The sequence below is a fragment of the Pseudoalteromonas sp. G4 genome, from assembly GCF_028875915.1.
Taxonomy (GTDB): Bacteria; Pseudomonadota; Gammaproteobacteria; order Enterobacterales; family Alteromonadaceae; genus Pseudoalteromonas.
Map to the genome: position 1 here is coordinate 1 of NZ_JAPEHW010000007.1, position 57,671 is coordinate 57,671.

55 protein-coding genes and 2 pseudogenes (1 of these 57 running past the window's edge) are annotated in these 57,671 nt (G+C 39.1%); 31 read left to right on the forward strand and 26 right to left on the reverse strand.

Annotation, left to right across the window (positions count from 1 at the left end):
* Window positions 1–149 (reverse strand): annotated as a pseudogene (locus ON073_RS04470) (bifunctional 2-polyprenyl-6-hydroxyphenol methylase/3-demethylubiquinol 3-O-methyltransferase UbiG); the annotation flags it as partial.
* A 154-nt stretch (window positions 150–303) separates the two neighbouring features.
* On the opposite strand from ON073_RS04470, the gene gyrA reads away from it, so the two are divergent.
* The 10 genes from gyrA to ON073_RS04520 all read left to right on the forward strand — a co-directional run bounded on the left by gyrA (window position 304) and on the right by ON073_RS04520 (window position 11,002).
* Window positions 304–3,000, forward strand: a complete 2,697-nt coding sequence (gyrA, locus tag ON073_RS04475) for a DNA gyrase subunit A (protein ID WP_274760665.1) — start codon at window positions 304–306, stop codon at window positions 2,998–3,000.
* Between the two features lie 122 nt (window positions 3,001–3,122).
* Window positions 3,123–4,202 carry a 3-phosphoserine/phosphohydroxythreonine transaminase gene (gene serC, locus ON073_RS04480; protein WP_274760666.1) on the forward strand — a complete coding sequence of 360 codons (1,080 nt, stop codon included), beginning with the start codon at window positions 3,123–3,125 and terminating at the stop codon, window positions 4,200–4,202.
* Window positions 4,202–5,479 (forward strand): 3-phosphoshikimate 1-carboxyvinyltransferase, encoded by a 1,278-nt coding sequence (gene aroA, locus ON073_RS04485; protein WP_274760667.1) that lies wholly within the window; start codon window positions 4,202–4,204, stop codon window positions 5,477–5,479. The genes serC and aroA overlap by 1 nt, the downstream gene beginning before the upstream one ends.
* Before the next feature lie 107 nt (window positions 5,480–5,586).
* On the forward strand, window positions 5,587–6,276 hold the full coding sequence (gene cmk, locus ON073_RS04490; protein ID WP_274760668.1) for a (d)CMP kinase: 690 nt from the start codon (window positions 5,587–5,589) through the stop codon (window positions 6,274–6,276).
* A 78-nt stretch (window positions 6,277–6,354) separates the two neighbouring features.
* The gene (gene rpsA, locus ON073_RS04495; protein WP_274760669.1) at window positions 6,355–8,022 is read left to right on the forward strand and encodes a 30S ribosomal protein S1; all 1,668 of its coding nucleotides are present in this window, start codon (window positions 6,355–6,357) and stop codon (window positions 8,020–8,022) included.
* A 61-nt stretch (window positions 8,023–8,083) separates the two neighbouring features.
* The gene (ihfB, locus tag ON073_RS04500) at window positions 8,084–8,371 is read left to right on the forward strand and encodes an integration host factor subunit beta (RefSeq protein ID WP_038641558.1); all 288 of its coding nucleotides are present in this window, start codon (window positions 8,084–8,086) and stop codon (window positions 8,369–8,371) included.
* A 48-nt stretch (window positions 8,372–8,419) separates the two neighbouring features.
* Entirely contained in the window at window positions 8,420–8,647 is a 228-nt protein-coding gene (locus ON073_RS04505) for a LapA family protein (RefSeq protein ID WP_342455409.1), read from the forward strand.
* Window positions 8,648–8,650: 3 nt separating this feature from the next.
* The gene (locus ON073_RS04510) at window positions 8,651–9,787 is read left to right on the forward strand and encodes a lipopolysaccharide assembly protein LapB (protein ID WP_274760671.1); all 1,137 of its coding nucleotides are present in this window, start codon (window positions 8,651–8,653) and stop codon (window positions 9,785–9,787) included.
* 39 nt (window positions 9,788–9,826) lie between these two features.
* The gene (pyrF, locus tag ON073_RS04515) at window positions 9,827–10,525 is read left to right on the forward strand and encodes an orotidine-5'-phosphate decarboxylase (protein WP_274760672.1); all 699 of its coding nucleotides are present in this window, start codon (window positions 9,827–9,829) and stop codon (window positions 10,523–10,525) included.
* Window positions 10,526–10,615: 90 nt separating this feature from the next.
* Window positions 10,616–11,002 carry a hypothetical protein gene (locus ON073_RS04520; RefSeq protein WP_274760673.1) on the forward strand — a complete coding sequence of 129 codons (387 nt, stop codon included), beginning with the start codon at window positions 10,616–10,618 and terminating at the stop codon, window positions 11,000–11,002.
* Window positions 11,003–11,025: 23 nt separating this feature from the next.
* On the opposite strand, the gene ON073_RS04525 is transcribed toward ON073_RS04520, so the two are convergent.
* Window positions 11,026–11,862 carry a CvfB family protein gene (locus ON073_RS04525; protein WP_274760674.1) on the reverse strand — a complete coding sequence of 279 codons (837 nt, stop codon included), beginning with the start codon at window positions 11,860–11,862 and terminating at the stop codon, window positions 11,026–11,028.
* The gene (locus ON073_RS04530) at window positions 11,862–13,193 is read right to left on the reverse strand and encodes a DEAD/DEAH box helicase (RefSeq protein WP_274760675.1); all 1,332 of its coding nucleotides are present in this window, start codon (window positions 13,191–13,193) and stop codon (window positions 11,862–11,864) included. The genes ON073_RS04525 and ON073_RS04530 overlap by 1 nt, the downstream gene beginning before the upstream one ends.
* A gap of 206 nt (window positions 13,194–13,399) precedes the next feature.
* Here ON073_RS04530 and trhO point away from each other — a divergent pair, with 206 nt between their 5' ends.
* Complete coding sequence (gene trhO / locus ON073_RS04535; protein WP_274760676.1) at window positions 13,400–14,383, forward strand: oxygen-dependent tRNA uridine(34) hydroxylase TrhO; 984 nt, start codon at window positions 13,400–13,402, stop codon at window positions 14,381–14,383.
* A 67-nt stretch (window positions 14,384–14,450) separates the two neighbouring features.
* Here the strand turns inward: trhO and asnB are convergent, their stop codons facing one another.
* Entirely contained in the window at window positions 14,451–16,112 is a 1,662-nt protein-coding gene (gene asnB / locus ON073_RS04540) for an asparagine synthase B (protein WP_274760677.1), read from the reverse strand.
* A gap of 323 nt (window positions 16,113–16,435) precedes the next feature.
* Between asnB and ON073_RS04545 the strand changes: the two genes are divergently transcribed.
* Window positions 16,436–17,110, forward strand: coding sequence for a class D sortase (locus ON073_RS04545; protein ID WP_274760678.1), 675 nt, complete (start codon window positions 16,436–16,438; stop codon window positions 17,108–17,110).
* A 14-nt stretch (window positions 17,111–17,124) separates the two neighbouring features.
* Complete coding sequence (locus ON073_RS04550; protein ID WP_274760679.1) at window positions 17,125–17,682, forward strand: LPXTG cell wall anchor domain-containing protein; 558 nt, start codon at window positions 17,125–17,127, stop codon at window positions 17,680–17,682.
* Window positions 17,683–17,792: 110 nt separating this feature from the next.
* Here the strand turns inward: ON073_RS04550 and ON073_RS04555 are convergent, their stop codons facing one another.
* The 9 genes and pseudogenes from ON073_RS04555 to ON073_RS04590 form a co-directional block, all read right to left on the reverse strand.
* Window positions 17,793–18,449 (reverse strand): CoA transferase subunit B, encoded by a 657-nt coding sequence (locus ON073_RS04555; RefSeq protein ID WP_038641568.1) that lies wholly within the window; start codon window positions 18,447–18,449, stop codon window positions 17,793–17,795.
* Window positions 18,450–18,457: 8 nt separating this feature from the next.
* Window positions 18,458–19,156, reverse strand: coding sequence for a CoA transferase subunit A (locus tag ON073_RS04560; protein ID WP_010560120.1), 699 nt, complete (start codon window positions 19,154–19,156; stop codon window positions 18,458–18,460).
* 34 nt (window positions 19,157–19,190) lie between these two features.
* Window positions 19,191–20,090: a hydroxymethylglutaryl-CoA lyase gene (locus ON073_RS04565; RefSeq protein WP_274760680.1), complete on the reverse strand. Its 900-nt coding sequence runs from the start codon at window positions 20,088–20,090 to the stop codon at window positions 19,191–19,193.
* Entirely contained in the window at window positions 20,072–21,010 is a 939-nt protein-coding gene (locus ON073_RS20570) for a biotin/lipoyl-containing protein (protein WP_446728508.1), read from the reverse strand. The genes ON073_RS04565 and ON073_RS20570 overlap by 19 nt, the downstream gene beginning before the upstream one ends.
* Before the next feature lie 138 nt (window positions 21,011–21,148).
* A pseudogene (locus tag ON073_RS20575) lies at window positions 21,149–22,050 on the reverse strand (acetyl-CoA carboxylase biotin carboxylase subunit); the annotation flags it as partial.
* Between the two features lie 11 nt (window positions 22,051–22,061).
* On the reverse strand, window positions 22,062–22,829 hold the full coding sequence (locus ON073_RS04575; protein ID WP_274760681.1) for an enoyl-CoA hydratase/isomerase family protein: 768 nt from the start codon (window positions 22,827–22,829) through the stop codon (window positions 22,062–22,064).
* A gap of 9 nt (window positions 22,830–22,838) precedes the next feature.
* Window positions 22,839–24,446, reverse strand: a complete 1,608-nt coding sequence (locus ON073_RS04580) for a carboxyl transferase domain-containing protein (RefSeq protein WP_274760682.1) — start codon at window positions 24,444–24,446, stop codon at window positions 22,839–22,841.
* Window positions 24,447–24,454: 8 nt separating this feature from the next.
* Window positions 24,455–25,630 (reverse strand): isovaleryl-CoA dehydrogenase, encoded by a 1,176-nt coding sequence (locus ON073_RS04585; RefSeq protein WP_274760683.1) that lies wholly within the window; start codon window positions 25,628–25,630, stop codon window positions 24,455–24,457.
* Window positions 25,631–25,678: 48 nt separating this feature from the next.
* Complete coding sequence (locus tag ON073_RS04590; protein ID WP_274760685.1) at window positions 25,679–26,077, reverse strand: MerR family transcriptional regulator; 399 nt, start codon at window positions 26,075–26,077, stop codon at window positions 25,679–25,681.
* Between the two features lie 287 nt (window positions 26,078–26,364).
* Between ON073_RS04590 and ON073_RS04595 the strand changes: the two genes are divergently transcribed.
* The 9 genes from ON073_RS04595 to rmf all read left to right on the forward strand — a co-directional run bounded on the left by ON073_RS04595 (window position 26,365) and on the right by rmf (window position 36,368).
* Window positions 26,365–27,561, forward strand: coding sequence for an acetyl-CoA C-acyltransferase (locus tag ON073_RS04595; RefSeq protein ID WP_274760686.1), 1,197 nt, complete (start codon window positions 26,365–26,367; stop codon window positions 27,559–27,561).
* Window positions 27,562–27,611: 50 nt separating this feature from the next.
* Window positions 27,612–29,102, forward strand: coding sequence for a CoA-acylating methylmalonate-semialdehyde dehydrogenase (locus ON073_RS04600; RefSeq protein ID WP_274760687.1), 1,491 nt, complete (start codon window positions 27,612–27,614; stop codon window positions 29,100–29,102).
* 35 nt (window positions 29,103–29,137) lie between these two features.
* The gene (locus ON073_RS04605) at window positions 29,138–30,295 is read left to right on the forward strand and encodes an acyl-CoA dehydrogenase family protein (RefSeq protein WP_010560111.1); all 1,158 of its coding nucleotides are present in this window, start codon (window positions 29,138–29,140) and stop codon (window positions 30,293–30,295) included.
* A 10-nt stretch (window positions 30,296–30,305) separates the two neighbouring features.
* Window positions 30,306–31,082, forward strand: a complete 777-nt coding sequence (locus ON073_RS04610; RefSeq protein ID WP_274760689.1) for an enoyl-CoA hydratase — start codon at window positions 30,306–30,308, stop codon at window positions 31,080–31,082.
* The gene (locus ON073_RS04615; protein ID WP_274760690.1) at window positions 31,082–32,185 is read left to right on the forward strand and encodes an enoyl-CoA hydratase/isomerase family protein; all 1,104 of its coding nucleotides are present in this window, start codon (window positions 31,082–31,084) and stop codon (window positions 32,183–32,185) included. The genes ON073_RS04610 and ON073_RS04615 overlap by 1 nt, the downstream gene beginning before the upstream one ends.
* Window positions 32,186–32,187: 2 nt before the next feature.
* Entirely contained in the window at window positions 32,188–33,084 is an 897-nt protein-coding gene (gene mmsB / locus ON073_RS04620) for a 3-hydroxyisobutyrate dehydrogenase (RefSeq protein WP_199775882.1), read from the forward strand.
* 1 nt (window position 33,085) lies between these two features.
* Window positions 33,086–33,847, forward strand: a complete 762-nt coding sequence (locus ON073_RS04625) for an SDR family oxidoreductase (protein ID WP_274760691.1) — start codon at window positions 33,086–33,088, stop codon at window positions 33,845–33,847.
* 88 nt (window positions 33,848–33,935) lie between these two features.
* On the forward strand, window positions 33,936–35,774 hold the full coding sequence (locus ON073_RS04630) for a protein kinase domain-containing protein (protein ID WP_274760692.1): 1,839 nt from the start codon (window positions 33,936–33,938) through the stop codon (window positions 35,772–35,774).
* A gap of 423 nt (window positions 35,775–36,197) precedes the next feature.
* Window positions 36,198–36,368 carry a ribosome modulation factor gene (gene rmf / locus ON073_RS04635; protein ID WP_010560105.1) on the forward strand — a complete coding sequence of 57 codons (171 nt, stop codon included), beginning with the start codon at window positions 36,198–36,200 and terminating at the stop codon, window positions 36,366–36,368.
* Window positions 36,369–36,423: 55 nt separating this feature from the next.
* On the opposite strand, the gene fabA is transcribed toward rmf, so the two are convergent.
* On the reverse strand, window positions 36,424–36,939 hold the full coding sequence (gene fabA, locus ON073_RS04640; protein ID WP_038641595.1) for a 3-hydroxyacyl-[acyl-carrier-protein] dehydratase FabA: 516 nt from the start codon (window positions 36,937–36,939) through the stop codon (window positions 36,424–36,426).
* A gap of 146 nt (window positions 36,940–37,085) precedes the next feature.
* On the opposite strand from fabA, the gene ON073_RS04645 reads away from it, so the two are divergent.
* The 4 genes from ON073_RS04645 to ON073_RS04660 all read left to right on the forward strand — a co-directional run bounded on the left by ON073_RS04645 (window position 37,086) and on the right by ON073_RS04660 (window position 39,687).
* Window positions 37,086–37,940 (forward strand): 6-carboxytetrahydropterin synthase, encoded by an 855-nt coding sequence (locus tag ON073_RS04645; RefSeq protein ID WP_274760693.1) that lies wholly within the window; start codon window positions 37,086–37,088, stop codon window positions 37,938–37,940.
* A complete protein-coding gene (locus ON073_RS04650) occupies window positions 37,933–38,748 on the forward strand; it encodes a M23 family metallopeptidase (protein ID WP_274760694.1) in 816 nt (271 codons plus the stop codon). The genes ON073_RS04645 and ON073_RS04650 overlap by 8 nt, the downstream gene beginning before the upstream one ends.
* 2 nt (window positions 38,749–38,750) lie before the next feature.
* Window positions 38,751–39,176: an acyl-CoA thioesterase gene (locus ON073_RS04655; protein WP_274760695.1), complete on the forward strand. Its 426-nt coding sequence runs from the start codon at window positions 38,751–38,753 to the stop codon at window positions 39,174–39,176.
* An 82-nt stretch (window positions 39,177–39,258) separates the two neighbouring features.
* Window positions 39,259–39,687: an Mpo1 family 2-hydroxy fatty acid dioxygenase gene (locus ON073_RS04660; protein ID WP_274760696.1), complete on the forward strand. Its 429-nt coding sequence runs from the start codon at window positions 39,259–39,261 to the stop codon at window positions 39,685–39,687.
* 24 nt (window positions 39,688–39,711) lie between these two features.
* Here the strand turns inward: ON073_RS04660 and ON073_RS04665 are convergent, their stop codons facing one another.
* The 4 genes from ON073_RS04665 to ON073_RS04680 are packed head-to-tail and all read right to left on the reverse strand — an operon-like array spanning window position 39,712 to window position 44,846.
* The gene (locus tag ON073_RS04665; protein WP_274760697.1) at window positions 39,712–41,031 is read right to left on the reverse strand and encodes a Na+/H+ antiporter family protein; all 1,320 of its coding nucleotides are present in this window, start codon (window positions 41,029–41,031) and stop codon (window positions 39,712–39,714) included.
* Window positions 41,028–42,974 carry a transglutaminase family protein gene (locus tag ON073_RS04670; RefSeq protein WP_274760698.1) on the reverse strand — a complete coding sequence of 649 codons (1,947 nt, stop codon included), beginning with the start codon at window positions 42,972–42,974 and terminating at the stop codon, window positions 41,028–41,030. Before ON073_RS04670 ends, ON073_RS04665 begins: the two co-directional genes overlap by 4 nt.
* Window positions 42,967–43,938 carry a DUF58 domain-containing protein gene (locus tag ON073_RS04675; RefSeq protein ID WP_274760699.1) on the reverse strand — a complete coding sequence of 324 codons (972 nt, stop codon included), beginning with the start codon at window positions 43,936–43,938 and terminating at the stop codon, window positions 42,967–42,969. Before ON073_RS04675 ends, ON073_RS04670 begins: the two co-directional genes overlap by 8 nt.
* A gap of 2 nt (window positions 43,939–43,940) precedes the next feature.
* A complete protein-coding gene (locus ON073_RS04680) occupies window positions 43,941–44,846 on the reverse strand; it encodes an AAA family ATPase (protein ID WP_274760700.1) in 906 nt (301 codons plus the stop codon).
* Between the two features lie 554 nt (window positions 44,847–45,400).
* On the opposite strand from ON073_RS04680, the gene ON073_RS04685 reads away from it, so the two are divergent.
* Window positions 45,401–46,198, forward strand: a complete 798-nt coding sequence (locus tag ON073_RS04685; protein WP_274760701.1) for a substrate-binding periplasmic protein — start codon at window positions 45,401–45,403, stop codon at window positions 46,196–46,198.
* 30 nt (window positions 46,199–46,228) lie between these two features.
* On the opposite strand, the gene ON073_RS04690 is transcribed toward ON073_RS04685, so the two are convergent.
* Entirely contained in the window at window positions 46,229–46,693 is a 465-nt protein-coding gene (locus tag ON073_RS04690) for a hypothetical protein (RefSeq protein WP_274760702.1), read from the reverse strand.
* A 212-nt stretch (window positions 46,694–46,905) separates the two neighbouring features.
* On the opposite strand from ON073_RS04690, the gene ON073_RS04695 reads away from it, so the two are divergent.
* Entirely contained in the window at window positions 46,906–47,307 is a 402-nt protein-coding gene (locus tag ON073_RS04695) for a LexA family protein (protein WP_274760703.1), read from the forward strand.
* Window positions 47,307–48,563 (forward strand): Y-family DNA polymerase, encoded by a 1,257-nt coding sequence (locus tag ON073_RS04700; RefSeq protein ID WP_274760704.1) that lies wholly within the window; start codon window positions 47,307–47,309, stop codon window positions 48,561–48,563. The genes ON073_RS04695 and ON073_RS04700 overlap by 1 nt, the downstream gene beginning before the upstream one ends.
* A gap of 23 nt (window positions 48,564–48,586) precedes the next feature.
* On the opposite strand, the gene ON073_RS04705 is transcribed toward ON073_RS04700, so the two are convergent.
* From ON073_RS04705 to ON073_RS04725, 5 genes are all read right to left on the reverse strand, one after another.
* The gene (locus ON073_RS04705; RefSeq protein WP_274760705.1) at window positions 48,587–48,997 is read right to left on the reverse strand and encodes a hypothetical protein; all 411 of its coding nucleotides are present in this window, start codon (window positions 48,995–48,997) and stop codon (window positions 48,587–48,589) included.
* Between the two features lie 233 nt (window positions 48,998–49,230).
* Window positions 49,231–49,893, reverse strand: a complete 663-nt coding sequence (locus ON073_RS04710) for a hypothetical protein (protein WP_274760706.1) — start codon at window positions 49,891–49,893, stop codon at window positions 49,231–49,233.
* 369 nt (window positions 49,894–50,262) lie between these two features.
* Window positions 50,263–51,465: an ABC transporter permease gene (locus ON073_RS04715; RefSeq protein ID WP_274760707.1), complete on the reverse strand. Its 1,203-nt coding sequence runs from the start codon at window positions 51,463–51,465 to the stop codon at window positions 50,263–50,265.
* On the reverse strand, window positions 51,458–52,246 hold the full coding sequence (locus tag ON073_RS04720; RefSeq protein WP_274760709.1) for an ABC transporter ATP-binding protein: 789 nt from the start codon (window positions 52,244–52,246) through the stop codon (window positions 51,458–51,460). Before ON073_RS04720 ends, ON073_RS04715 begins: the two co-directional genes overlap by 8 nt.
* Window positions 52,243–53,052 carry a DUF3025 domain-containing protein gene (locus ON073_RS04725; protein ID WP_274760710.1) on the reverse strand — a complete coding sequence of 270 codons (810 nt, stop codon included), beginning with the start codon at window positions 53,050–53,052 and terminating at the stop codon, window positions 52,243–52,245. The genes ON073_RS04720 and ON073_RS04725 overlap by 4 nt, the downstream gene beginning before the upstream one ends.
* 107 nt (window positions 53,053–53,159) lie before the next feature.
* Between ON073_RS04725 and ON073_RS04730 the strand changes: the two genes are divergently transcribed.
* Together ON073_RS04730 and ON073_RS04735 are read left to right on the forward strand one after the other, a co-directional pair.
* Window positions 53,160–54,785, forward strand: a complete 1,626-nt coding sequence (locus ON073_RS04730) for a M28 family metallopeptidase (RefSeq protein ID WP_274760711.1) — start codon at window positions 53,160–53,162, stop codon at window positions 54,783–54,785.
* A 90-nt stretch (window positions 54,786–54,875) separates the two neighbouring features.
* On the forward strand, window positions 54,876–56,033 hold the full coding sequence (locus tag ON073_RS04735; RefSeq protein ID WP_274760712.1) for a putative manganese transporter: 1,158 nt from the start codon (window positions 54,876–54,878) through the stop codon (window positions 56,031–56,033).
* A gap of 24 nt (window positions 56,034–56,057) precedes the next feature.
* Here ON073_RS04735 and ON073_RS04740 read toward each other — a convergent pair whose 3' ends face one another.
* Window positions 56,058–57,599 (reverse strand): dihydrolipoyllysine-residue acetyltransferase, encoded by a 1,542-nt coding sequence (locus tag ON073_RS04740; protein ID WP_274760713.1) that lies wholly within the window; start codon window positions 57,597–57,599, stop codon window positions 56,058–56,060.
* A gap of 9 nt (window positions 57,600–57,608) precedes the next feature.
* A protein-coding gene (locus ON073_RS04745) for an alpha-ketoacid dehydrogenase subunit beta (RefSeq protein ID WP_274760714.1) crosses the window boundary here: on the reverse strand, window positions 57,609–57,671 show its end. The gene runs 915 nt beyond the window's last position; only the last 63 of its 978 coding nucleotides appear in the window; the start codon falls outside the window, past its right edge; it ends in the stop codon at window positions 57,609–57,611.

Genomic DNA, 57,671 nt, shown 5'->3' on the forward strand with positions numbered 1-57,671 from the left:
ACGCCTTGGCTGTGTAAATTGATGAAATCTAATCTAAGCGGGTTAATTTCGTGTAGTGGTTTAAATTCACCATTTAGGTCCCACCATCGGTCGGCCATGGCTTCGAACTTTGCAATTTCACTTGCATCGACATTTTGTTGAACGGTCATAAAAAGCATCCAGAGTGATTTGAGGGCATTATAAAGGGATTTTTTATAAAAAGACTACCGCTTACAACCTGTAAATAATGATTTTTTGTGTTAGCATGCTTTGGTTATAAAAATAATAACTGAATTAATAGTCGATTGAAGGAAGAGAAATCGGATGACAGATCTCGCCAATGAAATCCTTCCAATCAATATTGAAGATGAATTAAAAAATTCATACCTCGATTATGCGATGAGTGTAATTGTAGGACGTGCGCTACCAGATGTAAGAGATGGTTTAAAGCCTGTTCATCGCCGCGTACTTTTCGCTATGAATGAACTCAATAATGATTGGAACAAACCTTATAAAAAGTCTGCACGTGTTGTAGGTGACGTAATCGGTAAATACCACCCACATGGTGATAGTGCTGTTTACGATACGATAGTACGTATGGCTCAGCCGTTCTCACTTCGTTATTTATTAGTTGATGGTCAAGGTAACTTCGGTTCTGTAGACGGTGATAGTGCCGCTGCAATGCGTTATACCGAAGTACGTATGGCTAAAATGGCACATCAATTATTAGCGGACCTTGAAAAAGAAACGGTTGATTACGTTGATAACTATGATGGCACTGAAAAAATTCCAGCTGTTTTACCAACGCGCGTACCTAACTTACTAGTAAATGGTGCCTCTGGTATCGCTGTAGGTATGGCGACGAACATCCCGCCGCATAACCTATCAGAAGTTATTAACGGCTGTTTAGCAGTTATTGAAAACCCAGAAATTCAAATTGATGAGCTAATTGAATACATACCAGGCCCTGACTTCCCAACTGCGGGTATTATCAGCGGTAAAAAAGGTATTGAACAAGCTTACAAAACAGGCCGTGGTAAAGTTTACATTCGTGCCAAAGCGGAAGTTCAAGTTAACGAAAAAACGGGTAAAGAAACAATCATTGTTCATGAAATCCCGTATCAAGTTAACAAAGCCCGTTTAATTGAGAAAATTGCTGAGCTTGTAAAAGACAAGAAAATAGAAGGCATTAGTGCACTGCGTGATGAGTCTGATAAAGACGGTATGCGCATTGTTATCGAAATTAAGCGCGGTGAAGTAGGTGAAGTTGTTTTAAACAACCTGTATGCACAAACACAAATGCAAACAGTGTTTGGTATGAACATGGTTGCGCTAGATAATGGTCAACCAAAACTACTTAACCTAAAAGAAATGCTTGAAGCGTTTGTTACCCATCGCCGTGAAGTTGTAACGCGTCGTACGGTATTTGATTTACGTAAAGCACGTGATAGAGCACATACCCTTGAAGGTTTAGCAATCGCGCTTGCGAATATCGATCCTATTATCGAGGTTATTCGTCGCTCGCAAACACGTGAAGAAGCAAAAATTGCCTTACTTTCTCGTAGCTGGGAACTGGGTAACGTTAAAGGCATGCTTGAAAAAGCTGGCGAAGATGATGTAGCACGTCCAGAATGGCTTGCTGCTGATTTAGGTATTCGCGATGGCCAATACTACTTATCTGAAGCACAAGCAAATGCAATTTTAGACTTACGTTTACACAAGTTAACTGGTTTAGAACACGAGAAGATCTTAAACGAATATAAAGACCTGTTAGATCTGATTGCTGAGTTACTTTACATTCTTTCAAGCCCTGAACGTTTAATGGAAGTTATTCGTGAAGAACTGGTTGAAATTAAAGATAACTTTGGTGATGAGCGTCGCACAGAAATCACTGCTGCAGCGCACGATATTAGTCTTGAAGATCTTATTAATGAAGAAGATGTTGTTGTAACACTTTCTCACGAAGGTTATGTGAAGTATCAGCCACTATCTGATTACGAAGCGCAACGTCGTGGTGGTAAAGGTAAATCTGCAACTAAGATGAAAGATGAAGACTTCATTGAACGCCTATTAGTAGCAAACACGCACGATACCATTTTATGTTTCTCTACATCTGGTCGTTTGTACTGGCTAAAAGTGTATCAGTTACCACTTGCAAGTCGTGCTGCGCGCGGTAAGCCAATTGTTAACTTACTGCCGCTTGAAGCAGATGAGCGTATTACCACTATCTTACCTGTGCGCGAGTACGAAGAAGATAAATATGTATTAATGGCGACAGCGAACGGTACAGTTAAGAAAACACCACTTACTGCTTACAGCCGCCAGCGTGCATCTGGCATCATTGCAATCAACTTAAATGATGGCGATAGCTTAATTGGAGCAGATATCACCGACGGTACAAACGATATCATGCTGTTTACCGACCACGGTAAAGTTGTTCGTTTTAACGAGAAACAACGTGACTCAGAAACGGGTGAAGTGAAAATTGACCCAGAAACAGGTGAAGAATTATTAGCACTTCGTCCAATGGGCCGTACCGCAACTGGTGTTCGCGGTATTAAAATGCCTGATGATGTGAAAGTTGTGTCACTTATCGTACCTAAGAATGATGGTCCGGTATTAACGATCACTGAAAACGGTTACGGTAAACGTACAGTGCTTGAAGATTACCCAGCGAAGAGTCGCGCAACACAAGGTGTTGTATCGATTAAAGTATCTGAGCGTAATGGTAAAGTAGTTGGTGCGGTACAGGTTGAAGATAATGATGAAATCATGATTATCTCTAACAAGGGCACACTAGTTCGAACACGTGTGAATGAAGTGTCTACTGTTGGTCGAAATACGCAAGGTGTTATTTTAATTCGTACAGCTGAAGACGAACAAGTTGTTGGATTACAGCGTATTGATGAAATTGAAGAGTCTCAATTCCTTTCTGAAGAAGGTGAAGATGAAGCAGTTTCAAGCGAAAGCACTGAAGCACCAAATGCAGATGAAAATAATTCAGAGCAATCAGCTGAATAGAAAAATATTCATCTTTCACATGCGGTAATTTGAAAATGAATCAGTTACAGTATGAACAATGTTAAAAGCGGCTAACAGCCGCTTTTTTATTTTCTAAGTTATGTACAAAAGAGGTTTTGGGAATGAGTGTATATAATTTTTGTGCAGGGCCAGCAAGTTTGCCCAAAGAAGTACTCGAAAAAGCGCAAAAAGAATTTTTAAATTGGCAGGGGCTTGGTGTAAATGTGATGGAAATAAGCCATCGCAGCGCTGAATTTATTGCCCTTGCTGAGCAAAGCGAACGTGATTTACGTGATTTAATGAACATATCAGACGAATACGCTGTGTTATTTATGCATGGTGGTGGTCGCGGTCAGTTTGCAGCAGTTCCACAAAATTTACATTTACCAGATAAATCTGCTGTCTATGTGAATACAGGTATTTGGTCAGATGGTGCCTTTAACGAAGCACAAAAATTTACGCAAGCAATCGAAATCAATGTTCGCAATGATGACAATGGTCAATTTAATTGCTTAAAACCAGAGCAATGGACGCTACCTCAAGATGCGTCATACATTCACTATTGCCCGAATGAAACAATTGATGGTATTGAAATTTTCGATACTGTTAAACATGATGCACCAATTGTTGCAGATATGTCTTCTAATATTCTTTCACGTGAAATCGATGTCAATCAGTTTGACTTAATCTACGCCGGTGCACAGAAAAATATTGGTCCTTCTGGCCTTGCCATTGTGATTGTGAAAAAATCCCTTCTTTTACGTGAAGGCACAGAGAAAGCAAGCATTTTCGATTACGCTTTAGAGGCTAAAAAAGAAAGCATGTATAACACGCCACCAACGTATTCTTGGTACTTAGCTGCTGAGGTGTTTAAATGGCTAAAAGCGCAGGGTGGTGTCGCTGCCATAGAGCAAGTTAATATCGAAAAGGCAACGCTACTCTACGATTTTATTGATAATAGTCAGTTTTATAAAAATACTGTTGCAAGTGATTTTCGCTCGCGAATGAATGTGCCATTTTGGCTTAACGACGAATCACTGAACAAAGCCTTTTTAGCAGAGTCGAAACAAGCAGGTTTACTCGCCCTCGAAGGTCATCGTATGGTAGGTGGTATGCGTGCAAGTATCTATAACGCAATGCCTATTGAAGGTATAAAGGCGCTTGTTAACTTTATGCATAAATTCGAAAAGGAGCACAGTTAATGGAGCAATTACATTTAAAAGCGATTAAGCGAGTAAATGGTGAAGTAACATTACCTGGTTCTAAGAGCTTATCTAATCGTATTCTATTGTTAGCTGCTTTGTGCGAAGGCACTACACAAGTTGAAAACTTACTCGATAGTGACGATATTCGTCATATGCTTAAAGCCCTTGGTGATATGGGAATTGACGTTTCACTAAATGCTGACAAAACGGTTGCAAAAGTAACCGGTAATGGTGGAGTTTTCAATACGCCAAATGAGCCACTCTTTTTAGGTAATGCGGGTACTGCATTTCGTCCGCTTACGGCCGTATTAGCAACATCAGATGGCGAATTTGAATTAGTCGGTGAGCCCCGCATGGAAGAAAGACCGATTGGTCATCTTGTGGATGCGTTACATACTTTAGATGCAGATGTTGAATATCTAAAAAATAAAGATTATCCACCGCTTAAAATTTCAGGTAAGCAATTATCAGGTGGAAAGGTTGAGATTGATGGCAGTATTTCAAGTCAATTTCTAACTGCATTGTTAATGGCTGCTCCTTTGTTCTCAAATGATACTGAAATTAGCATTAAAGGCGAGCTTGTCTCAAAGCCTTATATTGATATTACCTTAGGAGTAATGGCTAAATTTGGCATCACTGTAGATAACCAAAATTATCAAACCTTTGTCGTAAAGGGCAATCAAAAATACCAATCACCAGGGCGCATAATGGTGGAAGGAGATGCGTCTAGCGCGTCTTACTTTGTTGCAGCTGCTGCGATTAACGGTGGCACAATCCGTATTAATGGTGTCGGTGCTGCAAGTGTTCAAGGCGATATTGGTTTTGCAAAAGTAATGGAGCAGGTGGGTGCAAACATCGAATGGCATGATGATTACTTAATTGTAAGTAAAGGTGAATTAAATGGCGTTGATATTGATGCTAATGCAATTCCTGATGCTGCTATGACACTCGCAACAGTCGCTCTTTTTGCAAAAGGAAAAACAGCTATACGCAATATTTATAACTGGCGAGTAAAAGAAACGGACCGACTTTATGCGATGGCAACAGAACTTAGAAAGCTCGGCGCAGAGGTGGTAGAAGGGCATGACTTTATTGAAGTATCCCCGACCGATAACATTCAGCTTGCGGAAATAGATACCTATGATGATCACCGTATTGCCATGTGTTTTTCCATGGTTGCTGTGGGTGGTCACGATATCATCATTAACGATCCTAAATGTACCTATAAAACATTTCCTACCTATTTTGAGACACTTGCAAGTGTTTCAGAATAAATTGTTTGATAGAAATCACAGTTTTTTCACCGTAAAGTAGCGATAATTTTTTAATTATCGCTTATACTGCGCGGCGATTTTAGTTTTGTACATTGTGGGAGGTTGTAATGAAGGTTATTCAACCCGTTATTACAGTCGATGGACCAAGTGGTTCAGGAAAAGGAACCGTTTGCCGTTTATTAGCAAATAAGCTTGGCTGGGACGTATTAGATAGTGGTGCGATTTATCGCGTATTAGCATTAGCTTCAAGCCACCATATGATAGCGCCGACAGATGAAGAAGCTTTATTGCCGCTAGCGGCCAATTTAGATGTGCAATTTGTGGTAGATACTGAAACGGGTAAAGGCAAGATCGTTTTAGAAGGCGAAGACGTCACCAAATCTATTCGTACAGAAGAAGTTGGTGGTATGGCCTCTAAAATAGCAGCGTTACCGAGTGTTCGTGAGGCGCTATTGCGCAGACAGCGTGCTTTTAGAAGCGAAAACGGACTTATTGCTGATGGTCGTGATATGGGCACAGTGGTATTCCCAGACGCCGTTTTAAAAATATACTTAACAGCATCTGCAGAAGAGCGTGCGAATCGCCGTTTTCTTGAGTTGAAGCAACGTGGTGTTGATGTTAAAATAGACAACTTAGTTGCAGATATCAAAGCGCGTGATGATCGCGATATGAATCGCCCTGTAGCACCGTTAGTGCCAGCAGAGGATGCAATTGTTATAGACACTACTAAACTCGATGCAAATCAGGCATTTGAGCAGGTTTTGTCTTTGTGTATTGAAAAGAATTTAATTGGTTAACTCACTGGAAGAGTTAATTTTTACAACAACCCCATGCGGCAGGATAGCCAAATGGATATATTTATTTAGAGACTTATAATGTCAGAAAATTTTGCACAGTTATTTGAAGAAAGCCTAAAGGGTTTTGAAGCAGAACAAGGTTCAATCGTTAAAGGTACTGTTATTTCAATCGAAAATAACATCGTACTAGTAGACGCTGGTCTTAAGTCTGAAAGCGCAATCCCTGCTGAGCAATTCAAAAACACTGCTGGTGAATTAGAAGTAGCAGTTGGTGACGAAGTAGATGTTGCACTAGATGCAATCGAAGATGGTTTTGGTGAAACTATCCTTTCTCGTGAGAAAGCGAAGCGTCACGAAGCTTGGATCCGTCTTGAAAAAGCATGTGAAGAGCAAGAAACTGTTACTGGTATCATCAATGGTAAGGTTAAAGGTGGTTTCACTGTTGAAGTTGACACTATCCGTGCATTCTTACCAGGTTCACTAGTTGACGTGCGCCCAGTACGTGACACAGCTCACCTTGAAGGTAAAGAGTTAGAATTCAAAGTTATCAAGCTTGACCAGAAGCGTAACAACGTTGTTGTTTCTCGTCGTGCTGTTATCGAGTCAGAAAACTCACAAGAGCGTGATGAACTTCTTGCTAACCTTGTTGAAGGTCAAGAAGTTAAAGGTATCATCAAGAACCTTACTGACTACGGTGCATTCGTTGATTTAGGTGGTGTAGACGGTCTTCTTCACATCACAGATATGGCTTGGAAGCGCGTTAAGCACCCAAGCGAAATCGTTAACGTAGGTGACGAAATCCTAGTTAAAGTACTTAAGTTCGACAAAGAGAAAACACGTGTTTCTCTAGGCCTTAAGCAACTTGGCGAAGATCCATGGGCAGCTATCGCTGGTCGTTACCCAGAGGGTTCTAAGCTTTCTGGTCGTGTAACTAACTTAACTGACTACGGTTGTTTCGTTGAAATCGAAGAAGGCGTAGAAGGTCTAGTTCACGTTTCTGAAATGGATTGGACTAACAAGAACATCCACCCTTCAAAAGTTGTTAACTTAGGTGACACTGTTGAAGTTATGGTTCTTGAAATCGACGAAGAGCGTCGTCGTATTTCTCTAGGTCTTAAGCAATGTAAAGCTAACCCATGGCAAGAATTTGCTCGTCTTCAAAACAAAGGCGACCAAGTTACTGGTAAGATCAAGTCAATCACTGACTTCGGTATCTTCATCGGCCTAGAAGGCGGCATTGACGGTCTAGTTCACCTTTCAGACATCTCTTGGAACACTCCAGGCGAAGAAGCTGTACGTGAATTCAAGAAAGGTGATGAAATCACAGCTATCGTTTTACAAGTTGACCCAGAGCGTGAGCGTATCTCTCTAGGCGTTAAGCAAATCGAAGCTGATCCTTTCAATAACTACCTGGACGCAAACAAAAAAGGTGCTATTGTTAAAGGTAAAGTAACTGAAGTTGACGCTAAAGGCGCTACAGTTGAACTTATCGAAGGTGTTGAAGGTTACATCCGTGTAGCTGACGTAGCAGTTGAGCGTACAGAAGACGCTTCAACAGTTCTTTCTGTAGGTGACGAAGTAGAAGCTAAGTTTGTTGGTGTTGATCGCAAGAACCGTGCTATCAGCCTATCAATCAAAGCAATTTCAGAAGCTGAAGAGAAAGAAGCTCTAGACAAGCTTAAGAAAGAAGAGCCACAGTTCGAAAACGCTATGGCTGCAGCATTCAAAAATGCTCAAAAAGACTAATTAGTCGACTTGGAAGAGCGGCTTAGCTGCTCTTCCTATTACAATTATAAAGGGTACTTACATGACAAAATCAGAACTGATTGAAAAACTTGCTGAACAGCACGCAAATATCCCAGCGAAAGATGTAGAAAATGCAGTAAAAGAAGTGTTAGAACTTATGGCTGACTCTTTATCTAGTTCAGATAGAATTGAAATCCGTGGTTTTGGTAGTTTTTCACTTCATTTCCGTGCACCACGTGTTGGTCGCAACCCTAAAACAGGTGATAAAGTAGAGCTACAAGGTAAATACGTACCACACTTTAAGCCAGGAAAAGAACTGCGCGATCGCGTTAATGCAAGTATTGCATAATTTGAGGTTATTTTGACAAAAATACTCAAAGTCACTTTTCTCCTGTGCTTGCTATTTATTTTATTTGTACTGGGCGCACAAAACCCACATTTAGTTAAAATAAACTTTATTATAGCAAGTGCAGAAATCCCCCTCGCTTTCATAATAAGTATATGTTGTGCTTTAGGCCTATTTTTAGGTATTGCACTTAGTACCATTTTATTGTCAAAAGCTAAACTGCAAAACCGTCAATTGAGAAGACAAAATCAGAAGCTTTCTTCACAAAGCCATGGATAGTTAATGATAGAATTGCTGTTTTTGTTGTTACCTGTTGCTGCAGCATATGGCTATATAATGGGAAAAAACAACGCAAGTAATGAAGCCCAACAACAAAATCAAGAAATCATTAATGAATACAGCAAGGGGCTGAAATTTTTACTTGATCGCGAAGAAGATCAAGGTTTAGAACATTTAATCAGTTTACTTGAAATATCAGCAAATTCTGTAGAACACTATCTTACTTTAGCTACATTATTTCGCCGTCGTGGTGAGCTTGATAGAGCAATCAAAGTTCACGAGCTATTACTCAAACATGATGCATTGTCATTAGAACAAAAAAAACATGTGCTTTATGAATTAGCTCAAGATTATATGATGGCAGGTTTATTAGACCGAGCGGAAGAAAACTTAGTTTATTTATATTCTCTAGAAGATGACAATGCGCTTTGCCAATTGATGTTGTTATATTTGCAAAGCCATGATTGGGATAAAGGCATAACATTATTCGAATCAAAACAAACCGACTTTAAATCTAGTCAAATAAAAAAAACAATCGCTAATTTTTATTGTGAAAAAGCATTGTTAGAAAAGAATTATAACCAGCTTGATGAAATTGCCGATTTAACTCAAGATCTTGTTAGACCAAAATTTATACTTGGTGAAAATGCTTTTAATGAAGGTGATTATCTTCAAGCAATTAAGTACTGGGGAAGTTTACTCGATAAAAATACCGCTTTTGCCCCAATATTTTTAGATAAACTAGAACTAAGCTATGAAAAACTAAATTTACAAAAGAATTATTTTTCACACCTCTCTAAGCATTTAAAAAGTGACAATGTGCTGATTAAAATTCATTACTGTAAAAACCTAATGGCACAAGGTAAGGTTGATGAAGCTATCAATTACATTACCCAAGTTTTACGAAAACAACCTAATATCCGTGGCTTTAGTTTTTTATTAACTCTGATGTCAGAGCAAAGCCAAGATATTAAACTTGTGCTAACTGAGATAAACAAACTTGTTCAAGATTACATTTCCACAAAAGCACTTTATCAGTGTAATCATTGTGGGTTTACAAGTAAAAAATTGTATTGGTTTTGTCCCTCTTGTAAACATGTAGAATCTTTAGTGCCATTAAATGGTGTAGATGGGTTTTAACACAACATTTTTCAATCTTTTTATAATCAGGACTCATTAATGAATCACGATGCCAAAGTACTTATTGCATTAGATTATGCGGACGAACAATCAGCGTTAGAATTTGTAAAACGCGTTTCACCACAAGATTGCCGCTTAAAGGTAGGCAAAGAAATGTTTACTTATTTTGGTCCTCAATTTGTTAAGAAATTAATCGATTTAGGCTTTGATGTCTTCCTTGATTTAAAATTTCATGATATTCCAAACACGGTAGCTAAGGCTGTTACAGCAGCTGCCGAATTAGGTGTGTGGATGGTAAATGTTCACGCTAGTGGTGGCCCTGAAATGATGCGTAAAGCAAAAGAAGCGCTTGCAAAATACGGTGATGACGCTCCGCTTTTAATTGCTGTTACAATCTTAACGTCTATGGACGAAGCAGAATTAAAACGTTTAGGCGTTGATAAAACACCTAATGAGCAAGTTCAATTCTTAGCACAACTCGCTAAAGAAGCAGGGCTTGATGGGGTAGTGTGTTCAGCTCAAGAAGCCTCGGTCTTAAAATCGACTCTTGGTCACGAATTTAAATTAGTTACACCTGGTATTCGTCCTGCTGGATCAGATAAAGGTGACCAAAAACGTGTAATGACACCACGCGAAGCTGTTGATGCAGGTAGTGATTATTTAGTGATTGGTCGTCCAATTACGCAATCTGAAGATCCACAAGCTACTTTAATTGAAATAAACAAAACATTAAGTTAACCTAAATTAAAGTAGTTGCACTAATGCATTACTAAAATGCATTAGTGTTTAAGTCTTGAAGCTAAAAATAATAAGAAAGAGTTGTACTTCATGCGTATTTTAATTTTTATTGCTTCTATTGTTGCAGCGTATTTAGGTTATCAGCATTATGAAAATCAAAACCGTCAAAATGCATTTAACACCCTCGTTGAAACGATAGATTCGCAACCAATTAATCAATTTGAACTAAAACAATCACTCAATATACAAGTTAAGGCACGTTGCCAAGCGATTGGTGCTGACGAAACAAATCTTGCCAAAATGGAAGAGTGTTTAAACCTAGTCCAAACTTATCAAGATGAATGTGAATTACAGATTTTCCGTTTAGCCCCAGTCGAGTTTGAAGATGGTAAAGAAGCGAGAGATTATGGCAAACGTTATCAAAAATGCGTTTTTAGTAATCAATTCACCTACCTCGTTGAAACCAACACTTTATAAAAAAGGCGCTTAATGCGCCTTTTTTACTTTATTAAACTAATCTTAGTGGCTGCCAAGTCTATTTTACCTTCTTTAAACAAATGACCGATGGCACGTTTAAAGTTTGCTTTACTACAACCGAACATTTTTTTTATGGCAACAGGATCTGATTTATCTCCAAGATGGATCACGCCATTCTCTGAGAATAGCTTTTTATAAATTTCATCGGACAATTCATTTGAACCTGCAACGCCAGGCTTAGATAGACGGATATCTAACTTTCCATCTTCACGCACCTTTGCAACATAAGCTTGTAGCTTTTGACCGATAAAAAGAGGTTTGAAAACTTGATCAGTAAACACCATGCCCCAAAACTCATTATTAACAATTACTTTAAAACCAAGATCAGTTCGTCCTGCAATAATAATTGAAACTTCTTGCGACTTTTTAAAGCCAGTGGATTCAGGTTTTACAAACTTATTTAAATTTGATGAACCACATAAACGTTGTGAGGCTTTATCTAAATATAGTTTTACAAGATATGATCTCGATAATTCAAATTTTGGCTTTTGTTCATTAAAAGGAACAAGCAATTCTTTACCAATACCTAAATCAACAAAAGCACCAATCTTATTGATAGAAGTTACTTGAAGAAGTGCAAAATCACCTAATTGAGCAATTGGTGTTTTGGTTGTTGCAGTTAAATTGCCTTGCTCTTCATAAACAAACACATCGATTGATTGTTTTGTAGTTAAGCCCTCAGGCAATTCGTCTTTCTTTAAAAAAACTTCGCCATTGCCTTGATGATCAGTTAAATAAGCACCTTCATAAGCAATTTCATTAACAATGAGATTGTTGATTTTTCCAAGTTGAATACTCATTATTCATCATCCTTTATTTTGCGGCGTTTTAGTGGCGCGACACCATCAACATCAAACGGCGCAGGTATCGCCTTAGCCGGTTTTGCTTTTCTTGGTTTGTTGTATGTCTTTTTGGTATTTGCTTTCTTTTTGCTTTGATTTACTTTTTTCGTATCTTTAACTGTTTCTGATTTATCTTTAAAACCTTTAAATTTACCTACTAGTCCTGCTAATTCAGAAAAACCAATTCGTCTGTTTAAATAACTTTCAATTGCTTTAAAGCTTTGCCAATCTTTTGCACTTACTAAAGATAAGGCCGTACCTTTAAAACCCGCACGACCAGTACGACCGATTCGATGAACATATTCTTCAGCTTGTTTTGGTAAATCAAAATTAATAACTTGAGATACGTTTAATAGATCAAGACCACGAGAGGCCACATCTGTTGTAACCAATATTTGCGCATGACCACGTGAAAACGAATCCATAATCGAAGTACGCTTACTTTGGTTCATATCTCCCGACAAAGCTAACGTTTTAAACCCCGTTTCTTCTAATAATTCAGAAAGTTTAACGGTATCTTCTCGGGTTGCAGTAAAAATTATTTGCTGACCAGACTCAGCTTGTTTTGTAGCTGCTTTTAATAATTCAATTTTGTGGTCAAGATGATCTGCTAAATAGAATTTTTGTGTAATGTCTTTATGCTCTTGCGTACTTGCGTCAATGGTTACACGCTTAGGATTTTTTAATAAATTACGCGATAGGGCATCTACTTCTGCATGCTCTAACGTTGCAGAAAAGAAAACTGTTTGCCTAAGACGATGATTAGCAGCCTCATTAATGCGTTCAATTTGTTCTTTAAAGCCAAGTTCTAACACACGATCAGCTTCATCTAAAATAAGAAGTTCAAGACCTTCTAAGTAGAAATTTTTATCATCAAGATGGTCACATAAACGGCCTGGGGTCGCCACCACAAATTGTGGGTCTTTGCGCAATGCTTTAACTTGATCATTGTAGTTATCACCACCGACAATTTTTGCCGCTTTTAATGCGGTGCCAGCAATAATCAACGTCAGTTGTTTATATACTTGATTTGCAAGCTCCCGTGTTGGCGTAATGATCAAAGCGCGTGGATCGCGTTTACTTAGCGCTTTTTGTTTACTCAATCTGGTAATAGCCGGTAACAAGAAAGCAAATGTTTTACCTGAACCTGTTTTAGATTGAGCAAGTAAGTCATGACCTGCGATTGCAACTGGAATTGCTTGTTGCTGAATTTCTGTTGGTGTTGAAATACCAATGTGTGAAAGTTGACTTGCAATGCGTTTATCAACGCCAAGATCTACAAAGGACAAATGTGTCTCTCCACTAATGCGATTGTGGTCAAAAAAATAAAGCCATATTTTACATGAAAGACAAAAACATAGCTAATAACGTATTTTAACTGTGCAAATTATAGTCAATTCAATTGAACCTAACACCGTTTCTGATACAATAGCGACCCATTTTGGCGCCGGATTTACGTTCCGGTTATTATTTAAAGCTAAACATTAGGTTTATTATGTCTCAACAATACGTCGTGTGTGCCCTATATAAATTCGTACCTTTGCCTAACTACAAAGAATTACGTCAACCGTTATTAAATACAATGGAACAAAATAATGTTCGTGGAACGTTACTTTTAGCTGAAGAAGGTATTAACGGTACCGTTGCTGCAAAAAGAGAAGGTATCGATGCATTACTTTCTTGGTTAGATAAGCAACCAGGGCTTGATAATATTGTATCTAAAGAATCTTTCGACGATGAATGTCCTTTCTATCGTACAAAAGTTAAACTTAAAAAAGAAATCGTTACTATGGGTGTACAAGGTATTGACCCAAAAGAAGTGGTTGGTACTTATGTAAAACCAAAAGATTGGAATGCTTTAATTTCAGATCCGGATGTGGTGTTAGTTGATACGCGTAACGATTACGAAATTGAAATTGGTACGTTTGAAAATGCAGTAGACCCGAAAACCAAGACATTCAGAGAATTTCCTGAATGGGCTGAGAAAAACCTCGACCCTAGCAAAAATAAAAAAGTCGCTATGTTTTGTACCGGTGGTATACGCTGTGAAAAATCAACTGCCTATATGAAAGAACAAGGTTTTGAAGAAGTTTACCATCTTGAAGGTGGCATTCTTAAGTACTTAGAAGAAGTACCAAAAGAAGAAACGATGTGGAAGGGTGAATGTTTTGTGTTCGATAACCGTGTAGCAGTAGATCATGACTTGAATAAAGGCTCATATGATCAATGCCACGCATGTAGAATGCCAATTACTGAAGAAGAAAAGCAGCATGAGGCATACCAAGAAGGTTTATCGTGCCATCATTGTATCAATACAGTGAGTGATGAACAGCGTGAACGTTTTGCTGAGCGTCAAAAGCAAATAGAGCTAGCAAAAGCCCGTGGTGAAGGCCATATTGGTAATGAAGCACAAGAAACTATTGCAAAACGCAAAGCTGAGAAAGCCGCTCGTAAAAAAGCGCAATCAGAAAACGCTTAAAATATCGTTTTAAAAAAACCGGCTTTTTGCCGGTTTTTTTATTTTATAATCAGTTTAATTAAAACAACTAGTAGGCTTCGTTATGAACACCTGCTGCACGACCTGATGGATCGGCATTGTTTTTAAAACTTTCATCCCACTCAAGAGCCGCTTCAGTAGAGCAGGCAACTGACTTACCATGTGGAACCGTTTTCGCTGCAGCATCACCTGGAAAGTGCTCTTCAAAAATTGAACGATAGTAATATGCTTCTTTTGTTTGTGGCGTGTTGATTGGATATTTAAACGCAGCAGCTTCCATCATTTGGTCGCTTACAATCGATTCAACATGCTCTTTTAATGTATCAATCCAGCTGTAACCAACGCCATCTGAGAATTGTTCTTTTTGGCGCCATAATACTTCATCAGGCAAATAGCCATCGAATGCTTCACGAATAATGTGTTTCTCAATTTTACCGTCTTTACACATTTTACCTTCAGGGTTAATACGCATTGCCGTATCAACAAACTCTTTATCTAAGAAAGGCACACGCGCTTCAACACCCCAAGCTGCCATCGATTTGTTTGCTCGCAAACAATCAAACTGGTGTAACTTGCTAACTTTGCGGTTAAGCTCGTCATGAAACTCTTTCGCATTTGGTGCTTTATGGAAATATAAATACCCGCCAAATAATTCATCTGCGCCTTCACCAGAAAGCACCATTTTTATGCCCATCGCTTTAATATAACGAGCCATTAAATACATAGGTGTAGAAGCACGAATTGTTGTAACATCATATGTTTCAATATGATAAATAACTTCTTTAAGTGCATCTATACCTTGTTGAATTGTAAAGGTAATAGGGTGGTGAACAGTGCCAATAGCATCTGCAACTTTTTGTGCGGCAGCTAAATCAGGTGAACCTTCTAAACCGATTGAAAAAGAGTGTAATTGTGGCCACCATGCTTTCGATTCATCGTTATCTTCAACACGTTTAGCAGCAAACATTTGCGTAATAGCTGAAATAACCGATGAATCTAAGCCGCCTGAGAGTAAAACACCATAAGGTACATCACACATCAATTGACGTTTTACAGCGGCCTCTAGGCCTTCTTTAACATCACTTGCTTTTGCTTTATTGTCTTTTACTGCATCATAGCTTTGCCAATCACGTGCGTAATACGGTCGGATTACACCATCTTGGCTCCATAAGTAATGGCCTGGAGGAAACTCCTCAATGGTTTTACAAATTGGCGCTAATGCTTTCATCTCAGAGGCTACATAAAAGTTACCATGCTCATCACGACCTGTATAAAGTGGGATGATACCAATGTGATCACGGCCGATTAGATAAGCATCTTTTTCTTCATCGTATAAACAAAAGGCGAAAATACCGTTTAAATCATCTAAAAACTCAGGGCCTTTTTGCTTGTAAAGTGCAAGTAACACTTCACAATCTGACTCAGTCTGAAACGCGAAATCTACAGCTAACTCTTCTTTAAGCTGTTTATGGTTATAAATTTCACCATTTACCGCAAGTACATTTGTTTTCTCAGGGTTGTATAGTGGTTGTGCACCACTTGAGACACCTACAATTGCCAAACGTTCATGCACTAAAATTGCTTTTTCAGATGAATATACACCAGACCAATCAGGACCGCGGTGACGTAATAACTTCGACATTTCGATTGCTTGCGAACGCAACTGCGCTGCATCTGTTCTGATATCTAATACGCCAAAAATTGAACACATAATAACTTCCTCATTCTTTTCAAAATACTTATCTTGGATAAGTTTGTTAATTTATTTGTATCAAACTCAAAAGCAGAAGTCACATCAAAATGAACATATTTTAACAAACAATCAGCTTTGATTTTAATTCATCAATAAAGTTGGCTTAAAAATGAATATAATTAATTTAAAGCGCCTTAATTCATTGAATAATTGAGAATTCGTTAATTGCTGGAGATTTTTAATCAAGATCAAGTTTTAGAGTTATTTTATGGAATAACATTGACATTAAACTTATTTATTATCAGGATAGGTTTTAGGAACATAAGCGAGTGTAAATTAAAGTGATTAAAAGGAAATTTCACTTATATATTGAAAGAGTATTTTGGCTAGCTGGGGTAATTATCCTTGGCCATTATGGTTTTTCACAATTTATCAAGTCTGCTCAAGCAGAAATGGATATTGCACAATTCCATAAATCACAAAATTACACGCAAACAGACACAAAGAGTACAAAAACGGATACGCTGACTGTTGATACAGAGCTTAAACTTGACGCAACACCAGCTAATTTTTCTCTTTGGTCAAAATCCGCAAAAGACAAATACCAAAAACTATCTAAAAGCGAAGCGCCAATTGCAATCATGGAAATTGAACGTTTATCTATGAAAGTACCAATTTTCCAAGGTGCTAGTGATGACAATATGGACAGAGGTGCTGGTTGGGTATCACATACCGCTTTTTTTGATGAACCGGATGGCAATATAGGCATTGCCGGACATCGTGACTCTTGGTTCAGATCGTTAAAAGATGTTCAAATTGGCGACACAATTAGTGTTCAAACTATAAGTGGTACTGAATTGTACACAGTTTTTCAAACCAAAATCGTAAAGCCAAATAATGTGGATGTATTGCGCTTTACACCGTCAAAACAACTAACGCTTGTGACATGCTATCCCTTTTATTTTTTAGGGGATGCTCCTGAGCGTTTTATTGTGATGGCAAACCCCTTAAATTAATGTTATGGAGAATAATGATGAATAGAAACAAGCTAGCAAGTATCGTAGGTGCAGGCATTTTATTAAGTTCTGGTGCTGTTTTTGCAAACGATAAACAATGTAGCGATGTTATTTACGCATCTTCAGTTACTAGTGAATTCCCTGAAATTCAACAAGCATGTAAAGGTGTAGTTGAACGTAACGGTGAGTCATTCACTAAATTAGTAGCGCATATTGGGAAAACAGACCAATTAGGTCGTACACGCTTACAACTTCGTTTAGATGATGACAAGCTAGGTAAAGTTCACCGAATTAAACCAAATAAAAACCTTGCAGTTAGTACGCATAGCGGTGAGAAAATTACTTGGGCTGAATTAGCGCCTTATCAAGATATTACGGTATACGTACCACATGATCGCTGGGCTTTTGTATCAATTGATGAAGAAGAAACAGCACCAGTTGAAGAAATTGTAATTATTGAAGAGCCTGAAGAACTGCCAAAAACAGCTAGCAACCAACACTTACCAGCTGTGTTGGGTGGCCTGTTGTTATTAGTAGGTGGTCTTCTTACAATGCGTAGAAAATCAAATTAATAACAATTTAATTATTAAAGATAAGAAAAAACCCCTCAATTGAGGGGTTTTTGTTGGGTTTCTCAGTGTTCATTACACCGGGAATGAGGAACTGTTACTGTGTAAGCGGTTTACACTGTCATTTCAGGAATATCACCTTCAACGATTAACTTACCAGCCGTTTTACTGATAATTTCGTCAACACTTACACCTGGTGCGCGCTCTAATAAATAAAATGCACCGTCTTTAACTTCTAACACGGCTAAATCGGTTACGATTTTCTTAACGCAGTTAACGCCAGTCAGTGGTAACGTGCATGATTCAAGTAACTTTGATTCACCGTGTTTATTGGCGTGGGTCATGGTAACTACAATATTTTTTGCACCTGCCACTAAATCCATTGCGCCACCCATGCCTTTAACAAGCTTTTTAGGGATCATCCAAGAAGCAATATTTCCTTGTTGATCAACCTCAAAGGCACCAAGTACTGTTAAATCTACATGACCACCACGGATCATTGCAAAGCTTTCGGCACTATTAAATATTGCCGCACCTGTGGCTGCTGTAACGGTTTCTTTACCCGCGTTGATCATATCCGCGTCAACTTGGTCACGAGTAGGGTATGGCCCCATACCTAATAAGCCATTTTCAGACTGCAGCATTACTTCCATACCATCGGGTACATAGTTGGCAACCAAAGTAGGGATACCAATGCCTAAATTAACGTAATAACCGTCTTGAAGTTCTTGTGCAACACGCATTGCAACTTGTTCTCTTGATAACGCCATGTTGCCTCCTAATCTTTTGTAGTAACACGTTCGATGCGTTTTTCAAAGTTACCTTTAATCACGCGATTAACATAAATGCCTGGAGTATGGATTTCGCTTGGTGAAAGTTCACCTGGCTCAACAATCTCTTCTACTTCAGCTACGGTGATTTTACCCGCCGTTGCGGCCATAGGGTTAAAGTTCATGGCTGTGTGTCGAAACACTAAGTTACCGTAGCGATCTGCTTTCCACGCTTTTACAATGGCAAATTCACCGGTAATTGACTCTTCAAGAATATACGGGCGACCGTCAAACTCTTTTACTTCTTTGCCCTCAGCCACCGGTGTACCGTAACCCGTTGCGGTATAAAACGCAGGGATACCGGCACCGCCAGCACGCATTTTCTCAGCAAGCGTACCTTGTGGCGTAAGCTCTACTTCAATTTCACCATTTAGCAATTGCTGTTCAAAAATCGCGTTTTCACCAACGTATGATGCGATGATTTTTTTAATTTGCTTGTCGTGTAATAAAATACCTAAGCCAAAGTCATCCACACCACAGTTATTTGAAACTACGGTAAGATCAGTGGTTTTTCTACGTTTAATTTCTGCGATTAAGCCCTCTGGAATACCACATAAGCCAAATCCGCCTGCGATAACAGTATCGCCGTCTTTAATGCCTTCAAGTGCGTCTTGGTAATTGTCGACGACCTTATTAAAACCTGCCATAAAATTCTCCTGAACGAGTAGGGCGAGAAATCGGTTAAGTTAGTTTGGCTTTTAATGCCAGTGAAACTTTACTTGTTGGTTGTTTATTTAATGCTTCACTAATTTGCCAACCTGCTTGGGCTAGCATTTCTAAATCAATTCCATGCTCAATGCCAAGTCCATTAAGCATATAAATTAAATCCTCAGTGGCAAGATTTCCTGACGCACCAGCAGCATAAGGGCAGCCACCAAGGCCAGCAACGGCTGAATCGACGGTTTTAATGCCCATATTAAGCGCGGTATACACGTTAGCAAGTGCTTGACCGTAGGTATCGTGAAAGTGTACAGCTAACTTGTCAGCAGATACTTGCTCCAGCAGGGCGTTTAATAATTGTTCGGTAGATTGAGGTGTGCCAACACCGATGGTGTCACCAAGTGATACTTCGTAGCAGCCCATAGCTAACAGCTTTTTGGTTACTTTTACAACAGTATCAAGGCTAACAGCACCATCGTATGGGCAACCCATAACACACGACACATAACCGCGTACCGGAATATTATGTTGCTTAGCAAAATCCATCACAGGTTGAAAGCGTGTTATAGATTCATCAATCGAACAATTAATGTTTTTCTGAGTAAAGGCTTCGCTTGCTGCGGTAAAAATTGCAAACTCATTTGCGCCTGCATTAAAAGCAAGCTCAGCACCTTTTAAATTAGGAGTAAGCGCACTGAATGTGGTGAGCTCACTTTTATCAATTTGGTCTAATACGTCGCTAGAATCTGCCATTTGTGGCACCCATTTAGGTGACACAAATGCGCCGGCTTCAAGATGCTTAACGCCAGCTTTTGCAAGCGCGTTAATCAGCAATACTTTATCTTGACTTGAAACTGAACTTTCATTTTGCAAGCCATCACGAGCGCCTACTTCAACTACTTTTACAAACTTTGGTTGCATTGCGCTTCCTCAACTTTAGCAAGTAGGTCACCGTGCGACACAAGATCGCCCTCAGCAAAATAAAATTGGCTTAACTGGCCATCAAATGGTGCCGTTAAGGTGTATTCCATTTTCATCGCTTCGATAATAATAACTGCATCACCTTGTTTAAGGTTATCGCCTACGCTTGCCACTTGCTTGACAACAGTGCCATTAAGTGGTGCTTGTAAACTATTACCGTCGTTTTGCTTTTCAGCCACATAGTGCTTACTTTTTAAAGCAAATAGGTGAGTGTTACCACTGTGCATAATCGCAATAGACTGATCATTTAATACAAACTTTGCAGTGTGTTTTTCACCGTTGATAAATGCGGTGAGGTTATTACCGTTAAAATCGGCATTTACTGAAAAGTGTTCATTATTGTAAACCAAGGTCATAGCATCGTTATTACGTTGACATTCAAGGCTAAAATCAACAAATGGCAAGGTGTAATGGTTACTGGCATTTAAGCTAAATGCGGTAAGCGTATTCCAAGGTGATGTACTTGTTTGGCACGTATTTGCATTAATATAAACAAGTGCTGCCATTATTAATTGCAGAGTCTGTTCTTGTTCATCTTTTTGCGTTAGCTCACTAATGTGATCATCTATAAAATGGGTGCTAGTTGGGCTTTCAATAAAGCTTGGGTGATTTGCTAAGGTATGCAAAAAGCTTACGTTAGTCGCAACGCCTGAAATAGCTGTTTTCTCAAGTGCAAGTGAAAGCTGACGCAGCGCAACTTTACGATTTGCACCATGCACAATCAGTTTTGCAATCATCGGATCGTAAAATGCCGAGATTTCAGAACCTTCAATCACACCGGTATCGATTCTTACCGCTGAAAGATCACTTGCATGCTCATTTGGCATATCAAATAGCGTTAATAGACCCGAAGATGGCATAAAGTCATCACTTGGCTCTTCTGCGTAGATACGCGCTTCGAAAGCATGGCCAGAAATCACCACTTGGTCTTGCTCTAGCGGTAGTGGCTCGTTACTAGCAACGGCTAATTGCCATTCTACTAAATCTTGACCCACCACACATTCAGTAACAGGATGTTCTACTTGCAAGCGTGTATTCATCTCCATAAAGAAGAATTCATCACCACATAATAAGAATTCAACGGTACCTGCGCCTTTATAGTTAATTTTTTTGGCGCAGCGTATGCCGCTTCTCCCATTTCTTTACGAAGCTCTGCGCTTAAACCTGGCGCTGGGGCTTCTTCAATCACTTTTTGGTGACGACGCTGCAGTGTACAGTCGCGATCGCCTAAATAAATACAGTTACCAAAATTATCTGCAAACACTTGCACTTCTACGTGACGTGGCGCCTCAACATAGCGTTCAATCAGAACTTTATCGTTGCCAAAACCTGCAAGTGCTTCACGCTTTGCACCTTCTAACTCTTTGTTAAATGATGCGCTATCGCGCACCACACGCATACCTTTACCGCCACCGCCATAGGTCGCTTTTATTAATACTGGAAAGCCCACTTTTTCTGCTTCTGCCAGTAAAAAGGCTGGGTCTTGGTTTTCACCATAGTAACCTGGTACAAGCGGCACATTGGCTTCAAACATCAGCTCTTTTGAGCGTGATTTTGACCCCATTGCGTTAATCGCTTCACTGCTTGGGCCAATAAAAATAATATTGTTCTGCTCGCACTTATCAGCAAAATGCGTGTTTTCTGATAAAAAGCCATAGCCTGGGTGAATTGCATTTACGCCTGCTTTAAGCGCAACATTAATAATTTTATCGCCATCTAAATACGATTCACGACTTGGAGCTGCGCCAATATGGTAGGCTTCATCCGCTGCTTTTACATGCTCTGCATGAATATCAGCGTCGGAATAAACCGCAACAGTTTTAATGCCTAAACGACGTGCTGTTTTAATAATGCGACACGCAATTTCACCGCGGTTTGCTATTAAAAGTTTATTGATCATGGTGATGCTCTCTATTGCCAGCTTGGTTTGCGTTTATCAAAAAAGGCTTGCAGACCTTCTTGTCCTTCATCCGATACACGAATTTGAGCAATACGCTCTGCAGTCAGTTGTCGTAAATCGTCATCTATCGGTTTGTTCGCAACATCACAAATAAGCTGTTTTGCTTGCTTTGTAGCTTCAGGTCCGTTTTGTAAAATTGCATGAAGTAGGGTGTCGAGTGCATCTTCTGGTGAATCTGATACTTCATGAACTAAACCAAGGTCAAGTGCTTTATCGGCAAAGAATACTTCAGCCGTTTGGAAATAACGGCGCGCTTGTCGCTCACCAATTGCATTAATTACATATGGGCTTATAACTGCTGGAATAAGGCCCAGTTTTACTTCGCTTAGGCAAAATTTCGCTTTTTCATCAGCTACAGCAATATCACAACAGGCAATTAAACCAAGGGCACCACCAAAAGCTGCGCCTTGCACTAAACATAGGGTAGGCACTTTAGTTTCAAACAGCACCTGCATTAAACGGGCAAGTTCCATTGAATCCGCTACGTTATCTTCAAACGTATTCGACACCATGGATTTCATCCAGTTTAAATCAGCACCAGCGCTAAAATGCTTGCCTTCGCCTTTTAATACTAACGCGCGAATATCCAATGTGTTGGCATATTCAATTTGTTGAATAAGTTGTGCGATAGTGTGTGCGTCAAATGCGTTATGTACTTCGCTGCGTTCAATTGTAAGGGTCGCAACTTTTTGTTTTGTTATTGTTAAGGTTACAGACATCACTTACTCCTACATTCTAAATACGCCGAACTTCGATTCTTGCTCTGGTGCATTTTTCGCTGCACTTAAAGCAAGACCGAGTACGTTTCGTGTTTCAGCAGGGTCAATGATGCCGTCATCCCATAATCGTGCACTGGCATAATACGGATGACCTTGTTCTTCATACTGCGCAATAATAGGCTTTTTAAATGCGGCAACTTCATCGTCGCTCATTGCAAGGCCTTTGCGTTTTAAACCATCTTGTTTTACTTGGGTTAATACCCCAGCGGCTTGTTCACCACCCATTACTGAAATACGGGCATTAGGCCACATCCACATCATGGTTGGCTCAAATGCACGGCCACACATGCCATAGTTACCAGCACCGTACGAACCACCAATTAAAATAGTGAACTTCGGCACATCAGCGCAGCTCACAGCTGTTACCATTTTCGCACCGTGTTTTGCGATGCCTTCAGCTTCGTATTTTTTACCCACCATAAAGCCGGTAATATTTTGTAAAAACACCAATGGAATATTGCGCTGGGCACAAAGTTGAATAAAGTGCGCGCCTTTTTGCGCTGATTCTGAGAAAAGAATACCGTTGTTGGCAACAATACCTACAGGCATACCAAAAATCTCAGCAAAGCCAGTAACTAAAGTTTCACCAAAGTATTGTTTAAATTCATCAAACGATGAATCATCAACAACACGGGCAATCACTTCACGAACATCAAATGGTTTTTTAAGATCGGTACCTACAATGCCGTAAATTTCTTTCGCATCATAACGCGGTGCTTTGAAATTTGTTAAAATTGGTGCGGTCGGGCGTGTATGGTTTAACCGCGAAACACATTGGCGTGCAATTGAAAGGGCATGCTCATCATTTTCAGCGTAGTGATCGGCAACACCAGATGTTTTACAGTGCACATCTGCGCCACCAAGCTCTTCAGCTGATACTTCTTCACCTGTTGCTGCTTTTACAAGCGGTGGACCCGCCAAAAAGATAGTGCCTTGCTCTTTTACGATAATACTTTCATCTGCCATTGCTGGCACATAAGCCCCACCTGCGGTACATAAGCCCATTACCACAGCAATTTGCGGAATACCTTTTGCTGACATACGGCTTTGGTTATAGAAAATACGACCGAAGTGTAATTTATCTGGGAATACCTCATCTTGCTCAGGCAGGTTAGCACCACCTGAATCAACAAGATAAATACACGGTAAATGACAACGCTCTGCAATTTCTTGCGCACGCAGGTGTTTTTTAACCGTAATAGGGAAGTAGGTGCCGCCTTTAACCGTTGCGTCGTTTGCGATAATCATACATTCAACGCCTTTAACGCGGCCAATACCTGCGACTACACCGGCACATGGGATTTGCTCTGGATACACACCAAAAGCTGCAAATTGCGATACTTCTAAAAACGGTGAACCTTCATCTAATAGACAATTTATACGGTCACGGACAAATAATTTACCACGACCGCGATGACGTTCTACTAAACGTTCGCCACCGCCTTGAGTTATTTCTTGCGTTTTAGCTTTTAAGTCATCAACCAGTAGCTGCATTGATCCAGCTTTTGCTAAAAAGTCTGAATCAAGCGGGTTTATATTTGAAGTTAATATGGTCATGATACTTCCTATTTACTTTCGTTAAATAGTTCACGACCAATCAGCATACGGCGAATTTCAGATGTACCCGCACCAATTTCATAAAGTTTTGCGTCACGCAGTAATCGGCCTGTTGCATATTCATTGATATAACCGTTACCACCTAGGATTTGAATTGCATCAAGTGCCATTTTGGTAGCCAGCTCTGCAGCATATAAAATTGCGCCAGCTGCATCTTTACGGGTTGTTTCACCACGGTCGCACGCTTTTGCAACGGTATAAACGTAAGAACGCGCCGCATTCATTTGCGTATACATATCAGCAACTTTGCCTTGAATTAACTGGAAGTTACCAATTTCAGTATTAAACTGTTTACGTTCGTGAATATAAGGTACAACAATATCCATACACGCTTGCATAATGCCAAGTGGACCACCTGCAAGCACAACACGCTCGTAATCAAGGCCGCTCATTAGCACTTTCACACCTTGGTTTAATTCGCCAAGAATGTTTTCTTCTGGTACTTCACAATCTTCAAATACAAGTTCACAAGTGTTTGAGCCGCGCATACCTAATTTATCGAGTTTTTGTGCTTGGCTAAAACCAGGGTAAGATTTTTCAACGATGAAGGCTGTAATGCCTTTCGGGCCCGCTTCTAAATCTGTTTTTGCGTAAATAACAAAGGTATCTGCATCTGGACCATTGGTGATCCACATTTTATTACCGTTAAGGATGTATTTATCGCCACGCTTTTCGGCTTTTAAACGCATTGAAACAACGTCAGAACCAGAATTTGGCTCACTCATCGCAAGTGCACCAATGTGTTCACCTGAAATAAGTTTTGGTAAATATTTTTCTTTTTGCGCTTGGTTACCGTTGCGGGCAATTTGGTTTACACATAAATTTGAATGTGCACCGTAGCTTAAACCAATTGACGCACTGGCACGGCTGATTTCTTCCATTGTAATTACGTGTTCAAGGTAACCTAGGTTCGAGCCGCCAAACTCTTCATCAACGGTTAAGCCCAATAAACCCATTTCACCAAACTTTGGCCAAAGCTCATTTGGGAACATATTGTCGATATCAGTTTTTTCGGCGAGTGGGGCAATTTCGTTTGTTGCAAAACTATTTACGTGGTCACGGATCATGTCGGCTGTTTCACCAAGACCAAAATTTAATTCTTTATAAAGAGAAACGGTGCTCATTGTGTGTATCCTATTGATGTGTTGTTGTCATAAGGTGTGGTTATTATTTTAAGCTTCGTCTAGGTTTTTTAGCGTGTCACGGCAACGACGCTCAGCGGTAACAAGTTCCATTAAAACAACTTTAATGTCATCCATTTGCTGTTCAAGATGTGCTTTTTTATCAGAGATTAACTCAAGCATAATTTTAAGTTGAGTTGCACTTGATTTGTCGGCATCATACAGCTCAAACAAACGGCCTGTTTCAGCAAGCGTAAATCCTAGGCGTTTTCCTCGTAAGATCAGTTTTAAACGCACTTTATCGCGTTTACTATAGATACGTGTTTGCCCTTGACGGCGGGGCGTAACCAGACCTTGGTCTTCATAAAAGCGAATGCTTCTAGTTGTTATGTCAAATTCTTTTGCAAGTTCGCTAATACTAAAGGTCTGTTCTGTATTTTCTGTACTCATCTAAACTACACCTCATTAATTTGGTAATTAACTATAAGTGAAGTTTACGTAAAGGTAAAGCTGCGTGCTTAGGTAAGGTGTTTATCTTACCTAATTAGTCTTGAATATAAACGCTAAACATTAACGTGCATGCATTGTATTTCAGAGTTTCTGCCTTAATTTCATTACATAATTACCCTTCATTGTCATTATTTCTTAACACAATAAAAGGTATGACATCTAGATTTACGTTTGCGTAAACGTAATTTTTATGTATGCTGAAAACATATAAATTTTGGAGATAACAAATGTCTGTTGAAAATTCTCAAATCGATCCGGTAGTAATTGTGAGTGCAAAACGCACTGCAATGGGCGGTTTTATGGGTGCTTTATCATCGGTAAATGCAACTGATTTAGGTGCTACAGCAATTAAAAGCAGTATCGAAACCTGTAATCTAAACGTTGATATGATTGACGAAGTCATTATGGGCTGTGTATTACCTGCAGGTCTTGGCCAAGCACCTGCACGTCAAGCAATGATAAAAGCAGGTCTTAATTTAGCAACAGGCGCAACAACCATCAATAAAGTATGTGGCTCTGGCTTAAAAGCAGCGATGTTAGCCCATGACTTAATTAAAGCAGACAGCATTAACGTTGCCGTTGCTGGCGGTATGGAAAGCATGAGTAACGCACCTTACTTCTTACCAAAAGCCCGAGGCGGTTTCCGTATGGGTCATGGTGAAATTAAAGATCATATGATGGCCGATGGTTTAGAAGATGCATACGACAACAAAGCAATGGGCTGCTTTGCACAAGAAACAGCTGATAAGTATGGCTTAACCCGTGACGATATGGATGCGTTTGCCATTTCATCTCTTTCTAAAGCCAACGCTGCAATTGAAAGTGGTGCATTTGAAGCTGAAATTGCGCCACATACCTATTCAAGCCGTAAAGGTGATGTGACAGTAGCAATTGATGAGCAGCCAGGTAATGCGCGTCCTGAGAAAATTCCAAGCCTACGTGCTGCATTCGCAAAAGATGGCACCATTACAGCAGCAAACTCATCGTCTATTTCTGACGGTGCTGCGTCACTTGTTTTAATGAAAGCGTCAAAAGCAGCAGAACTTGGTTTAACACCTCTTTGTGAAATTAAAGCACATGCGACAAATTCACATATTCCAGCTGAATTTACGACAGCGCCAATTGGTGCGATGGAAAAAGTGTTAGACAAAGCTGGCTGGTCAAAAGAAGACGTTGATCTTTGGGAAATTAATGAAGCATTTGCCATGGTAACTATGCTTGCTATTAACGAAATGCAACTTGATAACAATAAAGTAAACGTGAATGGCGGTGCATGTGCACTTGGTCACCCAATCGGTGCAAGTGGCGCGCGTATTTTAGTAACGCTTATTCATGCCCTTAAAAACCGTGGCCTAAATAAAGGCGTGGCATCACTGTGTATTGGTGGTGGTGAAGCGGTTGCAATGGCAATCGAAGTAAAATAATTAAAATTGAAGGCGCGATTATGCGCCTTTTTTATTTGGGGAGAAGAATAATGGTAAAGGTTCCTTTATATATTAATGGCGAAATGCGCCAATCGGAATCAAATGAATGGTTAGATGTTGTAAACCCAGCTAACCAAGAAGTATTGGCGCAAGTGCCATTGGCAACAGACAGCGAAATTGATGAAGCGATTGCCTCTGCTAAAGAAACGTTTAAAACGTGGAAAGATGTTCCAGTAACAGAGCGTGCACGTATTATGATGCGTTACGCAACACTTTTAAAAGAACACCATGACGAACTAGCAACCATTATTTGCCACGAATTAGGCAAAACCTTTGAAGATGCAAAAGGTGATGTGTGGCGTGGTATTGAAGTCGTTGAACAAGCAGCTAACGCGCCTGCATTAATGATGGGTGAAACCGTTGAAAACGTAGCGCGCAATATCGATACCTATTCGTATATGCAGCCACTTGGTGTGTGTGCTGGTATTACACCATTTAACTTTCCTGCGATGATCCCACTTTGGATGTTCCCAATGGCGATTGTTTGCGGTAATACCTTTATTTTAAAACCGTCTGAGCAAGATCCGCTTACACCAATGCGTTTAGTTGAACTGTTTGAAGAAGCGGGTGCACCTAAAGGTGTATTACAGGTTATTCATGGTACAAAACACCAAGTAGACCGTATTTTAGATGAGCCAAGTGTACGTGCAATTTCATTTGTTGGTTCATGTGGTGTTGGTGAGTACATCTATTCACGTGGTACAGCGAATCTTAAACGTGTTCAAGCCTGTGTTGGTGCTAAAAACCACATGGTAATTATGCCTGATGCGAAAAAAGAGCGTGCCATTTCAAACCTTGTTGGTGCATCGGTTGGTGCGGCTGGTCAGCGCTGTATGGGTATTTCAGTTGCTGTATTTGTTGGTCAATCAAAAGAGTGGATTAACGAATTAAAAGAAGAATTTACAAAAGTACGTCCTGGCGTTTGGAATGACCCTAAAGCTGCCTATGGCCCACAAACATCGCCACAAGCAAAAGCACGCATTTTATCAATTATCGAAAGTGGTAAAGCGCAAGGTGCAACCTGTTTAATTGACGGCTCTGACTTTGTTGTTGAAGGTTATGACAAAGGTAACTGGGTAGGCCCAACGTTATTTACTGATGTAACGCGCGAAATGGACTTATACAAAGAAGAAATTTTCGGCCCTGTGCTTGCGTGTATTTGCGTTGATACATTAGAAGAAGCAATCCAAATCATCAACGAAAGCCCATACGGTAATGGTACGTCTTTATTTACCGCTTGCGGTGCGGCAGCACGTAAATTCCAGCATGAAATTGAAGTTGGCCAAGTAGGTATTAATGTGCCAATTCCGGTTCCACTTCCTTTCTTCTCATTTACGGGTTGGAAAGGTTCATTCTATGGCGACCAACACACCTATGGTAAACAAGGTGTTCGTTTTTACACTGAGACTAAAACAATTACTGCACGCTGGTTTGAAGATGATATCGCAACCGGTCCAAATATGAGTATCAACCTACGATAAGGCGTTTGCCTTATCTGCCGTTCAAAGGGGTGACTATGAATTTTAATCTAACTGAAGATCAACAAGCGTTTGCAGAAACCGCTAAACAGTTTGCTATGAGCGAATTACTACCAAATGCGGGAAAGTGGGATCAAGAACATATTTTTCCAAAAGACGTAATCCAAAAAGCGGGTGAACTGGGTTTCTGTGGTTTATATACACCAGAAGAAGCTGGCGGCCTTGGTTTATCGCGTCTTGATTCGAGCATTATTTTCGAACAACTGGCTATGGGATGTACTGCAACGACCGCGATGTTAACCATTCACAATATGGCTACTTGGATGATCGCAAGTTTTGGTACTGATGAAGTTAAAGCACAGTATTGTGATGAGCTTGTGATGGGTCAATTGCTTGCATCGTATTGTTTAACAGAGCCAGGTTCAGGTTCAGATGCTGCATCTCTTAAAACGAAAGCGGTTTTAGAAGGGGATGAATACGTTATTTCTGGTTCAAAAATGTTCATTTCAGGCGCAGGCGAAACCGATTTATTAGTAGTAATGGCGCGCACTGGTGAAGATGGCCCGAAAGGTATTTCGGCGTTTGTTGTTGATGCAAACGCGGCGGGTATTGAATACGGTAAAGCAGAAGAAAAAATGGGTTGGAACGCCCAACCGACACGTCTTATTTCGTTTGATGGTGTGCGTATTCCAAAACAAAACTTACTTGGTCAAGAAGGCGAAGGCTTTAAATTTGCCATGATGGGCTTAGATGGCGGCCGTATTAATATCGCGACCTGTTCAATTGGTACCGCGCAGCAAGCACTTAACACAGCAAAAGAATACATGCTTGAGCGTAAGCAATTTGGCAAACCATTAGCAGCATTCCAAGCACTGCAATTTAAACTTGCTGATATGAATACAGAGCTTGTAGCTGCCCGCCAAATGGTACGCCTTGCTGCATTTAAATTAGATGAAAAAGATCCTGAGCGCACTACGTATTGTGCTATGGCAAAACGCTATGCAACCGATGTTGGATTTAAAGTATGTGACGATGCACTGCAACTTCACGGTGGCTACGGTTATATCAAAGAATACCCGTTAGAGCGCCATTTCCGTGACGTTCGTGTACACCAAATTTTAGAGGGCACCAACGAGATTATGCGCCTAATTATTGGTCGTCGTATTTTAGCTGAAGGTTCACAAGAGATTCTGTAAGGAGAGCACAATGAGCGCACAAATCAAATTATCGATTGAAGGTCATATCGCAGTTGTTACTATGTCTAATCCACCGGCAAATACGTGGACCAAAGAAACACTAACGCAACTTCGAGATATGGTCGCTGATCTGAATAACAATAAAGATGTGTATTCGCTTGTGATCACAGGGGAAGGTGAAAAATTCTTCTCAGCTGGCGCTGACCTAAACCTATTTTCAAGTGGCGATAAAGGCGTTGCCGCTGAAATGTCAATTATTTTTGGCCAGGCGTTTGAAGCGTTAAGTAACTTCCGTGGTGTATCTATTGCAGCGATTAACGGTTATGCCATGGGTGGCGGCTTAGAAGTAGCGCTTGCATGTGATTTACGGATTGCTGAAGAACAAGCGCAAATGGCATTGCCTGAAGCAAAAGTGGGTTTATTACCTTGTGCTGGCGGTACGCAAAACCTTGCATGGCTGGTAGGTGAAGGCTGGGCGAAACGCATGATATTATGTGGTGAGCGATTAACTGCCGAAAAAGCCCATAATATTGGCCTTGTAGAAGAAGTGGTTGGCAAAGGTGAAGCATTTGATAAAGCAATTGCGCTTGCAAAACAAGTTGAAGAACAAAGCCCAACTTCGGTTGCTGCGTGTAAATCACTGATCCAACATAGCCGCTCAGGCACTATGACTTCTGCGTTACCACTTGAACGTGAACTTTTCATCAACCTATTTGATACGCAAGATCAAAAAGAAGGCGTGAATGCCTTTTTAGAAAAACGCAAAGCAAACTGGGTGAACGGCTAATGGCTGTTGTCACGTTTGAAACAAAAAACACCGATAACGGCTTTGTTATCGGTATCGCAACCTTAAACGTTGAAAAGGCACTTAATGCGCTTAATCTTGAAATGATTGAGCTGCTTTATAACCAGTTACTTGATTGGCAAAGTGATGAAAAGGTTAGCATGGTGCTGTTACAAGGTGCGGGCGATAAAGCGTTTTGCGCCGGTGGTGATGTAGTTAGCTTGTACAATGCAATGCATACCGGCGAGCCAAGCAATTACATCGAGACGTTTTTCACTAAAGAGTATCGTTTAGATTACCTTATTCATAATTATGCAAAACCACTCTGTGTGTGGGGTAACGGCATTATTATGGGTGGCGGCCTTGGTTTAATGGCTGGTGCATCACACCGTGTGTTAACTGAATCCTCGCGTATCGCTATGCCTGAAATTACCATTGGTTTATACCCAGACGTCGGTGGCAGCTATTTTCTAAATAAAATGCCAACGCAAGTAGGCTTATTTTTAGGATTAACCGGTGCATCGGTGAATGCCCTTGATGCACTTTATATTGGTTTAGGCGATACCGTAATTGAACATCAGTTCAAAAGTGAGTTAATAGATTCACTTATAAGTACAAAATGGTCAACCAATGCGGATGAAAACCATCAGGCATTAAGTCATTTATTAACAGCGTTTAATGCGAAAAGTGATATTGACCTGCGAGCCAATGTTGAATCGCACAACGCAGTATTTGCTGCAATGGCAGAAGTTGACGCACTTGCCGATAAAGTAGATGCCATTTTATCGTTTGAAACAGACGATAAATGGCTCACGCGCGCGCAAAAAGGTCTTTCACATGGTAGCCCACTGAGTGCACATCTAGTATATCAACAGCTTAAGCGAGCAAATGGCATATCACTAAAAAGCTGCTTTCAAATGGAGCTTGGCATGAGTGTACGCTGTGGTCAGCTTGGTGAATTTAAAGAAGGTGTGCGTGCATTACTCATTGATAAAGACAATGCGCCTAAATGGCAATTTGACGCCATCAGCAATGTAGATAGCGATGTGATTGAATCATTCTTTAATGTTGAATGGCCAAACGGGCATCCACTAACGGATTTATAGGAATAATCATGGCAAATATTGGATTTATTGGTTTAGGTAATATGGGCGGCCCAATGGCTGCAAACCTTGTTAAAGCGGGTCATGCAGTTACGGTATTTGATTTAAATGATTCAGCAGTGTCTGAACTGGTTGAAAAAGGTGCTAATAGCGCCACAACAGCCTTAGCTTGTGCTGAAGAAAAAGACTTTGTCATTACCATGCTACCTGCAGGCAAACACGTTAAGTCAATTTATTTAGATGAAAACGGTGTAGGCGCAGCACTTACAAATAATACACAAGTGATTGATTGCAGCACCATTGATGCAGATACGGCTAAATTTGTTGCAAGCGAGCTTGCCAAACGCGGCGTTAGTTTTGTAGATGCACCTGTTTCTGGTGGTGTTGCTGGCGCAACGAATGGCACATTAACCTTTATCGTTGGCGGTAGCGTTACTGAATTTGAAAATGCTAAAACCGTACTAGCTGATATGGGTAAAAACATTTTTCATGCGGGCGACCACGGTGCAGGTCAGGTAGCTAAAATCTGTAATAACATGCTACTTGCTATTTTAATGGCCGGAACCAGCGAAGCACTTCAAATGGGTATCGATAATGGTCTTGATCCTAAAGTTTTGTCAGACATTATGCTGCAAAGTTCTGGCCGTAACTGGACGTTAGAATTATATAACCCTTGCCCGAATGTGCTTGAAAATGTGCCAAGTTCAAATGACTATAAAGGTGGCTTTATGGTTGATTTAATGGCAAAAGATCTTGGCCTTGCGATGGATACTGCAAACAGCAGTCAATCAAATGTACCACTTGGCCGTTTATCGCAAAGCTTATATCAGTTAATGCAAAATCAAGAGATGGGTAATCTCGATTTCTCTTCAATCTTTAAGTTGTTTAATAAGGATTCATGATATGCAAGTAAATGGTAAAAACATTGTTATTACCGGAGGTGCGCAAGGTTTAGGGCTTGCGATGGCAAAACATTTTGCAGATAAAGGCGCGAGTATTGCACTTATTGATATGCAAGAAGAGATGCTTGCAAATGCGAAATCTGAATTAGGCACCACAACGGGCGTTATTCGCACTTACGTATGTAATGTAACGCAAGAGCAAGAAGTTGAAGACACCTTTAACCAAATTAATAGCGATTTTGGTCAGATTGATGGCTTAGTAAATAACGCAGGCATTTTACGTGATGGCTTATTTTTAAAAGTCAAAGAGGGCAAAGTGGCCAAAAAAATGTCACTAGGGCAGTTCCAATCGGTCATTGACGTTAATCTAACAGGTGTATTTCTATGTGGCCGTGAAGCGGCAAACCATATGGTTAATAATGGTAATAAAGGCGTTATTATTAATATGTCGAGTGTGGCGCGTGCTGGCAATATGGGGCAAACCAATTACGCAGCTTCAAAAGCGGGCGTTGTTGCAATGACTACCACTTGGGCGCGTGAATTAGGCCGTTATGGTATTCGTGTGGCTGCGATTGCACCAGGAGTTATTCGCACCGCAATGACAGATGCAATGAAACCTGAAGCGAAAGAGCGTTTACTTAAAATGAAACCTGTTGGTCGTTTAGGTGAGGCTGAAGAGATCGCACATACAGCAAACTTTATTTTTGAAAATGAGTTTGTAACAGGCCGCGTAATGGAAATTGATGGTGGCATCACTTTCTAACCACTAAAGCGTGTTTAAATCTAAAAACGAGTGGTCTTTCACTCGTTTTTTTCTTTATAATCAATAAAAAATCAGTGTATTTCCTTTCATGTCTAAAGCCATTCGTAATTTTTATATCAATGAAGAGCAATCAATTTATTTGCTTTCACACATTGATGCTAAAAAACATAAGCAATGGCTAAAAATTTGCGAAAAGCAGCTTGAAAAACTTGGCTACCATGATGTTAAAGTGATTGGCTCAGGCGCATTTGGTTTTGTGTTTGTTGGCACCAATACTCAAGGTAAGGATTGCGTATTTAAGTTTTCACGTATTACCCTTGCACAAAGTGTTCGGGACCGCTTAGAAGATGAAGGCTATATGCTTTCTCAAGTGAAAAACCCTATGGTGCCAGAGTTTTATGCGTTTGAGCGCATCAAAAAGCAGGGCATTTTAATGATGGCTTATGCCAAAGGCGATAACCTTGAACAAGTGAGTTTACAGCATGGCCGTGTATCAGTGCCTTTTTTGGTAAATCTGGCACTTGAACTTCGCAATATATTGCTGGCCCTTCGCAATCATAAAACCGGCTTTACAGAACAGCCTATAGTACACGGTGATATTAAACCTTCTAATATTGTGTGGGATGAAACCACAAACCAGTTTTCGTTAGTTGATTGGGGCTCAAGTGTGTTTGCGCAAGAAGACGGTTTTGGTAATCCCGTTGCAGCCAATATGATGGATTTAATGAGCCATGATGCCAATTATTCAAATGCACGCATGGGCGATGTTTATTTTATTGGTGATGAGCAGATGTCGGGTGCTAAATCCTCGCCGCGTTTTGATGAACAAGGTGTAGCATCTACACTTTATGCGTTAGCGTCTGCACAATCATGTCGTTTTGGTAATCAAATCTTACCCGCTAAAAGTTTAGGCTTACCGGTTGAGTTTGCCAGTATTATTGATGGCATGCTGAGTAAAGATAAAACAACGCGAGACTTATCGGGCGATTATTTTATTAAAAATATGCCCAAAATTGCCAAAAGTTATTTGCCTGATTTAACCCTTCATCAAGATAAACCGCTTATTCCATTTTGGCACCATCCATTTGATGATACGCCGGATACTGTAGTGTACAGTTCGCGAAAACAATTTTTACGTCAAGCAGACAGTGAAAAACAGTTAGCTAAGGTTGAAGATGCACAGTTAGATAGATACTACAGAGAGTTTTTAGTGGATATGGGTGATACTGAAAAGGCCTTTTTAGCGTCTATCTCCAGATTAGCAAAATACCCAGTGGTAGGGGGCTTAAGCTATCAATGGCGTGAAGATAATCTGTATGTTGAATCTAATTTGGTACTGCACGATGAAACTTACCGGAAAGCGTTTACGCAAGCAGTTAATAACACCATTCGTATTGCTCAGGGCATAAAGCAAAAAGGGTTATTTAAGTGTTGTTTATTCGATGCAAGGCAGACAATTCAACTTGAGCGAGACCAAGAGGGGGCACTTATTTTTGATGAATTACCCACCTTAAAATATTCAGTCTCTGAAATGCCAGATAGCGAAATTGTCAGGCCACACAGTTATTTTGAAGATGGTAAAGATCCAGACGAGCAATTGACTCTACCTAATGAAATTCTAAAAGCGGTATTTGGATTAAACCAAATTCATCATACAGGCTGTATTATTATTGAATCACTGCCTGAACGTATCAAAGTGCATTATTATTATCGATTGTTAGAACCCGCTAAAAAAGGACTGTTTGAAAACTTACTTAATCGCATTATGTCGAACATTGTTCGCATTCGTGATGTGGGCGTTGCAGGCTTTATGAAGCTACCGTATAAGAACACCCGAGAGTTTTCTCTTTGTGATCAACACCCTAGCTATTACTACCCGAAAAACCCAAAACAATTCCTTGAAAATCAAAGAGATAAACGCAATTAATAAAGTTCAAAAATTGTTTTGAAAAAAACACAAATAAAAATATTTATTCGCTTAAATTCATTTCATTAAAAAATAATTTTCCTATTTATATTAATCTGCATTGTTTTCCTAAATATGCAATTAAATCTTCATACATTTGTCATGTTTATTCTATCTAGCACGGATCGAATGTTTGATCTAACCTTATAAATATGGTCTTCTAGACATGTGGCTTTTAAGCCAATTTACTATCTCAATATGTAATTAAGGAGCAACTTAAATCTATGTAGAGCACTTCCATTTGTTAGCACGGTTGCTAACAAGGAAATGTTAAACACCCTTAGCTGTAACGGTTTTCGTTACTAATTTTAAGTTATTGGTTTTAGGGCACAGGCCCAACTTCAACATCCAATTAGTTTAATAAAAAAGGTGAGGACATTACCTATGAAGAGACAAAAAAGAGATCGTTTAGAAAGAGCACATTCTCAAGGTTATAAAGCAGGCCTAGCAGGTCGTTCCAAAGAAATGTGTCCGTATGACAATATTGACCCAAGATCTCAATGGCTCGGTGGATGGCGAGAAGCGATGGAAGATCGCACAATGTTTAAATCATAGTTTTAGGAGTCAACGCCCACATAAAGTGGGCGTTTTTGTATGCGCACGTTTTAAATTAAAACGCGCTTGTATCTTGGAAAAGACCAACTTTTAAATCTTTTGCTTCATAAATTACACGGCCATCAACTTCTACCGTACCATCTGCAAGACCCATAAATAATTTGCGCTTAATAACACGTTTCATATTTAAACGATATGTTACTTTTTTAGCTGTTGGTAAGATTTGGCCAGTAAATTTAACTTCGCCTACACCTAAAGCACGACCAAGACCTGGACCACCTGACCAACCTAAGAAAAAGCCCACTAATTGCCACATAGCATCAAGGCCTAAACAACCTGGCATTACTGGGTCACCTTTAAAGTGACAGTCAAAAAACCACAGGCTAGGGTCGATATCAAGTTCTGCAACGATTTCACCTTTACCATATTCGCCACCTTCATCGGTGATATTGATGATACGATCCATCATAAGCATATTATCTGAAGGGAGGCGGCAGTTGCCTTCACCAAACATTTCACCACGACCACATGCTTCTAATTCGGCTTTGTTATAACTGTTTTTCTGTTCCATAACTTCTTTCTTTGTAAATTTTTCCGGCTACTTTAGCTTACACTTGTACGCCAAACAACTCCGAACAGTTGAATTCCAACAATTTGCTACTAATAGCGAAGTTATCCCTTTATAATTACAGCATTGTTAAAAAGCGCAGCTTATCTATGATTTTATTTGTAAAAGACTTAACTGTTATTGATTTTTCTTACCTTTGTGACAAACGAGGTCCGCTTGGCGAAAGCTGGATTGTCGACCTTGAAATGCATGGTGATCTTAATGAAGAATCTATGGTGCTTGATTTCTCGTTAGTAAAAAAACAAGTTAAGCGCATTATTGATGATGTGATTGATCATAAGTTGGCCATTGCGACAAAAGGCGATGCGGTTATTGCCAATTCTGGTGAGCAGACAAATGTTAATTTTTCATTTGGTGATCATCAGCTTGCAGTAAGTTCGCCGCATCAAGCTTTTTGCTTAATTGATACAGACAAGATAAATGAAGCAAGTGTAAAGCAGTTTTTAGAAGACACAATTTTGCCTCAATTACCGAAAAACGTGAGTAAAATTGTGCTCAATTTAAGACCAGAGCATACCAATGGGTTTTATTATCACTATAGTCATGGTCTTAAAAAACATGATGGTAATTGTCAGCGTATCATTCACGGTCACCGCAGCACCATTGAAATTGAAGAAAATGGTATGCGAAGTCCAAGGCTTAACAAGTTATGGTGCCAAAAATGGCAAGATATTTATCTTGTCAGTGAAGAGGATCGCATCAGCGCAGAGCAACTTAAATTTGTATCACCAATCGAAAATGGTGTTCACTCAGCGTATACCTCATCGCAAGGCTATTTTGAGCTGAGCATCAGCGAAGCTGTAGTTGATATTTTACCCGTTGATTCAACCGTAGAGTGCATTGCACAACATATTGCGCATACCTTAAAGACGGATAATCCAGAGTCTAGCTTCCGTGTTGCTGCGTACGAAGGCGTGGGGAAGGGAGCTATTGCTTATGCTTAAAAAAATACTTGCGCTTAGTTTGTGTGTATTTGGTTCAGTCAGTGCCCTTGAATTAAAAGGCCATTTAACTCAAGGCGGCTTAGTCACCGGTCAGTTGAATAATGTGAAGCAAGTTAAATTAAACGATACAAGCCTTGCAATTACACCTGGTGGTCACTTTGTATTTGGTTTTGGCAGAGATGAAACCTTAACGCATACACTTTCTTGGCAAACAGCGGACGGTCAATGGCATAAACAGCCGCTGATTATTACCAAGCGTGATTATGACATTGATAAAATCACTGGGGTGGAGAAAAAGTATGTTTCACCACCAAAATCAGTGCTAGAGCGTACTCGTAAAGAAGCTAAAGCAGTAAAAGAAGCGAGAAGTACGTTTTCACATAGAGAAGATTTTTTATCGCCAATATACCGTCCAGCATCAGGCCGCATTTCAGGCGTGTATGGTAGCCAACGCTATTTTAATGGTACCCCTAAACGTCCACACTTTGGCTTAGATATTGCCAATAAAACGGGTACCCCTATTTACGCGCCAGTTTCTGGCAAAGTTGTATTTGCCGATAATGACTTATACTACTCAGGTGGTACATTAATTCTTGACCATGGCTTTGGTGTTACAACCACCTATATTCACCTACATAAGTTACATGTTAGAAAAGGTCAGGAAGTAAAATTAGGCGATAAAATCGCTGAAATAGGCGCAACAGGGCGAGTAACTGGCCCGCATTTAGATTGGCGCTTAAACTGGGGTCAAGTTCGCCTAGATCCCGCACTATTAATGCAAGTTCAGCTTGCGAGTAAACAAAAGTAATCATGACATATCAAGATATTATTGAACAACGTATTAAAGACTCAGTTACCTCTGTAACTAAAACGGTATTTCCAGGTCGTACAAATCATCACAACACCTTATTTGGTGGTGATGCACTTGCGTGGATGGATGAAGTAGCATTTATTGCTGCCACACGTTTTTGTCGTAAACCTTTAGTAACCATCTCTTCTGATCGTGTTGATTTTAAGGAAGCTATTCCAGCAGGAAGCTTTGCTGAACTAGTCGCAACGGTTGTCCATGTTGGTAATACGAGTTTAAAAGTTGAGGTAATTATTTACCTTGAGACAATGCATAAAGACGATAAACACCAAGCAATTTCAGGTAGCTTCACTTTTGTTGCCGTTGATGCAGAGCACAAACCAACACCAGTTGTTTGCGACAAAATGTTAAACGGTTTTGACAATTAACAAGCAACTGGCTTTTTAAACCTCAGTGTATTACTGTTGTTAGTATAATTATTCTAATAACACAAATAACACTGAGGTAATTATGAAAACGATTGAACAATGGTTTTCTTTATATGGTGAAAGCCACCAGAATCCCACCAATATAAAAATCCACAAAGTCGCTGTCCCGCTTATCTATTTTTCTGTAGTTGCCCTTATAACTGCTATTCCTGGATTAACCGGCTTAATTAGTCTTTCTGTTATTTCACTTGCTGCATTAATTTTTTACTTTATGCTTAGCGTCAAACTTGGTGTAGTTATGTCATTATTTACTGGGCTATGTATTTACGTTGCATACAGCATTTCAAATTATGTGATTGAAATTGCCGTTGCAGTATTTGTTGTAGCTTGGATATTTCAATTTGTAGGGCATAAGGTTGAAGGGAAAAAACCATCATTCTTTGATGATCTAAGTTTTCTACTTATTGGTCCTGCCTGGGTTTTTAACCCGATTTTTAGTTTCGATAAGTAAAAAAAGGCCTAATTAGGCCTTTTTTTATAATACCATCGCAGCAATCCAACCGAATATTAATAACGGAATGTTAAAGTGTATAAATGTTGGTATAACCGTGTCTTTTATATGGTCGTGTTGATTATCGGCATTTAAACCTGATGTTGGACCAAGCGTTGAGTCAGAAGCAGGCGAGCCAGCATCACCTAACGCACCCGCGGTACCCACTAAAGCAGCAGTGGCCATTGGCGAAAAGCCAAGTGTTATGGCAAGTGGTACTATAATTGTCGCCACGATTGGCACCGTTGAAAATGAACTACCAATACCCATTGTAATTAATAGTCCAATTATTAAAATCAACGCTGCAGCAAACGCTTTACTATCACCAATTGAACTCGAAATACTTTGTACAAGCGTTGAAACTTCACTTGTTTGCTGAATAACAGAGGCAAAGCCTTGGGCTGAAATCATAATAAACCCGATCATCGCCATCATTGCCGCACCTTTACTGAAAATATCTGACGATTCTTGCCATTTCACAACACCAAAAATAGTAAAAATTAGCACACCTATTAGGCCGCCTAAAATCATCGAGTTAGTAATGGTTTGCGCATAAAGCGAAGTAGCAACGGCAATGATACCCACAGCAATCACTTTGCTTTTATTTTTAGGCAGTTTAATTTCAGAACCTTGGTGTAGTTCATGATAAACACGCTCTTTGCGATAGCTAAAAAATACAGCAATTACAAGACCAACTAGCATACCTAGAGCAGGAATAATCATCGCAAACGGAACACTAGCAGCGTCAATTTCTAGCGCATTTTTTTCAAGATTAGTGTGCACAATGTCATACAAAAAAATCCCGCCAAAACCGTATGGCAATACCATATAGGCAGTCGCCAAACCAAAGGTTAAAACGCATGCTATGGCGCGTCGGTCTAGTTTTAAGTGATCAAAAATAATAAGTAGCGGTGGAATTAAAATAGGAATAAACGCAATATGCACTGGAATTAAGTTTTGCGAGCTAATTGATACCAATAAAATCAATGATAATACACTCGCTTTTATAAACAGTTCAGAGTAGCGAGATTGCTCACCTTTAATTTGGCTTATTAGTTTGTCTGCAAGAATATCGGTCAATCCTGATTTTGCAATTGCCACGGCAAAACCACCGAGCATTGCATAACTTAGAGCGGTTTTTGCACCACCTTGCAAACCATCATTAAACGCTTGCAGTGTTTGTTCAAGGCCAAGTCCTGCGGTTAATCCTGTTGTTATTGCAGCAATTGTCATTGCCACTATCACATTAATACGTAGTAAACTTAAAATCAGCATTACACTAACGCCGAGTACGACTGAGTTCATAGTTGTCTCTTATATTTTATATTATTGACATTACGTTTAAGCACTTTAACTTGTGCCTTACTAAGTGTTTTACCACCATAGCGGTGGCGGCTATAGAGCATTAAAAAGCTCATTAAATCTTTTTTATGATGAGGAATTAACTCACTTAGGCGTGTTAAAAACACCTCAACCGTTTCACCATCTTTTCTTATTAACCCTTTGCCTTTTGCATAGTTTTCTAATGCAAGTAAGTAATAAACAATGGGATCATCATAACGGATCCGCCGCTGCCACAGCTTTAATGCTAAGAATGTAAGTAAAAATAGGCCGATTAACGACATAATAATAATTGCTATTTTTAGTGCACTCACATCTTCCATTAGCTCTTTTAAGAGCTTTTTTTGTGCTGTGTTATCAAAGCCTAACACCCAAGCAGTCCACTGATAATCGAGTTGCTCCAAATAAATGCGTAATTTATTAAATATCGCAATTTGACTTAGACTGGTTAATCCAAGCCCTATATTTTCTTCAAATTCATTCCGGATATTATCTAACTGAGACAATGAGCCATTTAGACGATCTGGCTCGACATAGGCAGTGGCATCAAACTTCACCCAACCTCTATTTTCAAGCCAAACTTCTGTCCATGCATGGGCATCATACTGATATACAGACAAATATTCGTTGTTTTCAGAAAATTCTCCGCCTAAATAACCTGACACAACCCTTGCAGGAATACCTGCAGCACGAAAGATAAACGCACTTGTACTGGCATAGTGTCCGCAAAATCCTTCTTTTCCTGATATAAACTGGTCTATAGCATTTTTGTCGTCATAAATTGGCGGTTTTAGGGTGTATATAAAACCATTGTCGCTATAGTAACGAGCCAATAAATTGATAAACATTTCTGTTGAATTTGCTTGCGCTTTAAGCTGATTTGCCAAAGAGATGCTTGCCATGTTTATTTCGGTAGGGAGACGCGTATTTCGAACTCTCTGATTGTTCGTGAGTTGTTGGCTTAATTCTATTTCAGTAAATTCATAGCTAAACTTTTGATTGTTTGGGTTTACGCGATATAAATTTCCATTTTCTGTTGTAACAATATTGGCAGCATTTGCTTTACTGTAGAATAGGCTTGGCAACCATTTTAATGACGATTGTTCGTGATAAATTTTTATCGTATTGCCATACTCTTTAATTTGGGTAAAAGGCAAAATGTTATCTGCCGATTTGGCAATATTCCATGATTTACCATCAAACTCTTCATGTACCATTGCCCGCCAATAGTAAGGTGCTTGGTAATTACTTGGTAATAGCGCACGAAATGCCAACTTATCTGATTTTGTTAAATCCGATATATTAAATGGGTTTACCGATTCGGATAAGCCAACTTGTGCACTTGAAAGGCTAGGCATTCGCCAAAATGCTGGTAGTTTAGGTAGAAATAAAAACAGTACACAAGTAATGGGCAAACTTAGTGCTAAAAGTTTAAAAGCACGAACACTACTTTGTCTTACTAGTTTTTTGCGGTTTGTCAGTAAGTAAAGTGCTGTAATATTAATTAAAAATAACGATAGCACTAAAAATGTTACAGGTAATGATTGGTAAAACAGAAAAACACAGCAAGCAATAAAAAAGTTAACTAACACTATCGATTTTATTTGCTTAGGCTTGGTTGCAATTAATAGCTTTAAGCAATTCGCCTGTAATAACATCGCCACAAATAAGTTAACGAGTTCGCTTATTCCTATGGTTAAAAAGAGTGTAAGTGTGCAGGCTATAGCTAATATATTAGCTACTACCATAGTGGGGGCACTTGCTTTGGTGTAGCACTCTGCAAATACCCATACAATCAACAAAGCAACGGTGGCAACGAAAAAGAGGGCCAAATCATCAAAAAGCAAAGCGCTCACAATCGCAATAATGAGTGCCGACAAGCTTTTTACTTTGTCATGGTTAAACATCGCTTAACCTCTCTAAACACTCGCTCATGTGCTTATTACCACTGCCAAGGTTAACCTTATTATTTGGTAACACCAAACTGTAACGCAAGTTTTCATGCTCTGCATGGGTAATGAGGTAACTTAAATGTTGTAGTTTTTGTTCTAAATCACCAGGCACCGTATTTAAGCCAAATTCATACTCACTTGAACTACCAGCAGTAAAGTCTTTTGTTGCCAGTACTTGATGTTTGGCATAATGCTTCCATGATATTCGATTAACTTTGTCACCTTCAATATAAGGGCGAACCCCTTGATAGTTTTCACTCGCAAAGCTTGTTTTACTGTTATCAGTTTCAGATTCAAGTTCAGCTTGATTAACTTGGTGAAATGAAAAGGCCAATGGAGTAGGGTAAATGTATGTTTTCACCTCTGAAACAAAATAACTCCACGTTGTAACCAAGCCAAATGGGTAACGCGAAAGTAGTTTTATGCGAGGTAATGTGTGTGAACCTCGTTTTACTTCATTTACTTGAACATCTAGTTTAAAGAGATTTGCATCAACACCATCAACAAACTGATTTTGGATATTTTCACCTTCAACCTGGAGACTAGTAGTGCCATCACGGTTCGTAAAATGAAACTGTGCAAAATACCCTGTGTGTTGATAACCTGCATTTGTATGTGAAAGTGTGATTTTCAAGTTATACAAATTTATAAAGGCAACGATAAAATTAACTAATAAAAATGACAGCATTAAATAGCTAAACATAATCACTAGGTTGTTTTGATAATTAATACCCAGCACATACACTAACAAGTTAACAAACAAGTACGCTAAGCCAAATTTGCTTGGCAATATATAAATATTCTTATGACTTAACGTGATGGTTTGAGCGCTGTGTTTACGCTTTTTTAATTGATTGTTAAACCAAGTATTTAAATACGATTTAACTTGGTAGCGCAGACTGTTTTTAGTATCGGACATAACTAAGGGTTAATTTTCACTTTACTTAGTAGATCATGGGATAGTTTGTTTGTGGTATTACTTGCAATACCAAGGCGATGCTCCGCAACAGATGGGAAAATTGCCTGCACATCATCTGGTATTACATAATCTCGACTATGTATAAATGCCCATGCTTTTGCTGCATTTGCAATTGCGATTGATGCACGTGGTGATAATGCCATAGGGTAATCTTGACTATCTCGAGTCTCAGTGACTAAATCTAGTATGTACTCAACAACCACATTTGAAAGCACAACGCTATTAACCAAAGACTGCATTTCGACTAAGTTAGCTGGGGTTAACAGTGCACTGACTTTTTTAGCTGCGGCACTAATTTCACCTAACAAAATCGCTTTTTCTGATTCTTTATCTGGATAACCCAAACCAATTCGCATCAAAAAACGGTCAAGCTGTGATTCAGGTAATGGGAATGTACCGGCCTGATGCATTGGGTTTTGTGTTGCAATAACAAAAAAAGGAGTCGGTAAAGCATGACTTTTACCATCGATACTCACTTGCTGTTCTTCCATTGCTTCAAGTAATGCGCTTTGTGTCTTTGGTCCTGCACGGTTAATTTCATCAGCTAACACTACTTGATTAAAAAGTGGTCCAGGATGAAAGTGAAACGTTTGTTTATTTGGATCAAAAATGGTGCTACCTGTGATATCAGAGGGTAAAAGGTCGCTCGTAAATTGCACCCGTTGATAATCAAGTCCTAATATATTTGACAGTGCATGTGCAAGGGATGTTTTACCCATGCCAGGTAAGTCTTCAATTAATAGATGACCCTTTGCAAGTAGACAACACAGTGAGAGTTTAATCTGCTGTTGTTTGCCTAAAATGACTGAATTTAATTGTTGGATGATTTGGTCAAGCGCTTGATTCATTATGTTTTGCTATTTTCCATTGGTTAGATTTGCACGTTTATCGTTCTCGAAGTTAACCGCTGAGAATGTAATTTACTAAATCTAATAAGTTTGTTTTTTATTTAAGAGATACCATTAACTTTTAACGGTAACGTGAATGTTTTAAATCTCTTAAAAGGTTGTTATCGAACTTAATATACAGGTATCTAGTTTGATTACAATCACTAGAAAGTGTCACTTACTATAGCTTGCAAAATTCACTCGCGCATCAAAACTGCATTTTTTCAATCTATATTATTAAATTAATGTGCTGAAAAGTGCGTTCAAGCAGTGAAAATTGGAGGGCCGAAACTAACGAATAATGAAAACAAGCCATATTTAACATAATAAACATTATGAGAGGTATCTTGAATTTATATCTAACCACTTAGCATGTGCTTTATAATACTTGTTAATCATTATTTATTTAGTTTTATAATAGCTTTAAATCTTTTCTGGTGAACCTTACCAATTTTAGGTAAATTACGCATCATTCTTTAACTTTCAATTAGATACTGGTCTAGTTAGTATTCTTTATGTTTAAACTGCATATTCGTTTTGTATTTTATATAGCACTATTTCTTGCCAGTATTTCCTTAAATGCAAAAACGCTTAAAGTTGCTTCTGACTATTGGTGCCCATTTATTTGTGACAATGCAAATTCACCGGGCATTCTTATTGAAGTTATGAATGAAATTGCACTGAGCAATCATTTATTACTCGATATTAAAATCATTCCATTATCGCGCGCATTAAAAATGGCAGATCACGGCGAAATTGATATTGTGCTTGCGTTAACACAGCAACATGTTGAAGAGTTTAATTTACAACAATCACATGAAATATTTGGTGGCTGGTACAATGATTTTTATGCTCGTAACGATACAGCTAAGCGCTTAATAAATGAACCAGGCTCAAAAATATTGCCAGCCATATTTCGCAAACATAATCGGATTGGTTTAATTAAGGGTTACGAATATGGTGATACTTTAGATAAGCTTTTTGCTGAGTACCCAAATAATTTGTATTATTCCACTGGTAACGCACCTTTAAAGCGCAATATTAAGCTATTACAAAAAGGTCGCATCGATTTTCTATTAGATTCTCGTTTTAACCTAGATTACCAACTATCACGTTTACATATACATGATGTTGTTAGAGTAACTACTGTAGGTACGCTTACGCCACTTTATCTTGGTTTTAACGCACAGATTTCACATGATGTAATTACTCTTTTTGACGATGGTATTAACAGCTTGCAAGCTAGTGGCAAGCTCAATGACATTTTAAAAACGTATCATACTGAGTCTTGGTATTCGGCTAATAACTTTTAAATTTTCGCCAATAACTGATAGTTTCAAGTACTATTCAAATTCTTCAATTATGTCTTGTTTTTGTGCCATGAGCTGGCTTCGTTCTTGGCCTTTTTGATACTCTTCAGCAATCATTTTTTCTAAAGCTGCAATGTGTTCATTCGCATCTTTTTGGCTTATATCACCGGAGTTTAGCTGTGTTTCAATCTCTTCAATTTTCTCTTTAAGTTGCTTTATCTTTTCAATATCCACACCTAGTCGCTGCATTAATATAGCTTCTTGCATTTTTGCTAGAAAGCTCACGTTTTTGTCGGCTTCATAAACGCTTTTTTGTTGATACTGCCTCGCTGTGTGTAACGCTGTTTGTTTTGGCATCTCAGTACTTAATTGCTCAGAAAACGTTGCCGAATTGTCAGCCGTCGGCATTTCTTTGCCTGCTTTAGAGCGATCACCTTCTTTAATGTCAGTACCATTTGTTAAATTTACGTCCTTTTTAAGTGTGTTATATAACAACATGCTGTTTTCCTAACATAGTTTGTTTCAAAAATTATTTATCAACTTTTAGGCCAGTTTTATTTTTCGTTGCTGTAATTTGTAACTTATTGAGTTGTCATACTTTACACATTTGGGTGTTAAAAACTTTTACAGGTGAACAAACCGACACTACCTAATTTTGATGATTTGCACTAAACTGTATATTTATACAGTTATTTGATATTTACTTATTTGTGAAAGTTGTACCAATAAAAATTGAGGCAGGCATAACTGGCTTTGAGTCCCCTGCTGCCGAATATCAAGAGCTTGGATTATCTCTTGATGAACTGCTTATACAACACCCTAACGCCACTTTTGTTGGCGTGGCAACGGGTGACTCTATGATTGGTTGCGGTATTTTTGATGGCGATATTTTAATTGTTGATCGCGCACTGGAACCACAGCAAGGGGATGTGATCGTGGCTAATTTTAATGGTGTGTTCACCTGTAAAATTTTTGATAAACAACGTGGTATGCTGATATCGAGCTCTCCCCACTACCCGCCAATCTTGGTTAATAAAGGCGATACATTTCAATACGAAGGTGTAGTAAGTACATCGGTACGGTTACATCGCGCGCGTAAGGCCTTGTTCTAATGTTTGCACTTGTAGATGCTGTATCGTTTTACGCCAGCGCCGAAAAGGTCTTTGACCCAACCATCCGAAATCGCCCTGTTGTTGTGCTAACTAACAACGATGGCTGCATTTGTGCTGTTTGCCCTATTGCAAAAAAGCTGAATATTCCGAAGTTTGAACCGTATTTCAAAGTAAAAGAGTTACTTGAAAAACATAACGTTATTGTACGTTCCTCTAATTATGAGCTCTATGCTGATTTAAGTGCTCGCATGATGAACGAAATTAGTCGATTTAGTGATAACCAATATATTTACTCAATTGATGAATCATTTTTAAATTTTAATGGCTTTAACAATCTAATTAATGACTGGCATGAGTATGGCCATACCATTCGTAAAGCAGTATGGCGTAAAACTAAAATCCCCGTAGGTGTGGGTTTTGGCCCGACAGCAACCCTTGCTAAAGCTGCCAATCATGCAGCAAAAAAATTACCTGGATTTGATGGTGTGGCAGTAATAAACAATGAGGCCTCCCGTAAACATATTTTAAAATTAATGGCTGCAGAAGATGTGTGGGGGGTTGGACGTCGCATTAGTAAAAAGCTAAAACTCATGAATATTCACAGTGCACTTGATTTAGCAAATCAACCCGCAAAATTAATGCGTAAGCAGTTTAGTGTTGTACTTGAGCGAACCATTAATGAGTTAAATGGTACATCTTGCTTATCGTGGGATGATGTGAAGCAAAAAAAGAAAGAGGTCTACTCTACTCGCTCCTTTGGCGAACGCATTAGCGATGCACATTCGTTACGCGCTGCCTTTGCGGCACATTGTAATATTGTGGCACGAAAACTTAGAAAACAAGGCTCTTTGGCGAAACGCATTGTTATTTTTGCCCATAGCTCTCCCTTTGAAGAGCATTACTATAAACGCACATTTATTTATGAGTTTCCCGTAGCATCTAACGACGTCACGATATTTGCTAATGCTGTAAAAAAAATATTTTTAAAAATTTATAGCCCGAATGTACGCTTTCAAAAGTGCGGTATTGGGGCAATTGAGTTAGAAGACGAAATCTATCGTCAAGGTGACTTATTTAATCACTCTCAAGATAAGCCTGAGTTAATGCAATGCTTAGATACTATTAACCAACGCTTTGGTAACGACGCGCTTAAGCTTGCAAGCGAAAAACAAAGCGCTTTTTGGCATATGCGACGCGCATTTTTATCTCCCAAATACACTACTCGTTGGTCAGATATTCCGAGAATAAAATGCTAATAAATAAGGTATAAAAAAAGCGTTTAAAAAGGTCTTGGGTTAACTGTGAAGAACGCTTCAAAATTAGTGGGATCTGTAAATTTAATAACAGCAGCATAGCGCTTAGAGGCATCGAATTGCTGAGGTTGTTTTAAAAGTACTGGGCGCGAGATTATTTGGCCTTGAGATGTTTGCCAACTTAATACTAAATCTGCACCTTGATAACGCGCTTGTGGAAAGCCAGTACCGCAATAGCTTTGCGGCTCAACTAAATTACAGCTAACCATTTTTGCCGATTCAACAACGGTTAATTTAATATTTTCAATAGTGCTGTTTGCATCATTATAAAAAGCCAGTCCAGACACAGTGAGCGAAGGAGAAGTTGTAGATTTACACCCAAATAAAGCAATAAATAAACAGCAAAACATAAAATAAAAACGCTTAGAAAATAACACCTGTTATACCCCTTTACAAAAATACAAAGCCTTTAAAAACAGGCTATACAGCAATAAAATAAAAACAAAGTTAACTTAAATTAATTAACATTTGTTTTTTTTGAACTAAAAATAAACCATTTAGCTTTAATCAAACATGAATCGTGCTACTTACTAATCTGTGAAATGCGTAGTTACTTATGTAATTTAACTAATTAAGAGCAAATAAAAAGACGAGAATGACAACAGCGAGCCTATTTGTAGCTTGTAACACGAATAATGTTACTCTTTAACGCATTGTTTTCAATATAAAACTGAAGCCCTGCAGCATTATTCGGAACTTCAAATGTTAAACGGGTATTTGAAACGAATTTCGGGGTAATTTTAAGCGGTCCCAACACCACTTTTGAATCTTGATTAAAACCAATACCTGAAAGTGAAAAGGTTTTACCTTTTTCAAGAGTAACAGAAGCATCGCCAAAAATAAGTGGCGCATTATTTAATAGGGATTCAACCTTAACTTCATTGGTTTTTTGGTCTTGATCATAAATAAATAGCGCATATTTACCTTTGGGTACCTCTAATTTAAACACGAGGCCTTCGCTACTAGTTGAGGTAGGTTTAAAATTAAAAACATTATTGTGTTGATACACAACAACAACCGGATCGATTAGTTTTTCAAACTGTGAACCAGTAATTAGAATATCATCACCAAAACGATAACGCCCAGCTACTGAAATATCAGAATAAAAACCTGAAAGCTGAGATACAGTAATGGTATTTTTAGCAAAAAACGCTGACTTCTTTTGTGGATTTAAATCAAAATTATCAAGCACTTTATCGTTATCACTATCAAATGCAAACGCAGTTGCGCTAAATACACACCCTGAAATAATAGTAATAAGGTAACTTCTCATAAATGACTCTAATAATGACTACTTTTATAAGTTAGTCATATACCATTAATTAATAAAGATGTTTATAAAAAAATACTCTATTTGTAATTTATTCAGCTAAAAAATACCTTAAGACTAGCGTGTTAAAATTAACAAACACTTCATTTTGTAAGTAATAAGTTATTTTTGCCATAAAACGATAAATTCAGAAAGTTAAGACCGCTTGAATAATAGAGAATGATGAATTTAAAAAGATTTAAATTTCAAAAACTTAGTTTTATATTACCAAATAGCTATGTAGGAAACTAAGAGTCCACATATCAAAGCTAGAAACAACATATAAAAAAGCCCAACACACAGTTGGGCTTTATCGTTAAAACAAGAAAACGTTTATCTGAAAAGCACTTCTTCTTTTTTAAACCAATGCACACATGCTGTCATTAATAGGCCAGCAAGCACTGCAGTAGCAATAAAGATCATACCAACGAAACTATAATCTACTGTGCCTTTTAAAATCTCTTTAATAGCTAGTGCAACATTAGTAATTGGCACCATAGCTGTACTCATGCTGAGTTCCATATTTGGCATCATCGCAACAATAAGCGGCAAAAATGCAAGCATCGAAAGTGGGCCCATATAGTTTTGTGCTTCTTTAAATGAACGTGCATAAATCGAAATAGCCAAAACAAGAGATGAAAACACACATGCAAGCGGAATCAGCAATAATAAAATAAGTGCAAAATCTGCAAAGCCTAGCATCGAAAACGCATCGGTGATTTTCTCTACCTCAAAGAAATTACCTGCCATTTTCATCCATATGCCCATACTGGCGACAGTAATGAGCGCGGTTGCCAAAGAGGTAAATAACACAGTGAAAAACTTACCAAGTACCAGCTCTGTTCTCGAAATAGGTGTTAGTAAAAGTGTTTCAAGTGTGCCCCGCTCTTTTTCACCAGCGCCTAAATCAATCGCTGGGTAACTAGCACCTGCAAGTACAAGCGGAATTAATAAATACGGAATAAGCGCACCTAGTTTTTCGCCTAAATTTTCACGTAAATCGGCGGTATCTACTTTTTCAAGAACGATTGGGTTAAGCAGCGCTTCTTGCTGCTCGTTGGCAATTCCAAGCTTATTAAACTGCTCACTTTGCAGTGTTTGTGAAAACTCTTCTGCCATCTCTTTGATACGTGCAAAGATAAAACTAAGCGATGAAGAATCATTGAAAACAACCTGCCATGAATTACTTTTACCGCTTTCAAGAGATGAACGAGCATCGTCAGTAATCACAATACCCACGTCAATTACTTCGTTTTGTACTGCCGTTTTTAAATCATCGACTGTTTTAAAATCACCTTCAACCAATTTGAAGTTTTTATGGTAAAACAGTTTATCTTTAAATTCTGGTGCGTGTTGGGCATTAATAATCGCGTAAGTATGCACCTTTTGTTCTGCTTCAATTGCGGCTTTACTCATTAAAAAGCCCATCAAAGCAAAAATGATTGGGAAAATAGCAACCGGCAGTGCAACTACAAATAATAATGTTTTTCTGTCACGCAGCAGCTCTTTTAACTCTTTTAAAAATACCTCAAACACCTTGTTGCTCCTTTAAAATCGTTAAAAACGCGTTGTTAAGTACATCACTACGACCACGCTCTTTAAATTCACCAATGGTGCCATCAAAACACGTAATACCTTTATCAATCACACTGACGCGCTCACATAAAAGCTCTACTTCATCTAAGTGGTGAGTTGAAAAAATAACCGGAGTACCTTGTGCTTTAATACTTTGAATAAAGCTGATAACCGTTTGAGTAGTCATAATATCAAGGCCAGTGGTTGGCTCATCAAGAACAATCACCTCAGGGTTGTGCACCACAGCACGCGCTATGTTGGTTTTTTGCTTCATACCCGTTGATAAGTGTTCCGCGCGCTTATCTAAAAAACTATGCATATCAAGCATTTCAAATAATTCGTCACAACGTGTTTTTACTGCTTGTTTATTCATACCATGAAGGCGTGCAAAATATTCGATGTTCTCTTTCGCCGTTAAGCGGCCATATAAACCGGTAGAGCCAGATAAAAAGCCAATTTTTTTACGGGCTTCAAGCGGTTTTTTAACGACATCAATACCATTAATTTTAATTTGACCATCATCTGGACTAAGCGCGGTGGAAAGCATACGTAATGTAGTTGTTTTACCAGCACCATTTGGCCCTAATAAGCCAAGCACTTCACCCTGGTTACAGGTGAATGAAACATCACGCACCGAATGAAAATAATCTTTATCTTCCCGCGGATCTTTTTTCTCATCGTTTTTAACTTTGTGATCTTTGGTAAGTTTAAAGCGCTTTTTGAGCGCCGATACTTCTATCATTTCAACTTCCTTCGTTTAGGTCGAAAATAATCGGTATTTTCGTAAAATGCTTTGTCTTTGTTACTCTCATACCAAGTCGGCACACCTAGTAGCGGTAATGGGAACAAATGACTGTTATCGCACAATATATCTTGTTGTTCTATAAGTTTTTCAAGGGTCGTATCAAGCCAAGCATACTTTTCATCAAGGGATTTAGGTAAATCATCATGATGAGCGGTAATATAAAGCGCTTTACCGGTCAATCCTAAGTATGGGCGGGTTGCCATCTCGTAATTGGCGTGACCGAACATAAACGGCCAAATCGAGTTAAACCAATCAGCACGGTTTTCGAAAAAACCATCTACCCATAAATGATTTTGCAGTAAATGCGCTTGTGCTTCATTGCAAACAATTACAACACCACATTCATCTAATAATGTGATTGCATTGCGCTTTTTAGAGCGTTCTACTCTGCCGTGTAACTTTATCTGCTCGATATGGAGTTTATTTAGCAAGGCTTTTGTTTTGGGAAATAATAACCAAATAAACGCGCCAAACAAATCATGCCAGTTTTCTAAGCGTGTTGGGATTTCACCTTTGTCATAGATAATTTCTTCGTAATAACCATGTTGCCAATCAATATCATCATTAGCTACAAAGGTTATTTGTTGGTCATTTTTATTTTTAATGCCAATAGCATGCTGATTTAACCAGTCAAGTGCTGGCCACTGTTCAAATTGGTCAAGATTAAATAATCGGTTTAGATCGTCAAAGATACCATGATGTAAAAAATCAGTCGTCCAATGCGCTGGGGCTTCAAATTTCATGCAGGTAATTTAAAAGAATAAAACTAAAACCGCTACTTTACCGCATTTACTAGCACAACACTAAACTAGTTTTTATAATCGGCTAAATTTGTGACACAGGTTGAATTATGAAAAAACTAACACCAATAGGTCTTGCTGTCTCGTTGCTATTAAGTGGCTGTGCGACACAAAATAATGAACAAGCACTCAATGCTGCGTATAACAGTATCAATGCAAAGCAGCTTAGCGAACATATAAAAACAATCGCATCAGATGAATTCGAAGGGCGCGCGCCGTCAACCAAAGGCGAACAGCTCACTCTCGCTTACTTAGAAAAACACTTCAAATCACTTGGTTTTATTGGCGGTAATAACGGTAGCTTTTACCAAGACGTGCCTTTAGTTTCAATTGAAGCATCACCAGATATGACGCTTAATATCGCCGGTAAAGCATATCAGTACAAAAAAGATATGGTGATGGGCACAAGCCGCATGAGCGAGCTTGAATCGATTGAGAATTCAGAGCTGGTGTTTGTTGGCTATGGTATTAATGCGCCAGAATATAACTGGAACGACTATAAAGATATTGACGTAAAAGGTAAAACCGTAGTTATTTTGGTAAATGACCCAGGCTTTGCGACGCAAGATGACACGTTATTTACAGGTAATGCAATGACCTACTATGGCCGTTGGACCTACAAATATGAAGAAGCGTCACGTCAAGGTGCCGCAGGTGCGATTATTGTACATGAAACCGCACCTGCATCTTACCCTTGGTCAGTTGTTGAGAATTCATGGTCAGGCCCACAATTTGGTTTTCAAAAAGAAAATAACAATATGGACCGCGTTGCCGTTGAAGGTTGGATAACGTTAGACGTTGCTAATGAACTATTTGCTAAAGCAGGGTTAGACTTTGCAAAAGAGAAAGAAAAATCAGCCAAAGGTGCTTACTCTGTTGATATGGGTGATTTGACAGCGTCTGTTACAGTTAAAAGTGAAATTAAAAAATCAATTTCACGTAATTTTATTGCGACACTACCTGGTAGTAGCACCCCAAATGAACACATTATCTACTCTGCACACTGGGATCACCTAGGTAAAGATCCAAGTAAAAAAGGCGATAATATTTATAATGGCGCACACGATAACGCCACAGGAACCGCCGGTATGATTGAAATTGCAGAAGCATTTTCAATGTTACCGACAAAACCAGCTCGCTCAATTACCTTTTTAGCGGTAACTGCTGAAGAGCAAGGTTTACTTGGTGCAAAATACTATGCAGCTAATCCAATTATTGCCGCAAATAAATCGGTTGCTAACATCAATATGGATAGCTTAAACCTGTTGGGCCGAGTTACAGATATTAGTGTGGTTGGTGCAGGTAAATCTGAAATGGATGAATATTTGGCACGTGCTGCTAAAACGCAAAACCGTACTTTATCAGGCGACCCTCGCCCTGCTGCCGGTGGTTATTACCGCTCAGATCACTTTGCATTTGCACAAATGGGTATTCCAGCAATGTATTCAGGCGGTGGAACACAAGCGATTGACGAAGAAACAGCGCGATACCGCAAGCGTATGGGATTAATTTTACGTGGTTGTTACCATCAGCCATGTGATCAATTCCGTAATGGCTGGGATTTATCAGGTGCAATCCAAGATCTTCAATTATTTTATCAAGTAGGCTTAGATATTGCTGACAGCAAAGAGTGGCCAAAGTGGTACGAAAAATCTGAGTTCCAACGAAAAAAATAATCATAGCAATTGATTAAATTAAACGGTAATGGGATTGATTCGCATTACCGTTAGTACTATAGTGAAACTAATCGTACATTAGGTATCACTATGTTTCTATTTCTCTCACAATTAACTGTTTCAAAACACACTGTTAAAAGTGTTTTAGCTTATAAGCGACTTTTCCTTCCATTAATCATAGTGTGTTTGTGGCTTAATCCAACCACCCAACATATGGTGATCACTGCCCTGGCTGATGCCTTTTTACAAGTAAGCATATTTGTAGCCATTACCCTTTACGGCTATTACATTGCCGTAAAACGCTTCCCGCAATTAGAATTTAGTTATATAGCCAAAGTTGCACCAAGACTAGAAGTACCATTTGCAGCACTCTTAGGGGCTCTACCTGGCTGTGGTGGTGCAATTATTGTAGTGACGCAATACACTAAAAAACAGGTAAGCTTTGGAGCATTTGTCGCTGTATTAATTTCAACTATGGGTGACGCGGCCTTTTTACTTATCGCTGCAAAACCACAAACGGCACTTTTAGTGTTATTGATAAGCCTCTTAACAGGCACCCTATTTGGTTGGCTAGTAAATAATTTTCATAAATTTGACTATTTAGTGCCAGAGCAAACAGAAGACCAACAGCATCAATGTAAAAATGTGCCGAAGTTAATTACCACTTTTAGTAAACGGTTTTGGCAAAGTATCGTATTACCAATGACCATTGTAGCCTTGTTATTAGCTTTTCAGTTTAAATTTAATGATGGCGTATCAAGCTCTATTACAAGCATTGCTGCTGTTTGTTGTTTTATAGTAGCTGTTTTGTGGTCGCTCTCGTCAATTGGTAAAACGTACCAAGATGTAACAGCAGAAGATGACGTCGAAGATCATAATTTAGAAGTTAAAGTGCTGCAAGATACGCACTTTATAACCAGTTGGGTCGTTATTGGTTTCTTGGCTTATGAGTTATTCAAACTATGGCTCGGAACTGATATCTCTCTTTTATTTGATCAGTACACTTACTTAATGCCTTTAATTGCCTGTTTAGTTGGGCTGTTACCCGGATGTGGACCACAAATAATTGTCACCACGCTTTTTATGCAAGGGCATATTCCATTTTCAGCGTTAATGGCAAATGCCATATCCAATGATGGTGATGCGCTCTTTCCTGCGATTGCCCTAGCTCCCAAAGCGGCTTTGATTGGTACTTTATATACTGCAATACCAAGTTTATTAGTTGGTTATTTTCTTTACTTAATATAAAAGGGGTCTTTCGACCCCTTTTTATTAACTCATTGCCATTAACATGGCACTTGGTGTTTCTAGGTAGTGCTTCCACAAATTATTGAAACGCGCCATGGTTGCGCCATCAATAATGCGATGATCGCCTGACCATGAAATTTGCATTATTGCGCGTGCTTCAACCTCTCCTTTGGCATTAAAACGCGGTAAGTGTTGAAGTTTACCAAGGGCAACAATAGCAACTTCCGGTTTATTGATAATTGGGGTAGCTGTAGTACCACCAATTGCACCAATATTAGAAATTGAAATAGTGCCACCTTTAAGATCTTGTGGACTAACACGACCTTCACGTGCTTGATCAGTCAAACGTGATACTTCATTGGCGATTTCAACCATATTCTTAGTTTGACATGATTTAATATTAGGTACTAATAGGCCTAATTTTGAATCTACTGCCATACCAATATTATGATCATTGAAATACGTAAGCTCAGTACAATCGGCATTTACCTGTGAATTTATCACAGGGAATTCTTTTAGTGCTAACGAAAGCGCTTTGATAAAGAAAGGCATCATAGTGAGCTTAACACCCTGCTTTGCATACTGCTCTTTTAAATCTTTGCGTAAGCTGATTAGATCGGTTAAATCAATTTCATCACTTAAAGTAAAGTGTGGAATAGTAGAAACTGAATCCATCATCTGCTTTGCCATCGCTGCTTGCATACCGCGAATTGGCTCAACACGTGTACTTGCAAAACTTGGTGCGGCTTGTGTCGCAACTGGCGAATCTGATTGGCTGTTACTATCAGCATTTAAGAAGCGCTGAATATCTTCTTTATATACACGGCCATTTTTACCTGAGCCAACAACCTTTGAAATATCTAAATTGTGCTCTCGAGCTAAACGGCGCACTGCAGGGCTTGCAACTGCTTTGCCTGAATTTGCTACAACGGGAATTTCTTCTTGCTGTTGCTTAACGGGAGCATTTTGCTGCGCGTTTACCACTTTCTTTTGAATATCGATAACTTGTGCACTGGCTACTTCCATTTGGAAAAGAGGTGCATGCACTTTGGCAATTTCACCTTTTTGATGATACAGCTTAGTCACACGACCGGTGTGCTTTGCCGGAATTTGAACAAGCGCCTTGTCAGTCATTACATCACAAACGGCTTGGTCTTCTTTGATTTCATCACCCTCAGCAACAAGCCAATCGACAATTTCGCACTCAACAATACCTTCACCAATATCTGGTAAAATAAAGTCTTCAAGGGCTGTACCCGTTTGCGCTGGTGCCTCTTGAGTTAACTCTGATGGTGCCGAACTTGTTGGCTGCTGTGCTGCCGGTGCACCTTCAACATCCATGGCAAATAGTGGCGCGTGTACTTTAGCAATTTCACCTTTTTGGTAATAAAGCTTAGTAATAACACCGTTATGTACTGCAGGGATTTGCACCAGTGCTTTATCTGTCATTACATCGCAAATTGGCTGATCTTCTGTTACAGAGTCACCTTCTGCAATTAACCATTCAACCACTTCACATTCAACAATGCCTTCACCAATATCCGGTAGAATAAAATCTTGGCTCATAACTACTCCTTAAAACTGCACAGACTGCTTAATAGCTGATAACACTTTCAATGCATCAGGAATGTATTCTTT

What these genes read in the sequence shown, in the direction of transcription:
- ON073_RS04520 (WP_274760673.1), top strand. Translation starts at nt 10,616, where the DNA reads ATGCGTATTTTAATTTTTATTGCTTCTATTGTTGCAGCGTATTTAGGT.
- ON073_RS04610 (WP_274760689.1), top strand. Translation starts at nt 30,306, where the DNA reads ATGAGCGCACAAATCAAATTATCGATTGAAGGTCATATCGCAGTTGTT.
- ON073_RS04600 (WP_274760687.1), top strand. Translation starts at nt 27,612, where the DNA reads ATGGTAAAGGTTCCTTTATATATTAATGGCGAAATGCGCCAATCGGAA.
- ON073_RS20570 (WP_446728508.1), bottom strand. Translation starts at nt 21,010, where the DNA reads ATGCCATCTTCGGGTCTATTAACGCTATTTGATATGCCAAATGAGCAT.
- ON073_RS04740 (WP_274760713.1), bottom strand. Translation starts at nt 57,599, where the DNA reads ATGAGCCAAGATTTTATTCTACCGGATATTGGTGAAGGCATTGTTGAA.
- ON073_RS04595 (WP_274760686.1), top strand. Translation starts at nt 26,365, where the DNA reads ATGTCTGTTGAAAATTCTCAAATCGATCCGGTAGTAATTGTGAGTGCA.
- ON073_RS04680 (WP_274760700.1), bottom strand. Translation starts at nt 44,846, where the DNA reads ATGAATCAAGCGCTTGACCAAATCATCCAACAATTAAATTCAGTCATT.
- ON073_RS04690 (WP_274760702.1), bottom strand. Translation starts at nt 46,693, where the DNA reads ATGTTGTTATATAACACACTTAAAAAGGACGTAAATTTAACAAATGGT.
- ON073_RS04685 (WP_274760701.1), top strand. Translation starts at nt 45,401, where the DNA reads ATGTTTAAACTGCATATTCGTTTTGTATTTTATATAGCACTATTTCTT.
- ON073_RS04565 (WP_274760680.1), bottom strand. Translation starts at nt 20,090, where the DNA reads ATGCAACCAAAGTTTGTAAAAGTAGTTGAAGTAGGCGCTCGTGATGGC.
- ON073_RS04645 (WP_274760693.1), top strand. Translation starts at nt 37,086, where the DNA reads ATGATTTTATTTGTAAAAGACTTAACTGTTATTGATTTTTCTTACCTT.
- ON073_RS04590 (WP_274760685.1), bottom strand. Translation starts at nt 26,077, where the DNA reads ATGAGTACAGAAAATACAGAACAGACCTTTAGTATTAGCGAACTTGCA.
- asnB (WP_274760677.1), bottom strand. Translation starts at nt 16,112, where the DNA reads ATGTGTTCAATTTTTGGCGTATTAGATATCAGAACAGATGCAGCGCAG.
- ON073_RS04700 (WP_274760704.1), top strand. Translation starts at nt 47,307, where the DNA reads ATGTTTGCACTTGTAGATGCTGTATCGTTTTACGCCAGCGCCGAAAAG.
- ihfB (WP_038641558.1), top strand. Translation starts at nt 8,084, where the DNA reads ATGACAAAATCAGAACTGATTGAAAAACTTGCTGAACAGCACGCAAAT.
- rmf (WP_010560105.1), top strand. Translation starts at nt 36,198, where the DNA reads ATGAAGAGACAAAAAAGAGATCGTTTAGAAAGAGCACATTCTCAAGGT.
- ON073_RS04555 (WP_038641568.1), bottom strand. Translation starts at nt 18,449, where the DNA reads ATGGCGTTATCAAGAGAACAAGTTGCAATGCGTGTTGCACAAGAACTT.
- ON073_RS04660 (WP_274760696.1), top strand. Translation starts at nt 39,259, where the DNA reads ATGAAAACGATTGAACAATGGTTTTCTTTATATGGTGAAAGCCACCAG.
- ON073_RS04720 (WP_274760709.1), bottom strand. Translation starts at nt 52,246, where the DNA reads ATGATAGAAGTATCGGCGCTCAAAAAGCGCTTTAAACTTACCAAAGAT.
- ON073_RS04615 (WP_274760690.1), top strand. Translation starts at nt 31,082, where the DNA reads ATGGCTGTTGTCACGTTTGAAACAAAAAACACCGATAACGGCTTTGTT.
- ON073_RS04630 (WP_274760692.1), top strand. Translation starts at nt 33,936, where the DNA reads ATGTCTAAAGCCATTCGTAATTTTTATATCAATGAAGAGCAATCAATT.
- aroA (WP_274760667.1), top strand. Translation starts at nt 4,202, where the DNA reads ATGGAGCAATTACATTTAAAAGCGATTAAGCGAGTAAATGGTGAAGTA.
- ON073_RS04510 (WP_274760671.1), top strand. Translation starts at nt 8,651, where the DNA reads ATGATAGAATTGCTGTTTTTGTTGTTACCTGTTGCTGCAGCATATGGC.
- ON073_RS04580 (WP_274760682.1), bottom strand. Translation starts at nt 24,446, where the DNA reads ATGACCATATTAACTTCAAATATAAACCCGCTTGATTCAGACTTTTTA.
- ON073_RS04560 (WP_010560120.1), bottom strand. Translation starts at nt 19,156, where the DNA reads ATGGCAGGTTTTAATAAGGTCGTCGACAATTACCAAGACGCACTTGAA.
- cmk (WP_274760668.1), top strand. Translation starts at nt 5,587, where the DNA reads ATGAAGGTTATTCAACCCGTTATTACAGTCGATGGACCAAGTGGTTCA.
- ON073_RS04730 (WP_274760711.1), top strand. Translation starts at nt 53,160, where the DNA reads ATGAAAAAACTAACACCAATAGGTCTTGCTGTCTCGTTGCTATTAAGT.
- ON073_RS04650 (WP_274760694.1), top strand. Translation starts at nt 37,933, where the DNA reads ATGCTTAAAAAAATACTTGCGCTTAGTTTGTGTGTATTTGGTTCAGTC.
- ON073_RS04585 (WP_274760683.1), bottom strand. Translation starts at nt 25,630, where the DNA reads ATGAGCACCGTTTCTCTTTATAAAGAATTAAATTTTGGTCTTGGTGAA.
- ON073_RS04670 (WP_274760698.1), bottom strand. Translation starts at nt 42,974, where the DNA reads ATGTTTAACCATGACAAAGTAAAAAGCTTGTCGGCACTCATTATTGCG.
- fabA (WP_038641595.1), bottom strand. Translation starts at nt 36,939, where the DNA reads ATGGAACAGAAAAACAGTTATAACAAAGCCGAATTAGAAGCATGTGGT.
- ON073_RS04550 (WP_274760679.1), top strand. Translation starts at nt 17,125, where the DNA reads ATGATGAATAGAAACAAGCTAGCAAGTATCGTAGGTGCAGGCATTTTA.
- serC (WP_274760666.1), top strand. Translation starts at nt 3,123, where the DNA reads ATGAGTGTATATAATTTTTGTGCAGGGCCAGCAAGTTTGCCCAAAGAA.
- ON073_RS04525 (WP_274760674.1), bottom strand. Translation starts at nt 11,862, where the DNA reads ATGAGTATTCAACTTGGAAAAATCAACAATCTCATTGTTAATGAAATT.
- ON073_RS04710 (WP_274760706.1), bottom strand. Translation starts at nt 49,893, where the DNA reads ATGAGAAGTTACCTTATTACTATTATTTCAGGGTGTGTATTTAGCGCA.
- ON073_RS04575 (WP_274760681.1), bottom strand. Translation starts at nt 22,829, where the DNA reads ATGTCTGTAACCTTAACAATAACAAAACAAAAAGTTGCGACCCTTACA.
- pyrF (WP_274760672.1), top strand. Translation starts at nt 9,827, where the DNA reads ATGAATCACGATGCCAAAGTACTTATTGCATTAGATTATGCGGACGAA.
- rpsA (WP_274760669.1), top strand. Translation starts at nt 6,355, where the DNA reads ATGTCAGAAAATTTTGCACAGTTATTTGAAGAAAGCCTAAAGGGTTTT.
- ON073_RS04625 (WP_274760691.1), top strand. Translation starts at nt 33,086, where the DNA reads ATGCAAGTAAATGGTAAAAACATTGTTATTACCGGAGGTGCGCAAGGT.
- ON073_RS04725 (WP_274760710.1), bottom strand. Translation starts at nt 53,052, where the DNA reads ATGAAATTTGAAGCCCCAGCGCATTGGACGACTGATTTTTTACATCAT.
- ON073_RS04605 (WP_010560111.1), top strand. Translation starts at nt 29,138, where the DNA reads ATGAATTTTAATCTAACTGAAGATCAACAAGCGTTTGCAGAAACCGCT.
- ON073_RS04675 (WP_274760699.1), bottom strand. Translation starts at nt 43,938, where the DNA reads ATGTCCGATACTAAAAACAGTCTGCGCTACCAAGTTAAATCGTATTTA.
- ON073_RS04655 (WP_274760695.1), top strand. Translation starts at nt 38,751, where the DNA reads ATGACATATCAAGATATTATTGAACAACGTATTAAAGACTCAGTTACC.
- trhO (WP_274760676.1), top strand. Translation starts at nt 13,400, where the DNA reads ATGTCTCAACAATACGTCGTGTGTGCCCTATATAAATTCGTACCTTTG.
- gyrA (WP_274760665.1), top strand. Translation starts at nt 304, where the DNA reads ATGACAGATCTCGCCAATGAAATCCTTCCAATCAATATTGAAGATGAA.
- ON073_RS04665 (WP_274760697.1), bottom strand. Translation starts at nt 41,031, where the DNA reads ATGAACTCAGTCGTACTCGGCGTTAGTGTAATGCTGATTTTAAGTTTA.
- ON073_RS04735 (WP_274760712.1), top strand. Translation starts at nt 54,876, where the DNA reads ATGTTTCTATTTCTCTCACAATTAACTGTTTCAAAACACACTGTTAAA.